The organism is Aurantimonas sp. DM33-3, from assembly GCF_014334315.1.
In the GTDB taxonomy this organism is placed as follows: domain Bacteria; phylum Pseudomonadota; class Alphaproteobacteria; order Rhizobiales; family Rhizobiaceae; genus Aurantimonas; species Aurantimonas coralicida.
In genome coordinates this window covers 1-55,991 of sequence record NZ_JACSGS010000005.1, presented here as the reverse complement: position 1 = coordinate 55,991, position 55,991 = coordinate 1, and the positions used below count along the sequence as shown (strand labels likewise).

Sequence of the window (55,991 nt, the reverse complement as noted above, 5' to 3'; positions counted from 1 at the left end):
ATTGCGAAAAGCCGCTGGCGCTGACGCTGGCCGACGCACAGGCCATGGCGACGGCGGCCGACGCAGCCGGGGTCGCCACGCTCGTCGGCTACAATTACGTCCACAACCCCGCCTTCACCCATGCCTGCCGGCTGATCGCCGAGGGCGTCATCGGCAAGCCGGTCCATTTCCGCGGCTGGGTGGACGAGGATTACCAGGCTGACGGCGATCTCGCCTGGACATGGCGCGCCCGGCGGGCCGATGCCGGGCTCGGCGCGCTCGGCGATCTCGGCTGCCACCTCGTCTCCATGGCGGTCGCATTGATGGGGCCGATCGCGAGCCTGATCGCCGACACCCAGATCGTCCATGCGACGCGGCCCATGCCCGACGGCTCCGGCGACGCCGCCGTCGAGAACGAGGACACGGCCTCGGCCATCGTGCGTTTCGCCAGCGGGGCGCAGGGGACATTGTGCACCTCGCGCGCCGCCTGGGGCCGCAAGAACCGCCTCGACTGGGAGGTGCACGGCACGCGCGGCACGCTTCTCTTCAGCCAGGAGCGGCTGAACGAATTGCAGCTCTATGTGAACGAGGGCCCGGCCGGCCGCCAGGGCTTCCGCACCATCCTCACCGGTCCCGCGCACGCGCCCTACGGCGCCTTCTGCCCGGCGCCCGGACACCAGCTCGGCTTCGGCGACCTCAAGACCATCGAGGCGGCCAGCATGCTGCGCGCGCTTGCCGGCGGACCGCCGGCCCGGCCGAACTTCACCGACGCCCTCGCCTACGAGGCCGTCATCCACGCCATCGACGACGCCAGCCGGACCGGTCAGCGCGTCACGCTCCAGACCTCCTGAGGACATTGCCATGAAAGTCGCACTCTTCGGCGCCGGCCGCATCGGCAAGGTGCATGCTGCCTCGATCCGCATGGACCGGCGCTGCGAACTCGTCGCCGTCACCGACGTGATGAGCGATGCCGCCGACGCGCTGGCGGCCGAGTACGGCATCGCCGCGCGGCAGGCCGACGACATCCTCGCCGACGCCAGCATCGACGCCATCCTCGTCGCCTCCTCCACCAACACCCATGCCGATCTGATCGAGAGGGGCATCGCGGCGGGCAAGGCGGTGTTCTGCGAAAAGCCGATCGACCTCGATCTGCAACGCGCGCTCCGGGTCAAGAAGGCCGTCGCCGCGGCTGGCCGGCCGGTGATGATGGGCTTCAACCGGCGGTTCGATCCGAACTTCTCGGCCCTGCGCGACGCCTTCGTCGCCGGCGAGATCGGCAAGGGCGAGCTGCTGGCGGTCACCTCCTACGATCCGGCGCCGCCGCCCGTTTCCTACATCAAGGTCTCCGGCGGCCTCTTCCGGGACATGATGATCCACGATTTCGACATGTGCGCCTGGCTGTTCGGCATGCCCGAGACGGTGACGGCGACGGGCTCCTGCCTCGTCGACAAGGAGATCGGCGCGGCCGGCGACATCGATACGGCGGTCGTGGTGCTCGGCTATGCGGACGGGCGCATCGCGACGATCCGCAATTCGCGCCGGGCCGTCTATGGCTACGACCAGCGGGTGGAAATGCTCGGCTCCAACGGCATGCTCGAGGCGCAGAACGTCGCCGAGAACACCGTCGCCAAGTCCACCACGGCCGGCGTCGTCTCGGCCAAGCCGGTCTATTTCTTCCTCGAACGCTACATGCGCGCCTATGCGATCGAATGGTCGCGCTTCGTCGACAGCGTCGTCGATGGCGCGCCGCTGGCGGCCACCGTCGATGACGGCGTCAACGCCCTCGCCCTGGCGGAAGCCGCTAACATCTCCTTTGCCGAAAACCGCCGCGTCGCCATCACCGCCGCGATGACCGGCCATTGACCGCGACGCGGCAGGACAGGATCGCGACATGACCCGTGGACCGTTTCGACTGGCCGCCTGCGCCGAGATGATCTGGCGGGACCGGCCGATGGAATGGCGGCTGCAGCGCCTGACCGAACGCGGCCTCGCCGTCGGTCTGTGGAACTGGCCGGACCATGATCTGGCCATGCTGGAGCGCTCAGGCGCGGCCTTCTCGATCATGAACGGCTATCTGCGCGGCCGCCTTGCCGACGACGAGGGCGCGGCCGAACTCCTCGCCACCGCCCGCGAGACCGCCGATGTCGGCAAGCGGCTTGGCGTCGCGCGCCTCAATCTGCACGGCACGGGGCTCGGTGATGGCGGCCTGCCGGTGGTGCCCAGCGAGACGATGACCGGGGCCATGTGGCTGAAAGCCCGCGACACGCTGGCGAGGATCGCCGACCTCGCCGACGAGATGGACGTCGTCTTCACGCTGGAAAATCTCAACCTGCCGGTCGATCACCCCGGCGTTCCCTTTGCCCGGGCGCAGGACACGCTGGCGCTGGTCGCGGCCATCGACCGGCCGGGCCTGCGGCTGAACCTCGACCTCTATCATGCCCAGATCGGCGAGGGGAATCTGATCGAACTCTGCCGCAGCGCCCTGCCCTATATCGGCGAAATCCAGGTGGCCGACGTGCCCGGCCGCATGGAGCCCGGCACCGGCGAGATCGCCTATGACCACGTTGCCCACGCCCTCGCCGCCATGGGCTATCGCGGTCCGGTGACGATGGAGGCCTTTGCCAGCGGCGACCCCGACGCCGCCCTCGACGCCTTCGAGCGTGCCTTCACGCTCTGATCAGGAAAAGCGTCGGGCGCCGGCGACGCACGCGACCACCAGGGCCGAGGCACCGATCATCGTCCAGGCGACCGGCTCGCCCAGGAGCAGGCCGGCCAGCGCCAGGCCGAAGAAGGGCTGCAGCAACTGCAATTGCCCGACGCCCGCGACCCCGCCCAGCGCAAGGCCGCGATACCAGAAGACGAAGCCGACCAGCATCGAGAAGACTGACACATAGGCAAGGCCCGCCCAGGCCGGCGCGGCGATGTCCGCGAAACTTGCGGGCCAAGAGACAGCGGCGATCGCCGCCATGACCGGCAGGGCGAAGACGAGGGCCCAGGAGATCACCTGCCAGCCCCCGAGGCGGCGGGACAGCGCGGCGCCCTCGGCATAGCCGAGCCCGCACAGGACGATCGCCGTGATCATCAGAAGATCCCCCGCCAGCGAGCCCGCACCGTCCTGTGCGAGAGCAAAGCCCGCCACCGCCGCCGCCCCGACCACCGGGAACAGCCAGAAGGCCGGCCGCGGCCGCTCGCCGCCTCGCAGCGCGGCGAAGATCGCGGTCATCAGCGGCAGCAGGCCGATGAAGACGATCGAATGGGCCGCCGTCACATGCTGGAGCGCCAGCGCCGTCAGCAGCGGAAAGCCGACCACCACGCCCGCGGCGACGATGACCAGCGGCAGGGCATCGGCGATAACCGGCCGCCTCTGGCGGAGCAGGAGCAGCAACAGCGTGGCGATGACCGCGGCAATAACCGCCCGGGTCGAGGTCAGGAACAAGGGCGTGAACCCGCCAACGGCAACGCGGGTCGCCGGCAGCGAGCCGCTGAAGATGATGACGCCGAGGAGCCCGCTGCCCCAGCCCGCTGTCGTTCGATCCATGAAAAAGCTCCGCCCGTTTGCCCGCGTCCTTGTAGGTCCACCCGGTCTGGCGCCGGTAGCGACAATCCCCTACAATTTCTCCGAACTGTATGGGTTACGGAGGCCGCACACTTGGGCGTTTCCAACCACGCGACCGGATCTGGAACGACCCGCACCGTGGCTTTGATGGACGAGATCCGGCGGCGCCTGGCGAGCCGCAGCCTGACGGCCGGCGAGAAGCTGCCGTCGGTGCGCGCCTTCGCCCGCACCATGGGCGTTTCCCCATCGACCGTCGTCGAAGCCTATGACCGGCTGGCCGCCGAGGGGCTGATCCGGTCGCGGCCGGGCTCCGGCTTCTATGCGGCGGCCGGCACGGCGCCGCCGCTGGCGCTGGCCGAAATCGCGCCGCGGGCCGAACGGGACATCGACCCGCTTTGGGTGTCGCGCCAGTCGCTGGACGCCCATCCCAACACGTTGCGCCCCGGCTGCGGCTGGCTGCCGGCGGACTGGATGCCGAACGAAGCGGTACGCCGCGCCCTGCGCAAGCTCGCCCGGGCCGACGCCGCCATCCTGTCCGACTATGGCGGCACCCGCGGTTCGCTGCCGCTGCGCCAGCACCTGGCCCGGCAGTTCGCGGCGGAGGGCATCGCGGCTGGGGCCGACCAGATCCTGCTCACCGGATCGGGCACCCAGGCCCTCGACCTTCTGTGCCGGTTCTTCCTGCAGCCGGGCGACACCGTGCTTCTCGACGATCCCTGCTACTTCAATTTCCAGGCCCTGCTGCGCGCCCATCGCGTGCGGATCGTCAGCGTGCCGCAGACGCCGAGCGGGCCGGACCCGGTGGCCTTCGCGGCCGTGGTCGCGGTCCATCGCCCAAGGCTCTATGTCACCAATTCGGCGATCCACAACCCGACCGGCGCGACGCTCTCGCCGCAGACCGCCCACCGGATCCTGACCCTTGCGGCGGCTGAGGACATGATCATCGTCGAGGACGACATCTTCGCCGATTTCGAACCGGAGCCCTCACCGCGTTTCGCCGCTCTGGATGGGCTCGACCGCGTGGTGCGGATCGGCAGCTTCTCCAAGACCCTCTCGGCCTCGGTGCGATGCGGCTATATCGCGGCGCGGCCCGACTGGATCGACGGGCTGGTGGACCTGCAGGTCGCGACGCATTTCGGCAGCGCCAGTCCGGTCGCCGCCGGGATCGTCCATGCCGCCCTCGGCGACGGCAGCTATCGCAAGCACATGAGCGCGCTGCGGGCGCGCCTCGCCCGGCGGCAGAAGCAGACCATCGCGGCGCTCGGCGCCCTCGGTATCACACCCTGGACTCTCCCCCGCGGCGGCTTTGCGCTGTGGTGCCGGCTGCCGGACGGGGCGGGCGCCTCCGAACTCGCGCGGCACGCCCTACGGGACGGAGTGCTGCTGGCCCCCGGCAATGTCTTCAGCGTCGCCCGGACCGCCCCCGACATGATGCGCATCAACGTCGCCCAGATGGAAGACAAGGTGATCGCGGTGCTCGAGGCCTCGCTTGCAAGCCGGCGGTGAGAAGGATGCCGTAGCAACTCCGGGCCTCGCTGGAGACGCGGCAGCCAGCCCTTGGTCCACGACCGCCTGTGCATCTTCCTGTCTGGCGCTGTCCGGATGCCCAGAATCGTCTACGGTCGAGCCGCCAGACGCCAATGACGGACCCTTCCCGATGATCTGTGAAGAACGCGACGACCATATCCGGCCGGGCAAGCCCGGCGCCTGCTGCCTCATCGAGCGCCAGAACACGCGGATCCTCGTCCCCACGGACTTCTCGCCGCTGCAATGAGCGACTTTTCCGTCTCCACCGCCGATGGCGCCGTCCTCAAGGCCAGCCGCGAGGGCGCCGGCGCGCCGCTCGTCCTGGTCAGCGGGCTCGGCGGCACGGCCGGGTTCTGGGCGCCGGTCGCAGCAAGACTGCGCGACCGCTTCGAAATCCTCACCTTCGACCAGCGCGGCATCGGCGCCTCGACGCGGGGTACGGCCGAAACGGACATCGCGCAACTGGCCGATGACGTTCAGGCGGTGCTCGACGCCGCCGGGATCGAGGCGGCGACCATCGTCGGCCACTCGACCGGCGGCTGCATCACCCAGAGCCTGGCAGCACGGGCACCGGAGCGGGTAACCGGCCTCGGGCTCAGCGCCACATGGCTGCGGCCCAGCCGCTACATGACGGCCCTGTTCCGGACCCGCCTCGACCTGTTGCGCCACGACCCCGTCGCCTACACCGCCACGGCGACGCTGATCTCCTATGCACCGGAATGGCTGGAGGCCAACTGGTCGGCCTATGAGCGGGCGGTGGCGAAGGCCCCAACAAGCGACACGGCCCGGCAAATCGTCGCCGAGCGGATCGAGGCATTGCTTGCCTTCGACGGCAGCGCATCGGTGTCGCAACTGACGATGCCCGCGATGATCATTGGCGCTGCGGACGACATGATCGTGCCCGCCTTCCTGCAGCGCGATCTGGCGACGGCACTGCCGGCAGCCCCCCTGACCCTTCTGCCCGAGGGCGGCCATTTCTTTCCGGCCTCGCAGACCGACGCCTTCGTGACCGCCGTCGCGGACTGGGCCGCCGGCCTTCGATGACCCGGCCCAGTCCCGGATCCCACCCGGCTTTCGCGCACGGCATCGTTTTCTTGCGTGCAGAATGGCAGAACGGGAGGGCGATGGCCGCGCCAACCCGCGTGACGGTGCGGGGCATCCCGCTCGCACGACCCGACACACGAAGGCAGGAATGTCATGCTGATCAAAGACCACAATGACGGCGTCCTCGAGAAATGGCGCGATGGCGTCATGACCCAGATGCGGGTGTCCGCCGTGACCGGCGCGCACCAGATCTGCGTCTTCGAGCAATGGTGCGAAAAGGGCCTCGGCGCGCCGACGCATCATCATGCGGTCGAGGAGATCCTCGAGGTCATGGGCGGCACCGCGGAGATCCATGTCGGCAGCGAGACAGTGGTCGTCACGGCCAACCAGTCTGTGCTGATTCCGGCCGGGGCCCGGCATGGCTTTCGCAATGTCGGCGACGACATCCTGCATGTGCGCGCCACCATCGCCTCGCCGATCTTCGAGGGGCGCTACGAGGACGAGAGCGAGCAGACGCGCCGCTGGGTTCCCGAGTTCTGAACGCCTGCGGCGCCCTTCGGCGCCGCTCCTCCCTGCCCTCAGCGATGCGCTGCCCGCATCGCGACGACGATCGGACGTCCCCATGACCATTGAAAAAGTCGCCATCGCCGGCGCCGGCATCATCGGCGCATCCTGGGCGATCGTCTATGCGCGCAGCGGCCTGCAGGTCGCGATCTACGACCACAGCGCCGAGGGCCGCGCCGCCCTGCCCGGCCGGCTGGCCGAGGCGATCGCCATTTCCGACGCGCTGCTGCGGCCCGGCGAGACCGTCGCCGAGGTGACCGCCCGCATATCGATCCACGACAATCTCGCCGGCGCGGTGGCCGATGCCGATTTCGTCCACGAATGCATTGTCGAGAAGCTCGACGCCAAGGTGGCGATCTTCGCCGAGCTCGACCGCCTGACCGGTCCGGACGCGATCCTCGCCACCACCACGTCGAGCTTCCCGGTGTCGAAATTCGCCTTGGATCTGGCCTGCCGCGACCGCTGCATCGTCGTCCATCCGGCGACCCCGCCGCATCTCCTGCCGGTGACCGAGATCTGCCCGGCACCCTTCACCCGGGCCGACGTGACCGACGCGACCTTCCGCTTCATGGAGGCCTGCGGCCAGACGCCGGTGCACATCAAGCGCGAGATCCCGAGCTTCGTTCTCAACCGCATGCAGGCGGCGCTGGTCGTCGAGATGTTCCGCTGCCTCAACGAGGATCTGATCTCGGCCGAGGATATCGACAAGATCATCAGCCAGGGCTTTGGCCTGCGCTGGGCGTTTCTCGGCCCCTTCGAGGGCGTCGACCTGAACGCCAAGGGCGGCATTCGCCAGTATCTGGAGAATTTCGGCTTCCTGTTCAACGAGATGGCCAACGAGCTGGGCTTCGCCGACGTGGTGACGGACAAATCCATCAACGCGCTCGAGACCTATGCCCGCAACAAGATTCCACTGGACAAGCTGCAGGAGAAGGTCGCCTGGCGCGACCAGTCGATCATCGCGCTGCGCGGGCTGAAGGATGCCCGCGGCACGGTCGACCGGGGTTGAGGATGGTGGCCTCGGACATGCGGCGCATCGGCCTCATCGGTTACGGCGCCGCTGGCCGTTCCTGCGCAAGGCTGCTCGCCGCCGAGGCGGGTTGCCGGGTCATGGTCCTGACCCGCCGGCCCCCGGCGGACGGCATTCCGGAGCGCGTGGCCTTCGCGGCCGATCTCGACGCGCTGATCGCCTGGAAGCCCGACACGATCATCGAAGCCGCCTCGGCGGAGGCCTTCGCCGAGATGGTCCCGCACTGCCTCGACGGCGGTATCGACGTCGTCCCCGCTTCGGTCGGCGCCCTGCAGTCGTCGGAGATGGCCGCACGCATCCATGCCATCTGCAAGCGCAGCGGGGCCCGGCTGATCATCCCCGCCGGCGCCGTCGGCGGGCTCGACTACATCGCCGCCGCCGCTCTGACCGGCGACATCGCCGTGACCTACACCTCCCGCAAGCCGCCCGCCGCCTGGGCCGGCGAACTCGCAGCGCTGGACCTCGCCGATGCCGCCCGCACCGAGCCGGTCACGCTGTTCGAGGGCAGCGCGCCGGACGCGGCGAAGCTTTATCCCAGGAACCTCAATGCCGGGCTGACGATCGCGCTGGCCGCCGGCTTCGAGCGCACGCGGGTTCGGGTCGTCGCCGACCCCGGGGTCACCCGCAACACCCACGAGATCGCGATCACCGGCGCGGCCGGCGACGCCGTCCTGCGGTTCGAGAACCGCGCCTCGCCGGACAATCCCAAGACCTCCGCGATCACCGCCCTCAGCCTCGTCGCCACGGCCCTCCGCCGCTACGCGCCCGTCGGCACCTGACGACCGGTGGCATCCCGGCCCGGTCGCCGGCTACCATGCAATCAGGCGAGACCGAATCGATCGCGGGCTTGGAAGCCGCCACCATGCCCGAGGAACTGCTGTGGCGCTTCCATCATGCCAATGCGCGCCGCCGCTTTACCGCGACCGCGCCGCACCAGGAATCGCTTGCGCTGGAAGCGGTCCCGCCGCCGTCGCGGGAAACCCCGGCGCTTCTGGCCCGGCTGGCGGAGAAGCCGTTCCTGCGCGCATTGCTCCGATAGTACCGGACGGAATTCGCGGCGACGCATGGGCGTTTGCCGCGCCCCGTCCATCTCGGGGCGGTCTGGCACGGGCTTTGCAGGGGAAAGCGGAGCGCCGGGCCGTTCTCGCGGCCCGGCCCGACCGGCGGGATCTGTTGCACTCCCCCTGCAACGGCCTCACCGTTGCGTCTCGTCCCCTCCTCAACCCGCTTTGCAGGTGTTTCCTTGTCCTCAACCCTCAGCTTCGAACGCGTCGGCCACGGCCCGCTGTCGATCACCATCCGCCAGGCCGTCATCGCCGGCTGGACCGGCCGCGACCGCGCGGCGGTCGATCACCACATCGCCGAACTCGCCGCGATCGGCGTCCCGCCGCCGTCCGAAGTGCCGCTGTTCTACCGGATCAGCGCGCAGCTTCTCACCAGCGAGACGGCGATCCAGGTGGTCGATGCCACCTCGTCGGGCGAGGTCGAGCCGCTGCTGATCGACGATGGTGAATGCCTGTATCTGGGTCTCGGCTCCGATCACACCGACCGGGAGCTGGAGAGCCATTCCGTCGCCCTGTCCAAGCAGGTCTGCGCCAAGCCCGTGGCGACCGCGCTCTGGGACTATCGCGACGTTCGCGACCATCTCGACGACATCCTCCTGCGGTCCTTCGTGCGCGACGATCCGGCGGCGGAGTGGACGGCCTATCAGGATGGCGGCGTCGCGACGATCCGGCCGCTGGACCAGCTGATCGCGGCGTGTCCCTTCGCGGCCGGCGACGGGCGGCTGGAACCCGGCACGGCGATGATGTGCGGCACGCTGGGCGTCCTGTCGGGCGGGGTGCGTCCGGCCCGGTTCTTCCGGATGGAGATGCACGATCCGGTCCTCGACCGCACGCTTGTCCATGAATACGAGACCGCCAGTCTTCCCGCAGTGAAATAGGCGCGAGGCTGGCGGCTCCGTACGGGGCGCCAGCCCTTCGTCCGCCACCGCGTTCCGCTGCCTTCACAGCGCGGCCACGCCTGCCGACCATGGGCCACCCGAGTGCCTCGCGCGTTGCCGGCGCGCCCGTGTGGCGGCGGTGATTCCGTCCCGCCCTGCAGGCCTCCTGCGGCATCCACAGCCTCCCGCTGCGTCAGGCCCCGGCACCAAGGCCAAGCCTCCAGACGATGCCACAACCGCCTCCGCGATCGCCCCTCAATTGGGCAGCCTGCAAGAATTTGCGTCAGTGATTGGCGTATATTTCAGCGTTGACAGGGGTTTACACTGAATTCAATTAACAATTGAATGCTGCTCATCGAAAGATGTTGCGGCGAGGGTGAACCCAGTTGACGCAGGCAGTGGCCGCAAGGCCGGACAATCGGAAGGCAGGCGCGCCGCTTCGCATCGGGATGCTGACGCCGTCCTCCAACACCGTTCTCGAACCCTATACGGCCGAGATCCTGCGCCCCTTCGGCGCCGAGGCGAGCGTGCATTTCGGTCGCTTCAGCGTCACCGAGATTTCCATGTCGCAGGGCTCGCAGGCCCAGTTCGACCTCGCCCCGGTCCTCGACGCGGCGCGCCTCCTGGCCGACGCCCGCGTCGACGTCATCGCCTGGAACGGCACTTCCTCGGCCTGGCTCGGCCTGGAGCGCGACGTCGAACTGTGCCGCGAGATCGAAGCGGCGACGGGCATCGCCGCCACGACGACCATGCTGGCCTATGACCGGCTGTTCCGGGCGGCGGGCGTCACGCGCATCGCGCTGGTGACGCCGTATCTCGGCGAGGTCCAGGAGCGGATCGTCGCCAATTACGCCCGCCAGGGCATCGCGGTGGTGGCCGAACGGCACCTGGAAGACCGCGGCAATTTCTCGTTCTGCGAATACACGCCCGAGGCCATCGCCGACTGCGTGCGCGATGTCGCGGCGGCCAGGCCGCAGATGATCGCCATCGTCTGCACGAATTTCCGCGGTGCGCCGGTCGTCGCCGCGCTCGAGCGCGAATGCGGCATTCCGGTCATCGACTCGGTCGCCATCACCGCCTTTGCCACGGCCCGTCTCGTCGGCCTCGACACCGCGCGGATCACCGGCTGGGGCCGGCTGTTCCCGGAGTTTTCCCAGATGACGGACCTGCGGCCAACGCAGGCTTTCGCGACAGGCGTCCCGTCCGCTTCGGGCCCTGACACATCCCCTGCCGGACAGCCGGCATCAACGGAGAGTGCAACATGAAGATCAAAGCCCTGCTTCTTGCCGCCGCCTGCACGGCAGCCCTTGCGGCGCCCGCCCTGTCGCAGACCATCAGCCTGAAGGTGATGGGCCAGCCCTCGTCGACGGGCCTCATCCAGAAGAACTACGAAGCCCCCTTCTTCGAGAACATGGCGGAGAAGACCGGCCTCGACGTCAGCGCCACCTACACGCCGGTCGACGTCACCGGCGTCAAGGACACCGAGCAGCTGCGGCTTCTCAAGAGCGGCCTGTTCGACATCATCTCCCTGCGCATGTCCCAGGTCTCGCGCGACGAGCCGACCATTCTCGGCCTCGACCTCGTCGGCCAGAACCCCGACTATGCCACCGCCAAGAAGGCCGTCGACGCCTTCAGCCCGGTCGTCGACAAGCAGCTGCAGGAGAAGTTCAACACCAAGCTCCTCGGCGTCTGGCCGTTTGGTCCGCAGGTGCTGTTCTGCCAGCCCGACATCGCCAAGCTGTCCGATCTCAGCGGCAACAAGGTCCGCGTCTACGACCAGAGCCTGGCCAATTTCGTGTCCTCGGTCGGCGGAACGCCGGTGCCGCTCGGCTTCTCGGAAGTGCAGCAGTCGCTCGCCCGCGGCGTGATCGACTGCGCGATCACCGGCCCGAGCTCGGCCAACACCGCCGGCTGGCCCGAGGAAACCAGCAACATGCTGCCGATCGCCTTCCAGATCGCGGTGCAGGGCTACGGCATCAACCTCGACACCTGGAACAAGTTCTCCCCGGAAGACCAGGAGAAGCTGCAGGCGGCCTTCGACGGTCTCGTCTCGGAGATCTGGGCCTATTCGGAAGAGATCTTCGAGGACGCCGTGAACTGCAATGTCGGTGAAGAGCCCTGCGAGACGGTGAAGTCCTACGATCTCAAGCTGATCCCGGTCTCCGAGGAAGACAAGGCGACGATGCAGAGCGCGCTGCGCGACATCTCGTTCCCGGGCTGGAAGGAGATCTGCGACAAGGTCAACCCGACCTGCTCGGAAGACTGGCAGAAGACCGTCGGCAAGGCGCTCGGCTTCTAGTCTCCCCTCGCCAACAGAGCGGGCGGCCCGTCGGCCGCCCGGCACCCTGCGGCGATCTCCACGCGCTGCGCTCACCAACGGGGACGGCTCCATGCATCACTTCGCCAGATTCGCCAGCTGGGTCTTCGGCCTGTCGCTTGTCGCGCTGTCCTTCTTCGTGGCGGCCGAGACCGTCGCCCGAAAACTGTTCAACTTCTCCTTCGAAGGCGCCGACGAACTGGGCGGCTATGTCCTTGCCATCGGATCGTCGCTGGCCTTCACGGTCGCCCTGGTCGACCGGGCGCATGTGCGCATCGATTTCCTGCATCGCCGGCTGCCGGCAACGATCCGCTCCATCCTCGACTGGCTGTCGATCGTCTCGCTCGCCCTGTTCGGCCTCTTCCTCGTCTATGTCGGCCGCTTCGTCATCGCCGACACCATCGCCTATGGCAGCGTCGCGCCGACGCCCTGGGCGACGCCGATGATCTATCCCCAGGCCGGCTGGTTCGCCGGCTACGTGCTCTTCGCCTTCGTCGCCGTCGGCCTCGCCCTCTACGCCACCTACCTCCTCCTGCGGGGCCGCCTCGACGCCTTGTCGGAGGCCTTCGATCCGAAGGGGGTGGAGGACGAGATCAAGGAGGAGCTGGACAATGTCCATGCGCGCTGACCGCCTGCCCCGTCCTTCCCTGACCGTTCCGGATTCCCGCCCATGACCGTCTCCGCCGTCCTCATCGGGTTCGTCGCCATGCTGGCCCTGCTCCTGGCCAGCGTGCCCGTGGCCGTGATCATGGTCGTCACAGGCGTCGTCGGCGGCACGCTGCTGTTCGGCTGGCCGCTGGTCCAGTCCATGGGGCCGGTCGCCTGGGGCGTGCAGAACGAGAACGTCCTGACCGCCATCCCGCTGTTCATCCTGCTCGGCGAACTGCTTCTGCGCGGCGGCCTCGCCGACCGGATGTACACCGCCCTCGCCGTCTGGTTCGTTCGGCTGCCCGGCGGGCTGCTACACACCAATATCGGCTCCTGCGCCCTGTTCGCCGCCACCTCCGGCTCGTCCGTCGCCACGGCCGCGACCATCGGCACGGTGTCGCTGCCCAATCTCGACAAGCGCGGCTACAAGCCCAGCCGGTCGCTGGGCTCGCTGGCCGCCGGCGGCACGCTGGGCATTCTCATTCCGCCCAGCGTCAACCTCCTGGTCTACGGTTCGCTCGCCGAAACCTCGATCGGCCAGCTGTTCATCGCCGGCATCGTCCCCGGCATCTTGCTGACGCTCAGCTTCATGATCTTCATCGCCGTCCAGAGCCTGATCGAGGAACACGGCTCCACCGTCGAGCGGGAGCCGCTGCTGCCCCTGCGCGAACGCCTCGCCCTCGCCCGCCATCTGATCCCGCCGCTGATCATCTTCCTGGTCGTCATGGGCTCGATCTATGCCGGCATCGCCACGCCGACGGAATCGGCGGCGCTGGCCGTCGTCGTGGCCATCGGCTTCATCTGGCGGGAGGGCCAGCTGAACTGGCAGGTGATCGACATCTGCTTCCGCCAGTCGGCCAAGACCACCGGCATGATCCTCCTGATCATCACCGCGGCCTTCATGCTCAACGTCACGCTGGCCCTCGGCGGCGCGGCCCAGGCCATGACCCAGTGGGTCGCCTCCTTCGGGCTGTCGGCGACCGGGCTCCTGCTCATCCTGATCGTCTTCTACCTCTTCCTCGGCATGTTCATGGACGTCCTGTCGATGCAGGTCCTCACCATCCCGATCGCCCTGCCGGTGGTCACCGCCGTCGGCGTCGACCCGATCTGGTTCGGCATCTTCGTCGTCCTGATGTGCGAGCTCGGCATGATCACCCCGCCGGTGGGCATGAACCTCTATGTCGTACAGGGCGTGCGAAAGGACGGCGGTCCGTTCACGGACGTGGTCTATGGCGCGTTCCCCTACGCGCTGATCATGATCGCCTTCACCATCCTTCTCATCTTCGCGCCGGACATCGTCCTCTGGCTGCCGCGCAACATGGCGGGTTGAGCGCAATGACCATCTCGGCACCCCCGGCCTGGCGCCTCGACGCCTCGGCGCTGGTCGAAGCGTACCGGCAGGGCGCGAGCGACCCGGTGGCGATCGTCGATCTCTGCCTTGCCCGGATCGCCCGCATCGATCCCTCGCTGAACGCTTTCGTCTGCCTGTCGCCGACGGCGCGGGAGGAGGCCGCCGCCTCGGCCGCGCGCTGGCGAAGCGGCGCACCCATCGGCCCGCTCGACGGCGTGCCGGTCGCCGTGAAGGACAATCTCGTGGTGAAGGGCATGCCCGCCACCTTCGGCAGCCGGCTCTATGCCGGCACCATCGCGGCGCGGGACGAGCTGCCGATCCGGCGTCTCCGGGAGGCCGGTGCGATCGTCATCGGCAAGACGAACACGCCGGAATTCGCCGTCGAGGGCTACACCTCCAACGACCTCTTCGGCGTCACCCGCAATCCGTGGGCGCCGGCGCTGACGCCGGGCGGCTCCAGCGGCGGATCGGTGGCGGCCGTCGCCGCCGGGCTCGTGCCGGTGGCAATCGGCACCGATGGCGGCGGATCGACCCGACGCCCGGCCGCCTATACCGGTCTCGTCGGCCTCAAACCCGGCATCGGCCACGTGCCCCGCGCCGACGGGCTGCCGCAGGTGCTCTTGGATTTCGAGGTGGTCGGCACCTTCACCCGTTCGGCGCGCGACGCGGCGCTGCTCGACAGCGTCCTCGCCGGCCCCGACCGCGCCGATCCGGCCTCGCGCTGTCCGCCAGACGCGCCGGCCGCCGATCGACCGCTCCGCATCCTTTCGGTCGAACGGATCGACGCCAATCCCTGCGACCCGGAGATCGTCACCGCCTTAAACGCCGCGGCGGATGCATTCGCCGCGCTGGGCCACCGGGTCACGCGCAGCGCGCTGCCCTTCGACAGCGCCGGTCTCGCCGCCATCTGGTCGTCGATCGCCGAGATCGGACTGGGGCGCCTTCTGGCCGTCGAGCCCGACTTCGCGGACAAGGTGAACCCTAAATATGTCGCCATGGCCCGGCGCGGCGCGGAACGGTCGGCAAGCGACCTGCTGGCCATCCTCGAAACGGTCGCGGCCCTGCGCCGGCAGGTCTCTGAAGGCTTTGCGGATTTCGACCTGATCCTGATGCCGTCCTGCGCCGCCATGCCCTGGGCGGCCGATACGCCCTTCCCGGACAGGATCGACGGCCACACGGTCGGGCCCCGCGGCCACGCCGTCTATACGGGCTGGGTCAATGCCGCCGGGCTTCCGGCCATCGCCCTGCCCTGCCCGGTCCCGACCGGCACCCTGCCGATCGGCGTGCAGCTGATCGGCGATCGCGGCGCGGAACCGACGCTTCTGGCGCTCGCCGCCGCCTATGAGGAACGCTGTCCATGGGACGATCGCTGGCCGGACATCGCCGCATCCTGACCGTCGCCGGCAGCGGCTTCGACGAAGGCCGTGCGCACGGGACCGAGGCCGGAAATCCAGCCTTCGATCACCGTGCCGGGCGCAACGAAGGGCAGGCCGGACAGGGTTCCGGTGGTCACGATCTGCCCCAGCTGCAGGCCGCCGCAATGATCGCCGACCATCCGGGCAAAGGCCAGGAAGACGGAGAAGGCGTCGCCGCCCGGCACCTTCTGGCGGCCGGTCACGACCTCGCGGCCGTCGAAGGTCAGCCGCACCTCCGGCTCGGTGAGGTCGAGCGTCCCTTCATTCACTTGCGTGCCGAAAACCAGGCCGCCATTGCTCTGGTTGTCGGCCAGCTTGGCCAGCGGCGCGGCGTCCATGAACCCGTCGATGCGGCCATCCACCATCTCGATCACCGCCAGCGGCGTCACGCAATCCCGGGCCAGGGCCTCGAAATCGGCGGTATCGAAGGGCGGCAGGGGGCGATCGAGACGAAAGCCGATTTCCAGCTCGACGCCGCAGGCACCGAGTTCACCGGTCGAGAAGCTGGCACCAGAGGCGCGCAGACCGCCCTCGAGCACCGGCGCTGCGATCACCGGATCGGCGACGCGCTTGCGCCCGGTCTTCCAGGCGGCGACCGGACCGAAGGCCTCGCAGACCAGCTGCTGGACGGCATAGGCACCGTCGGGGCCGATCATGCCGGCCAGCCGGTCGGCCTCACTGCGCGGCATCGGGGCGTGCGAACGCCGGGCTGCGATCAGGGCCGTCGCCAGCGCCTCGGCGGGCGTCGTGTCATCGGCCATCAGCGTACAGCTTCCGGCCGGACGGGCCGCAGCGGGCGGAATGATGGGCTGGCTGACAGCATGCGCAGTTCTCCGAAAGAGCGATGCGCCTACATAGAACCGATCATGCCGGTCGAGAAAGTCCCCCTTTGAGCCCGAACCCCAGCGCCGCCGCCAGTCCTGCCCGCGCCCTCGGCGACAAGCCCCGCAAGGCGCGCATCCGCCGCCATTCGCTGCACCAGGAAGTCGCCGAGACCCTTCGCCAGATGATCATCCATGGCGAGCTGATGCCGGGCGAGAAGGTCCCGGTGGCAAGCCTGTCGGACAGCCTCGGCGTGTCGCCGACGCCCTTGCGGGAAGCGCTGAAGGTGCTAGCCGAGGAACGGCTGGTGGTGATCGAGGTGAACCGCGGCGCAAGGGTCGCCTCCTACACGGCCGAGGAGGCGATCAAGCTGTTCGAGGTCATCGCGGCGGTCGAAAGCCTCGCCGCCGAGCTCGCGACGCGACGAATGAGCGAGACGGAGATCGCCGAGATCGAGGCCGTGCACGCAGCCATGACGGCGGCCTTCCATGCCGATGACAAGGACGTCTATTTCGACCTGAACTCGACGATCCACCAGATGCTGGTGACCGCGAGCGGCAACGAGGAACTGCAATTCGTCCACGAGCGGCTGATGCTGCGGGCCCAGCGCGGCCGCTACATGGCCATTCTCGACGCCAACCGCTGGCTGCAGGCCTTCGAGGAACACGAGGCCCTGATGGCAGCGCTCCGCATCCGCGACAGCGCCGGAGCCGCCGCGATCTGGCGCGTCCATCTCCTCAACACCGGCAAGACCCTCGGCGACGTCCTGCGCCAGTAGCGCGGCACCCTGCCCACACGACGGGTCGCCACCGCGCGCCCTGCGTCGGGCAGCCCCTTCAGCGATCCGATCGATGTCGCCGCGGCTCAGGCCGCGACGAGATGCCCATCGCCGCAATCCTGCAGCATCAGCCGCGACGGCTCGTCGCCGACACGGCGCACCGGGCTCGGGATATCGTGGTCCAGCCGCGGAAAGGCATGCCGCCGCTTCGCGGGATCCGGCACCGGGACCGCCTCGATCAACCGCTGCGTATAGGGGTGCTGCGGGTTGCCGAACACCTGGCCCCGCGTGCCGATCTCGACGATCTGGCCGAGATACATCACCGCCACGCGATCGGAGATGTTCTCCACCACGGCCATGTCGTGCGAGATGAACAGATAGGCGATGCCGAACTCGTCCTGCAGTTCCCGCAGCAATTCCAGCACCCGCGCCTGCACCGACACGTCGAGCGCCGAGACGCTTTCGTCGGCGACGATCAGTTTCGGCCGCAGCGCCAGGGCGCGGGCGATACAGACGCGCTGGCGTTGGCCACCGGAAAATTCGTGCGGATAGCGGCGCATGTCCGACGCGGACAGCCCCACCCGCTCGAACAGGCCGGCGGTGCGGTCATGCCGCTCGGGGCCCTCGGCGATATTGTGGATGAGCATCGGCTCGGCGACGAGGTCGCCGACCGTCATGCGGGGATCGAGCGAGGCGAACGGGTCCTGGAAGATCATCTGGACGTCGCGGCGCAGGGCCTTGGTCTCCCGGCGAGTCAGGCCGGCCATGTTGCGGCCGCCGACGACGATGTCGCCCGAATACGGCACCAGTCCCGCCAGCGCCTTGGCGGTCGTCGACTTGCCGCAGCCCGATTCCCCGACGAGGGACAAGGTCTCGCGATCCCCGACCGAGAAGCTGATCCCCTCCACCGCATGGACGCGCCGGTCGACCCGGCCGAAGAACCCGCCATGGATGTCGAAGCGCACGGAGAGATCGCGGACATCGACCAGCGGCGCCGGAGCCGTGGACGGTTCGGCGGCGGGCGGCGCGACGCGGGCGGCCGCGCGGTCGCGGCCCTGGCCCATGCGTGGCACGGCGGCCAGGAGTTCGCGCGTATAGGCGGCCTGCGGATCGGCGAAGATCGTTGCCGCGGCCCCCGTCTCGACCATGCGGCCGTGGCGCATGATGACGACGCGGTCGGCCATCTCGGCAACGACGCCCATGTCGTGTGTGATCAGGATGATCGCCGTGCCGAGGTCGCGCTGCAGATCCCGCAGCAACTCCAGCACCTCCCCCTGCACGGTGACGTCGAGCGCGGTCGTCGGCTCGTCGGCGATCAGCACGTCGGGGCGCAGGGCCAGCGCCATCGCGATCATCACGCGCTGGCGCATGCCGCCGGACAGTTCGTGGGGATGCTGGGCAAGGCGGCTGGCGGCCTCGGGAATGCGAACGGCATCGAGCGCGGCGATGGCACGGCGGCGTGCCTCGGTGCGACCGACGCTCTCATGGGCCTCGATCGCCTCGATCAACTGCCGGCCGATGGTCAGCACCGGGTTGAGCGAGGTCATCGGCTCCTGGAAGATCATCGCGACGCGCTTGCCGCGCACCCGGCGCATCTCGCCCTCGCCCAGCTGCGCCAGGTCGGTGTCGCCCAGCCGGATCCGGCCGGAAGCGATCCGCGCGCCGGGCTTGGGCAGCAGCCCCATGATCGCCAGCGACGTCATCGACTTGCCGGACCCGGATTCGCCGGCGATGCAGAGCGTCTCGCCGCGGGCGAGTTCGAAGGAAAAATCCGAGACCACGGGCCTCGGCCCGGTCTCGCCACCGACCTCGACGGTCAGTTCCTCGACCCGCAGGATGGCACCGTCCCGCGGCGGCATTTCCCCGCCGCGGGTGTTCTCGACAGGCTGCCTCATTCGAAGACGCAGCGCGGAAAGTAGAAGGAGACGACCCAGTTCGGCATGTCGACGATCTCCGAAATCCGCAGATCCCCGCAGGTCGAGACCAGCATGTAGGCGTCGACCGGATCCATCTGGTAGCGTGCCGAGAGAAGATCGACCATCTGCGCGACGGCCATCTTCGCCCCGGCCATGAGGTCCGGCCCGATCCCGGTCGTCACCTCGTAGCCCTTGGCGTCGAGATGTCGTGTGACCGGTCCCGCGGTGGTGAAACGCGGCATCTGCAGCCGCGCATCCTTCACCAGATCGAGCGTCAGCACCGTGTTCATCGGGCTTTCGATCGCCGTGCCGCAGACTTCGCCGTCACCCTGCGCCGCATGGGTGTCGCCGACGGAGAACAGCGCCCCGGCCACCTCGACCGGCAGGTAGAGCACGGTCCCGGCGGACAGGTCCCGGATGTCGAGATTGCCGCCCATGCGCCGGGGCGGGACGACCGAGTGGAGCCCAGGCTCGGCCGGCGCGCAGCCGATCGTTCCGGCGAAGGGCTTCAACGGCACCTTCCCCTCCTTGCCGAACAGAGCCGGCTCGAGGGTCCCCGGATCGTATTTCCAGATGGTGAGCGCCGGATCCTTGAAGTCGTCCGCCAGGAGGCCGAAGCCCGGAATATTGGCGGTCCAGCCGAAACCCGAGGGCTTGAACGACTCGATGGTGATCTTCAGGGCATCGCCCGGCTCGGCGCCCTCGACGAAGATCGGCCCGGTCACCGGGTTGATCTTGCCGAAATCCAGCGTCTCGACGTCGGCGACGGTGGATCCGGCGGTCAACTGACCGCCGGAGGAATCGAGGCATTCGAATTCGATCGTCGAGCCGGGGGCCACCGTCTGGACCGGCTGGAACGTGTTGTCCCAGCCGAAATGATGGTGGCGACTGTGGATCGTGTAGTCGCAGTTACTGCACATCGTTCACATACACGTAGTCGTAGTTGATCGGGATATGGACCGGGTCGACATAGAGATTGTCGGCCCCGCCCATGCGCGGCGACTTCATGGTGAAGCGCTGTTCGTTGAAGACCGGCACCCACGGCGCGTCGGCCATGATGTCGGTGTAGATCTTCGACCACATCTGCGACCGCTCTTCCTGGCGCGCCGGATCGACGATCGAGTCGGCCTCGGTCGCCCGTTTGTCGAGCTCCTCGTTGCAGTACCACGACCAGTTCCAGCCGCCCGGCACGGCGCCGGCGCAGCCCAGGATCGGGCCGTAGAAGTTGGACGGATCCGGGAAGTCGGCGATCCAGGCCATGCCGCCCGACCAGATCATCGGCGCGGCGTCCTTCTCGCCGCCGGCGGCGATGACATTCGCCTGGGCCAGCGACTGGATCTCGGCCCGAATGCCGATCTGCGACAGATCCTGCTGGATCGCCTGGGCGATGCGTGGGTTCGGGTCGGTGTTCATCACGAAGAGCTCGGTGTCGAACCCGTCCGGGAAGCCGGCCTCGGCGAGCTTGGCCTTCGCCGCGTCCACGTCGTAGGCGTAGCCCTCGTAACTCTCGTCATAGCCGGGCATCGACGGTGGCAGCGGCTGGTTGGCCGGCAGCGCCCGGTTGTTGATCATCTGGACGACGCGGTCCTTGTTGATCGCCATGTTGACCGCCTCGCGAACGCCCTTCTGGTCGAAGGGCGGGATCTCGACGTTCATGGTGATGTAGCCGGTCTGCAGCTGGCCACCCTCGACGACGCGGGCCTTCTGCTCGGGATCGGCCATGACTTCCTGGAACTTGGCCGGCGGGATGCCGTCGCCGGGAATGTCGACCTCGCCGCTCTGCAGACGCAGCAGCGCGACGATCGGCTCCTGGCCGATCTCGAAGGTGATCTGGTCGAGATACGGCAGGCCGTCGCGCCAGTAATGCTCGTTCCGGGTGAACACGACGCGCTGTCCGAGCGCCCATTCGCCGAGCTTGAAGGCGCCGGTGCCCACGGGGTTCTTGCCGAAATCGGCGCCGTGCTCGGCCACCGCTTCCTCGGGAACGACTGAGGCGAAGTTCAGCGCCATGACGTGCAGGAAGGTGGCGTCGGGCCGCGACAGCTTGATCTCGACCGTCGTCGGATCGACCACCGTGACGCCGGACAGGCTGTCCGCCTCGCCGGCCGCCACCGCCTCGTAGCCGTCGATCATGCCGAAGAAGCCGGCGCCGGGGCTCTGCGTCGCGGGGGCGGTCACGCGGTCGAGCGAGAACTTGACGTCCTCGGCGGTCATCTCGCGGCCATTGTGGAACTTGACGCCCGAGCGGAGCTTGAAGGTGAAGGTCTGCCCGTCCTCGGAAATCTCGTAGCTTTCGGCAAGGCCCGGCCGCAGCTCGGTGGTGCCCGGCACGTAATCCATGAGCCCGTCGAACAGGCTCTTGATCATCGACCAGTTCTGCCAGTCATAGCCGATCGCCGGATCGAGCGTAGCGACGTCGTCCTTGTAGGTGATGACGATGTTGCCGCCCTGCTTGGCGTCAGGGTCCGGCGTGGTGGCATCGGCGGCGGGCGCCGTCGCGGCGTCCTGCGCCATGGCCGGCGCTGCCGCCAGCATGAATCCGAGCGCCGATGCGGCGACGGTCGTGGTGAGCCAGGCTTTCATGCGGTCTTCCTTTCCTTCAGGGGTCACTGGAGCTTGATCCGGGGATCGATGAACGGAGAGACGAGATCGGCGAGCAGATTGCCGAGCACGATGGCGCAGGCCGAGACCAGCGTGACGCCCATGATGATCGGAATGTCGACGCGCTGGATCGCCTGCCAGGCGAGCTGGCCGATCCCGGGCCAGCCGAAGACGCTTTCCACGACGACGATGCCGCTCATGAACAGGCCGATGTCGATGCCGATCATCGCGATCACGGGCAGGATCGCATTGGGCAGGGCATGCCGGAACAACACGGTGTAGCGGGCGAGGCCCTTGGCCCGCGCGGTGCGGATGTAATCCTGGCGCAGGACATCGATCATCGAGGACCGCATCATCCGCGAGTACCAGCCGGCCCCCAGGATCCCGAGCGTGACCGAGGGCAGGACGAGATGCGAGAAGGTGCCGTAGCCGCCGATCGGGAACCAGTCGAGGCGCACCGCGAAGACGTAGAGAAGCAGGAGGCCGACGACGAACTGCGGCGCCGAGACGCCGACGAAGGAGCCGACCATCAGCGTCTGGTCGGTCGCCGAGCCGCGCTTCAGGGCCGCCACCAGCCCCATGGTCAGGCCCAGCACCAGTTCGCAGACGATGGCGCCGAGCATCAGCAGCAGCGTCGCCGGCAGCCGTGCCGCGATCAGCTCCGAAACCTCCGAGCGCTGCAGATAGGAGCGCCCGAAATCCAGCTGCACGAGACCGAGCAGATAGCGGCCGTACTGGACGAGGAAGGGCTGGTCGAGGCCGAGTTCGCGGCGGATGTTCTCGACGGTCTGGGCCGTGGCGCTGCGGCCGGCGATCTGGCGCACCGGGTCGGCCGGGAGCAGATAGAGCAGCGCGAAGGTGATCAGCGACACGCCGAGCAGGATCAGGGCCGACTGGATCAGCCGACGGGCGAGATAGGCGATCATGACAGCCGCCCCCGCTGGGTGGGATCGAGGATGTCGCGCATCGCATCGCCGACGAGGTTGAAGGCCAGCGCCAGCGCCAGGATGGCCGCGCCGGGGAAGAACACCAGCCAGGGCGCCGCCTGGAAATAGGTCTGGTTCTCGAAGATGATGTTGCCCCAGGACGGGGTCGGCGGCTGCACGCCGACGCCGAGATAGGACAAGGTCGCCTCCAGGAGGACCGTGGTCGAGATCCCGAGCGTGCCCCAGACGATGATCGTCGGCAGCAGGTGCGGCAGGATGTGGCGGAACAGGATCCGCGGCGTCGAGGCGCCGATGGAGCGCTCGGCGTCGATGAACTCGCGCTCGGCGAGGGAGCTGGTCTCGGCGAAGACGATGCGCGCGGTCTGCACCCAGTTGACCAGCGCGATCACCATCGCGACGATCCAAAGGCTCGGCGACAGCACGGCGGCGAGGCAGATCGCCAGGAGCAGCGCCGGAAACGCCATCATCAGATCGGTGAAACGCATCAGGACCGCCCCGATCCAGCCGCGGAAGAAGCCGGCGGTCACGCCGACCAGAGTGCCGATGATCAGTGCGACGCCATTGGCGACGATGCCGATAATCAGGGATGTGCGGGCGCCGTAGAGCATGCGCGTCAGGAGATCGCGGCCGAGCAGATCGGTGCCGAGGACAAAGGCGCCGCCCGGCGCCATCGGCGCGCCCTGCAGCGTCAGCCCGTCGAAGAGCTGGTCGTTCGGATCGTAGGAGGTCAGCCAGGGCGCGGCGATCGCGCCGACGACCGTGACGACGATCAGCACGAGGCCCATCACCGCCAGGGGCCGGCGCAGCAGCTGCGCCAGGACGCCGGCCGGCTTTGCGACCACCACGGGCGCCGTCGGCTCAGAGACGAGTTCTGCGCTCATCGCGACCTCCCTCTTCGAGTGCCAGGACGCGGCGTGCCGCCTCTTCCATCGTCGTTTGCCAGCTCATGGCGAGCGCCCGCAGCTGGGCATAGGCCCGCTCCTCGCCGACACCGCCAGCGCTGAGCGCCACGGCGGCGCGCACGATCGTCTGGCGTTCGGCAACCCGCCCCTTGAGGCCGCGAACCTCGTCGGCCAGGCTCCGGCGCGCCTCGAAGCCCTGCCGGGCGATCAGCAGCGCCGAATAGATGCCGGAATTGGCCACCGGCTTGACGAGGTGGGAGTGGGCGCCGTGCGACAACGCCCATTCGATGCGTCCGGGCGCCTCGGATCCGATCAGCGCGATCATCGGCATCGGGGCCTCGCCCGGCGTCCACGGAAACTGCGCGTCATAGCCGAGATCGGCGTCGAAGAAGATGAAGTCGGCCGCCAGCGCGTCGGCCGGCAGGTCCGGCCAGCATTCGACGGGATCGAGCCCGATCGCCGCCAGCTGGCGAACCAGCGCGGCAGTGGTCGCGTGCGGCGGGTGCAGCACGAAGGCCCTGGCCCCGCCGAGATTGGGGATACGGCTGCGGCGGGTCACGAGACGGCTCGCAGCGAAGGACGCGGGAAGATCCGCGCCGGATCGTAGCGCGAGAGATAGGGGTCGGGATCGACCCGCTGCGCGCTCTCCTCCACCACGTCGAACCCGCCGTCCCGCACACGACCGATGCGGATCGGCAGGCTGGCATGCTGGGTCTGCGGGTCGATCGCGATTTCGCCGAAGGGCGTGGCGAACCGCCGGCCGGTGAAGTCGGGAATGCGGCGCGCCGCCCCCGCATCGGCAGCAAGCCGGTCGGCAAGGACGAGAACGGCGCTGTATGCGGCGGCGAAGAAGGACGAGGGCCGCGACGTGAAGGCCGGGTCCGTGGCCTGGCTCGGCCAGGGCTTTGCCCTGTCGTGGAAATACGGCCCGACGGCGATATGGCCCTCTGCCGCGGCGCCGATCGCCGGCAGTTCGATCTCCGTCAGATTGCAGGAGAGGATCGGGCAGGACGCGGCGGCGAAATGCGGATCTTCCCGCGCCAGCTCGTCATAGGCCGCGAAGAAGGCATAGGAGGACGGGCCGATCAGGTGGTTGAGGATGAAATTCGGCCGTGTCGCCCGGATCTCGTCGATCAGCCGGGACACGTCGGTATCGCCAAGCGGCAGATAGCGTTCGCCGAGGACGCGTCCGCCGGCATCGCCAACCAGATCGCGGGCGACGCGATTGGTCTCCCAGCCCCAGATGTAGTTCGAGCCGACCAGGAAGGCGTCGGCGCCGAAGCGCGGCACGACATGACCGAGCAGCGGCACCAGATGCTGGTTCGGGCAGGCATTCATGTAGACGACGTGGTCGTTCGTTTCGAAGCCCTCGTAAGGGCAGGCATACCAGAGGGTCCCGCCGGTCTTCTCCAGCACCGGGATGACCTCCTTGCGGCTCCAGGAGGTGATGCACCCGATGACATGGCGGGCGCCGCTGTCGCGCAGGATTTCCTCGCAGAGCGGCGCATAGCGATCGACCTGCCCTTGCGGGTCGCGCTCGACGGGCACGAATTCGATGCCGAGCGCCGAGTCGCGATTGACCGCCGCGATGGCGCTCATGGCGCCGGCGCGGCAGGCGTCCGACAGCAACTGGTAGTTGCCGGAGCGCGAGTAGAGAATGCCGATGTCTATGCGTTGCGTCACGTCGATCCCACAAAAAAGCCCCGCCGCCCGTCGACAGGAATCGACGGGCGGGCGGGGCTCGAATGCCGTCCGGCGAACAAGGCCGGTATGTCAGGTCAGCGTAGCAGGGAGCGAGGCCGAGTCAAGCACTTCTGCCTCGCACCGGGCACGCCTATTTTTTGAGCGTGGAGCAGCCGTGACGCTGCAAACCGACCGTGCAGTCCAGACGGTTTAGCCTTCGACCTCGGGTTCTTCGTAGTTGACGATGTCGCCTTCGGGCGCGTTCGAGGCTTCGGATCCGTAGAAGCCGATCACCCCGACAATGATGAAGAGCACGACGCCGATGGCGACGATAATGCCGGTTTTCCCTGCCATGTCGATCTCCCTGGCTTGCGTTTTGCGCAGCAATGTCCCTCCCCGTGCGCGGGTTCCCGGACGCTTAGCCACCGAAGGATAAGGTTCGACGGCCCGGAGCATGGATCCGTGCGCAACCAGAGGGTTACTGGCGCTTGCGCTTGGTGAAGACGCGTTCGACATGGTGGGTTTTAACGAAAGCGGCGAGACGTTCGGCGATCTCCGGCGGCATCGGCGCGATCTCGACCATCAGATCGCCGATCTCGGTCAGGGATTCGCCCTCGGCCGGATCGGCGGTCACCGAGATGAGCCGGATCCCGGGCTCTTCGTCGGTGAGGGCCAGGGTCACCCAGAGGCCGGGGCTGCCCGAGGTCAGATTGTCGCGGTAATTGCCGGTCTCGACCCGGTGGAATTCTACCGACCGCGCGCCGGCATAGAGCAGCACCGCCTCGCCGTCGTGGCCGAGGACATGGCCCGGCTCGGTGCCGATCGCCTCGGGAATGATCGCCACGATGCGCCAGGCATGGTCGACCCAGGGGCTCTTCGACGGCCGCCGCTCGACCACCACCCCGACGCGGAAGGTCGGCGCATCCATGCTCACGCCACCTCCGCCGGCGAGCGCAGCGGCAGGCCGACAACAAGGTTCTGCGGCTTCAGCCGCACGACGCCGTCCTTCGGCCTGGCGAGGAACAGCCAGACCGGCCGCGCGCCGATGGCCGGCAGTGCCTCGGCCGGATCGGCGAAGGTCAGGGCGAAGATGCCGATGATCTTCTCCAGATCGGCGGGGGCCACCGTATCGCCGCGCCAGACCTGGTTGCCGATCCGGCTGGCCTCGGCGTCGAGCCCGACGAACCAGGCCCAGTCGTCGTCATCCACGCGGGCGACCGGCTCGACCTTCACCCGCACCCCGAGAAGATGCGCGATCCAGCGCTCGATCGCCTCGGCCAGGCCGGCCCGCGCGGCCGGACCGGAAGCGAAACTCAGCACCAGCTCGAAGGCTTCGTCGCGATGGAAATAGGAGGCGGCGTTCTCGGCATCGAGGACGTCGAGTTCGCTCACCGTCGGCTCGGCGAACATCGCCAGGAGCGGCGAGGCATGGCGATCCTGCTCCTGCATCTCGACGATCTCGGCATCGGCGAGAAGCAGGGCGCCGTCATGGACGCTCGCCCGCTGCGGCCGGAAGAACAGCTCGGCCGAACGCAGGACGAACGGGTCCGCGCAGCCATCAAGTGCGTTGCGCAGAACGACCTGGGCGAGCTGGTTCACGAACAGATGCGGCGTGCCGGACATGTCGCCGCGCACCAGCGTCAGATAGGCTGCCTCCAGCGTCGGCGCGGCCATGAGCCGGTCGCGGAAGGCCAGCATCACCTGCCAGTTCTCGCGCGCATCCGCATCGTCGAGCCCGGCGATCTCCGCCTCGCTCACCGGACGGCGGGGATCGGCCAAGAGGCTTGCATGCAGCGCCAGCTCGGCGGCGCAGGCCTCGGGCGGCGGCACCAGTTCGGGCCGGGCGAAATAGGCCTTCAGGAATTCGTCGGTCAGCAGCAGATGGCCCGACGCATTGCGGTCGAGAAGCTGATGGCCGCAGGATACCCAGAACTCGCTCATCTCGTCTCTCCAGCGTCCGGGTTCATGGCTGCGTCTTGCCGAGGGTGCGGATGTCCACATGCTCGGCATAGGCGTCGTCGTCCTCGTCGATCTCGACGAAGCCGAAGGCGCGGGAATGGTCGACGGCGCCCTCGCGCCGATGCAGGGTGCGGAAGCGCTCGCGAATGTCGCCATTCTCGACGCTGCGCTGCACCGCCAGCATGGTGTTCACCGGGTGGTCGCAGAGCGAGGCGGCAAAAGCCACCTCCTCTTCCGCCGCCGGCCGGGCGGTGGCGACATCCGGTGCGCCGAGATGGGTCACGAGATGACGGGCCAGTTCCTCCACCACCGCGTCGCGCTCGGCCTCGCTCGCCTCGCTGACGATCGCCAGGGTCGACCAGCCGAAACTCGCAACGCCCAGAAGCCCCGAGCGGAACGCCTGGCGCTCCTTGCCCTCGAGGGAAGCGACGTCGCGGTTCCAGAAGCGGAAGGTGCCGCTGACGGCCCATTCGCCGGGTTCGGCCGCGTCCGTGAAGACGAAGGCGTCGGACGGGTCCATGCGGATCGTGCGCGGCAGTTTCAAAGCCATGGGGCCCCCTTTGCGGCGCGCGCCGTAACGGCGGCGTCATGGCCGCAGCGAGCGGCCGGCGCTCCCCATCGCGCATCGGCCCATCGCTGTCCAGCCGCCCCGCCTCATACCAATCCGGCGCCCGGGAACGCCTTGACGCGGGAAAACGCCGCAGGCGGAGCGGCGCATCGGGACCGGTGCGGAAGACGCAAGGGCGGTGGCCGCCCGCCTTGCGGGTTCCAGATGAGGAGACAAGGCCGCGAAACGAGCGGTGATCGAGCCCGAGGGTCGATGGCGACGACATGAAAAAACCACGTGATACTATTGACTTGCGCCAGTTTAAAATCGTTCTACGCCAACGGTGGACGGTGAGACAACCGGCTGCCTGAAATGCCGTACACGCCCGAAGGATTGCGTCCATCGTGACCGATACGCCAGCCCATACCGGCCCCCGCGACACAGCCGAGGCGGCGCTCGCCGCCCTGCCCCCGGCGCAGCCGCCGATCTTGTCCCTCGTCAGCGACGGCACCATCCTGATCTGCGGCGACGGCGCGGCCGCGATCGATGCGGGCCTGCGGCTGGCAGCGTCCCTCGACGTGACGGTACTCCTCGACGATGGCGGCCTGACGCCGGTGCCCGATGGCCTGCCATTTCCGGTGGCGCGCGGCCGCATCGCCAGCGCCAGCGGGCATTTCGGCGCCTATCAGGCCGTCGTGGACGGCTACATGCCGCCGGACGGCATGGCGCTGCCGCGCGACGGCGCGGTGTCGCGCTGCGACGTGATCCTCGATCTTGCGGCCCGGCCGCCGCTGTTTCCGGCCCATGAGGCGCGCGACGGCTATCTGCGCGCCGATGTCGCCGACCCGGCCGCCCTCGACGCAGCGATCGCCGAAGCGTCCGAGCTCGTCGGCGAATTCGAGAAGCCGCAATATATCGCCTTCCGCAAGGAGCTCTGCGCCCATTCGCGCTCGTCGATCACCGGCTGCACCCGTTGTCTCGACGCCTGCGCCATGGAGGCGATCGCCCCGGCCGGCGAGCATGTGACGATCGACGCCTATGTCTGTGCCGGCTGCGGAAATTGTGCCGCGGTGTGCCCGACGGGCGCGGCTTCCTACACGCTGCCGACGGTCGACATGCAACTCGACCGCCTGCGGACGCTCCTGACCAGCTACTGGGCGGCGGGCGGCCGTGACCCGGTCGTCCTCTTCCATGACGGTTATGTCGGTCAGCCGCTCATCGACGCCGCCGGTCCGACGCTGCCGGCCCACGTGCTGCCGATGGCCGTCAACGAGATCAAGCAGATCGGGCTGGAAAGCCTCGCCGCGGCGTTCACCTACGGGGCGGCCGGCATCGGTATCCTGGCGCGGCGCGCGCCGCGGAACGGCATTGCCACCCTTGCCGGGACCGTCGATCTGGCCGGCGCCTTTGCGGCCGCGCTCGGCTATGGCGAGGATTCCTGCCGGATCCTCCATGCCGATACGCCGGACGAGATGCTCGCCGAACTCGCGGCCCTGCCGCTCGGCCATGCCGCACCGGCGCCCGCCAGCTTCGCCCCGGCCGGCAGCAAGCGCGAGCTTCTAGAGCTGAGCCTGCGGATGCTGCACCGGGTCGCGCCGGCGCCGGTCGAGCAGGTGGCCCTGCCGGATGGCGCGCCCTTCGGCAAGGTTCATGTGCAGACCGACGGCTGCACGCTGTGCCATGCCTGCGTGACCGCCTGCCCCACCGGTGCGCTGTCGGCTAGCGAGGACCGGCCGCTGCTCAGCTTCTCCCATGGCGCCTGCGTCCAGTGCGGCCTGTGCGAAGCGACCTGCCCGGAACAGGTGATCACCCTGGAGCCGACGCTCGATTTTACCGCCTGGAACGCACCGCGGCAGATCCTCAAGGAGGAAGAGCCCTTCTGCTGCATTCGCTGCGCCAAGCCCTTCGGCACGAAGAGCACGATCGAGCGGATCATCGCCAAGCTGGAGGGCAAGCACTGGATGTTCGCCGGCGAGAATGCCCGCCGTCTGGACGCGATCCGCATGTGCGAGGACTGCCGGGTCGAGGCGGTGCTGAACGAGGGGATCGACCCCTATGCCGGCACCGCCCGGCCGAAGCCGCGCCTTGCCGAGGATCACCGGGCACCGACAGATTTTGACGGCCACCGACATTGATGCGGCCCACACCCTCGACCCGCTCGGATCGCAGGCTAGTTTTCCCTGCGGCAGATCAGGAAGCACGAACAGGACGGCAAGGACGACCGGTTTGAGCAGTGATTTCCTCTCCCGCTGGTCTCAGCGCAAGCGCGAGGTCGCCGACGCGGACCGCACGGCCGCCGCCGGAGCGGATGCGGGCCCCGACGCCGAGGCCGCTGGCGTATCGCTTGAGCACGCTGCGCCGGGCGACGCACCGCAGGCCGCTGTCGATGCGCCGATCACCGCCGAGGAACTGGCGGCGCTGCCCGATCCGGAGGATCTGACCGCCGCGTCGGACATGACGGCGTTTCTGCGCAAGGGCGTCCCGGCCTCCCTGCGCAACCGCGCCATGCGGCGGCTCTGGTCGCTCGATCCCGCCATCCGCGACTATGTCGGTGACGCCAGAGACTATGCCTGGGACTGGAACGTGCCCGGTGGCGTGCCGGTCTCCGGGCCCTTGTCGGCGACGACCGACGTCAAGCAGATGGTCAAGGACATCTTCGGCCGCGAAAAGGCTGCGCCCGCCGAGGCCGAGGCCGCGGAGCAGACTGTCGCGGCGGATCGAAGCGCCCCCTCCGAATCGCCGCCGCCCATGACCTCGGCCGACGCTGCGCAGGCGGGGCCGAACGAAACGGTTTCCGCCGCGTCCGGCCCACAGGATTCGGCTCTACCGGAGACGCCCGAAACCATGCCCGAAACCGCTGCGGAAACAGCTCAGCAAGCTCCGCGAAACCGGCCGCTGCGACATGGCAGCGCGCTGCCGATTTGAATAGCCGTCAACGAAACTGGAATGGTTCAAAAGAGGCTTGCACAAACCCCGGAACCATCTAGGTTCTCGTTCCAGATCAACGGGTAACCGGACACCCATGAAAGCGCCACGATGACCGACGGGCCTTCCGAACCGAGCGCTCACGACGTTGCCGCAACGGCGACGGCGCCCTTGCGCGCGGCGCTCGATCCGGTCGACCAGTTCCGGGTCCAGCATTACGGCCTTCTCGCCGTTCTCATGGCCCGCGAACCGAGCGCCGAGACGCTGGCGCTGGTCGCCGGCCTCAGCGGCGACGCGACCCCCCTCGGGCGCAGCCACGCGGCGCTGGCCGAGGCCGCCCGCCGGGCCGATCCGGCACTCCTGGAGCGCGAGTATTTCGACCTCTTCATCGGTGTCGGCCGCGGCGAACTGGTGCCCTACGGCTCCTATTATCTGACCGGATTCCTGCGCGAGAAGCCGCTGGCCCGCCTGCGGCAGGATCTGGCGCGGCTGGGCATCGAACGCTCCCGCTCCCTCGTCGAGCTCGAGGACCATGTCGGCGTCCTCTGCGAGACCATGGCCGGGCTGATCGACGGGCGCTTCGAGGCCCCCGAGGGCGCTGCCCGCGACTTTTTCGCCCGCCACATGCAGCCGTGGATGGGCCGCTTCTTCGCGGATCTGGAAACGGCCCGGTCGGCGGATTTCTACCGCTGTGTCGGCCGTGTCGGCCGCAGCTTCATGACAATCGAGACCGAGTCGCAGGCGCTGGTCGCATGACAGTGCCGCGAAACGACTGCACGGCCCGCGCGCCGGCAGGGAAATGGGAGACGACCATGGCGACGGACAAGCCTGATCTCAATCGACGCGCCTTCCTTCGCAAGGCCACGGGTGCGGCTGGCGCGGCAACCGCGGTCGCCGTGACGGCGCCGGCCTTCGTCGACGAGGCCGAGGCCTACGATCCGGGGACCGACGAGACCCAACCGAAATATCAGCCCGACAGCCCGGACGTTCAGGCGTTCTACCGGACCAACGGCTACGAAACGCTGCAGGACAAGTGAGGCGGACATGCTCACCAAACGCAAGGCCGGTCAGCCCGGCCAATTCTGTTCTTCCGTCTCGTCGACCCGTCCTGCCGGACTCGATCGCCGCGCCTTTCTGAAGCAGTCGGGTCTCGCCGTCGGCGGCCTCGCCGCCTTCGGCTCCATGATGCCCGGCGCCGTGCAGAAGGCCGAGGCGGTCAGCGCGCCGATGCCCGGCGTGCCGATCGAGATCAAGAAGAACATCTGCACCCACTGCTCGGTGGGCTGCACGGTGACCGCCGAGGTGCAGAACGGCGTCTGGACCGGCCAGGAGCCGAGCTGGTCGAGCCCGATCAATCGCGGCACCCACTGCGCCAAGGGCGCCGCGATCCGCGAGATCGTGCATGGCGACCGGCGGCTGAAATACCCGCTGAAGCTGGTCGACGGCCAGTGGCAGCGGCTGTCCTGGGAACAGGCGATCGACGAGATCGGCGACAAGATGCTGGAGATCCGCGAGGATTCCGGCGCCGACGCCATGTATCTCCTCGGCTCGGCCAAGTTCACCAATGAAGGCGCCTATCTGTTCCGCAAGTTCGGCGCCTTCTGGGGCACCAACTCGGTCGACCACCAGGCCCGCATCTGCCACTCCACCACCGTGGCCGGCGTCGCCAACACTTGGGGCTACGGCGCCCAGACCAATTCCTACAACGACATCCGCAACGCCAAGACCATGATCATCATGGGCGGCAATCCGGCGGAAGCGCATCCCGTCGCGATGCAGCACGTCCTGGCCGGCAAGGAGCTGAACCGCGCCAATCTGATCGTCATCGATCCGCGCTTCACCCGCACCGCCGCCCACGGCACCGAATATCTGCGCCTTCGCGCCGGCACCGACATCCCGGTCATCTGGGGCATTCTCTGGCACGTCTTCGAGAATGGCTGGGAGGACAAGGAGTTCATCCGCACCCGCGTCTACGGCATGGACGAGGTCCGCAAGGAAGTCGCCAAGTGGACGCCGGAAGAGGTCGAGCGGGTCTCGGGCGTGTCCGGCGAGCAGCTGAAGCATGTCGCCTATCTGTTCTCGCAAGAGCGGCCCTCGACGCTGATCTGGTGCATGGGCGCCACCCAGCACACGGTCGGCACCGCCAATGTGCGCGCCTACTGCACCCTGTGCCTGGCCACCGGCAATGTCGGCAAGCCGGGCACCGGCGCCAACATCTTCCGCGGCCACACCAATGTGCAGGGCGCGACCGATCTCGGCCTCGATGTCACTTCGCTGCCGCTCTATTACGGCCTGACCGAGGGCGGCTGGAAGCATTGGTCGCGGGTCTGGGAAGTCGAATATGAGTGGCTGCAGAGCCGCTTCGACGAGGTCCCGGCCAAGGGCGGGCGCGAGCCGCGCACCCGCAAGGAAAACATGGAGACGCCGGGCATCACCTCGACCCGGTGGTTCGACGCGGTCAGCATGCCGCCGGAGGAGATCGACCAGCGCTCGCCGCTGCGCGGCATGTTCATCATGGGCCATGGCGGCAACACCGTCACCCGCATGCCGGAAATGCTGCAGGCGCTGGAGAAGCTGGAACTGCTGGTGGTCGCCGACCCCCATGCCACCACCTTCGGCGCCATCAAGGGCCGCCGCAACGGCACCTATCTCCTGCCCATCGCCACCTCGCTGGAGACCGACGGCTCGCGCACCGCGTCGAACCGGTCGCTGCAATGGGGCGAGCAGATCGTCGAGCCGGCCTTCGAATCCCGCGACGACTACGCGGTGATCCACGACTTCGCGGTCAAGCTCGGCTTCGCCGACCGGATGTTCAAGAACATTGCGGTGGAGAACAGCAAGGTCTCGGCCGAGGACATCCTGCGCGAGATCAATCGCGGCGGCTTCTCCACCGGCTATTGCGGCCAGTCGCCGGAGCGGCTGAAGGCGCATATGCGCAACCAGGACAAGTTCGACCTGGTCAGCCTGCGCGCGCCGGCCGACACGCCGGAAGTCGGCGGCGAATATTACGGCCTGCCCTGGCCGTGCTGGGGCACGCCGGAGATGAAGCATCCGGGCTCGCCGATCCTCTACCGCACCGACGTGCCCATCTGGGAAGGCGGCGGCACCTTCCGCGCGCGCTTCGGCGTCGAGCGGAACGGCGAGACGCTGCTGGCCGAGGATTCCTATTCGGAGGGCTCGCAGCTCACCGACGGCTATCCCGAGTTCAATTACGGCATCCTGCGCAAGCTCGGCTGGGACGCCGACCTGCGGCCGGAGGAGCTGGCGACGATCCAGCGGGTCGGCGGCGACAAGGTCGACGCGGTGAGCTGGGCGACGGACCTTTCGGGCGGCATCCAGCGCGTCTGCATGGATCACGGCGTCATGCATTACGGCAACGGCAAGGCCCGGGTGGTCGCCTGGAACCTGCCCGATCCGGTCCCGGTGCACCGCGAGCCGATCTACACGCCACGGCCGGATCTCGTCGAGAAATACCCGACCCGGCCCGACGAGCGGCAGTTCCGCATCCCGAATATCGGCTATTCCGTGCAGCAGGCCGCGATCGAGCGGAACGTCGCCGGAAACTTCCCGATCCTGCTCACCTCGGGCCGGCTCGTGGAATATGAGGGCGGCGGCGAAGAGACCCGCTCCAACCGCTGGCTGGCGGAGCTGCAGCAGGAGATGTTCGTCGAGATCAATCCGGCCGATGCCACCGCCCGCGGTGTCGAGGACGGGCAATATGTCTGGGTCTACGGCACGGAGAACGACGCGAAGACGCGGGTGAAGGCGCTGGTGACCGAGCGCGTGGCGCCCGGCGTCGCCTTCATGCCCTTCCACTTCTCCGGACATTACCAGGGCGAGGACTGGCGCGAGCACTATCCGGCGGGCACCGACCCGATCGTGCTCGGCGAATCCGTCAACACCATCACGACTTACGGTTTCGACCCGGTCACCGGCATGCAGGAGACCAAGGTCGTGCTGTGCCAGATCGCGGCGGCATAAGGGGAGCGACAGACAATGGCGCGGCTTAAATTTCTCTGCGACTCCGATCGCTGCATCGAGTGCAATGCCTGCGTGACGGCGTGCAAGAACGAGCACGACGTGCCCTGGGGCATCAACCGGCGTCGCGTGGTGACGCTGAACGACGGCAAGCCGGGCGAGCGCTCGGTGTCGATGGCCTGCATGCACTGCACCGATGCGCCCTGCGCGGCGGTGTGCCCGGTGGATTGCTTCTTCACCACCGAGGACGGCGTGGTGCTGCATTCCAAGGATCTGTGTATCGGCTGCGGCTACTGCTTCTACGCCTGCCCGTTCGGCGCGCCGCAATATCCGCGCGTCGGCAATTTCGGCTCGCGCGGCAAGATGGACAAGTGCACCTATTGCGCCGGCGGTCCGGAAGCCGACAGCTCCGAGGCGGAATACGCCAAATACGGCAAGAACCGCATCGCCGAGGGCAAGCTGCCCATGTGCGCCGAGATGTGCTCGACCAAGGCGCTTCTGGCCGGCGACAGCGACATCATCGCGACGATCTACAAGGAGCGGGTCGCCAAGCGCGGCTACGGCACCGGGGCCTGGGGCTGGCAGACAGCCTATCGCGAAACGATCGAGGCCTGAGATGGCGACGATGACCACGCTTCGCAGCATTCTCGCCGCCGGCGGCCTGGCGCTCGCCCTCCTGGCGACGCCCGTTGCCGCCCAGCAGGGCGACGACAATCTCGCGCCCCAGAGCGACGTCGCACCGACCGACGGCGCGCAGGCCGATCCCAGCGGCCAGAACCCCACCGCCGAGGCGCCGACCGAGCAGCAGCTCCTCAACGCGCTGCAGGGCGGCCAGATCAGCGGCCGGGTCAGCATCCCGGATAGCAAGGCCGCGGTGCTCGAGCAGCCCGAGGGGCGCGACTATCAGAGCTTCCATGAAGGCTGGCTGCCGTGGATCGGCGCCATCGCCATCATCGGCATGGTCCTTGCGCTTGCCGCCTTCTACTTCTCGCGCGGGCGGATCATGATCGAGGACAGCCCGGAGGTCGGCCGCAAGCTGCTGCGCTTCAGTTTCTTCGAGCGCCTGAACCACTGGATGACCGCCACCGCCTTCATCCTGCTGGCGATCACCGGCCTCAACTACGTCTTCGGCAAGCGGCTGCTGTTCCCGCTGATCGGACCGGACGCCTTCTCGACATGGAGCTACTGGGCGAAATACGTCCACAATTTCGTCTCCTGGGCGTTCATGGTCGGCCTCGTCTTCATGATCATCGTGTGGATCAAGGACAATCTGCCCAGCCGCACCGACATTCGCTGGATCCGCGAATTTGGCGGCTTCGTCGGCGACAAGCATCCCCCGGCGCACCGTTTCAATGCCGGTCAGAAGATGATCTTCTGGTCGGTGACGCTGGGCGGCCTCGCCCTGTCGATCAGCGGCCTCCTGATGCTCTTCCCCTTCTCGGTGCTGAACATCGAGGGCATGCAGATCGCGCAATATGTCCACGCCACGGTCGGCATGGTGCTGATCGCCATCATCATCGCCCATATCTACATCGGCTCGCTGGGCATGGAGGGCGCCTACGACGCCATGGGCAACGGCAAGGTCGACCTCGCCTGGGCTCGCGCCCATCACAGCCTCTGGGTCGAGGAAGAGCAGGCCAAGACCGCCAAGGGACCGCAGCCGATCCCGCAAACCCATCCGGCGGAGTGAGCACCATGCGCCACAGTCTCATCCTACTCTTCGCCACCACGGCGCTGGCCACGGCCGCCGTCGCCCAGACGGCACCGGAGCCTACCCCCGAAGCGCCGCAGGCCCCGGCGGCAAGCGAGGCTCCGGCCGCGAACGCCCAGCAGGCGCCCGCGCCCGACGGCACGCAGCCGGCGGAGCAGAATCCGGCGGTCGAGGCTGCTCCGGCAGAGCCCGCGGCGAATGCCGGCACCGCGACACCGGCGCCCGGCGCAACCGGTACGGACACGGCCTCGTCCGGCCCCGCCAATATCTGCACCGAGCTGGTGGCGTTCCTGACCCCGGCGCCGGCCGAGGACGCAGCCGCCACGCCCGGCCAGCCGGCTGCCGCTCAGGCGAGCGCGGACCAGGCTCCTGCGGCGCAGGCTGGTGAGGCATCAGCGACGCAGCCGTCGGCCGAAAGCGGCACGGACCAGGAGCCCGCCGGTGGTGCGGCCTCGGACCAGCCGCAGCAGCAGGCGACAAGCAACGGCAAAGCGGCGGCTGAGAACGAGCAGCAGGCGGCTGGCGTGCCCGACGGCAACCAGTCGGGCTCGGCCCAGGAAGCCTCCAACCAGGCCGGCGCCGCGGTCGAGGCGCCCAGCGACGCCAATGCGCCGGCTCCGAAGGCCGGCAATGCCGACAACGCGCCGCAGACCTCGGGTCTCAGCGCGCCGATCCCCGAGACGCCCGAAGCGACCAAGAAGCAGCCGGACATGACCCTCGCCGAAGGCCAGGCACTGGCCGATGCCAACGATATCGCCGGGTGCCATGGCGCGACCCGCGAGATGCGGCGCGCGGGCGTCGACCTGCCCCCGGCGCTGATCGCGCTGGCGGCGCTCGACCTGCAATATCAGCAGAACGCGGCGCCGGCAGCGCCGACGACGGGAGACGCGCGTTGAAGGCCATTCTCATCGGCATCGCGATCGCCGCCGTGATCGGTGTGGTCGCCGGGCTCGTCCTGCCCATGGCGCAGGTCCCGGCCTTCCAGGCCTACGCCACCGACAGCGTCCGCGTCGGCAATCCCGGCGAGAACCTGATCGGCCCCGAATTGGACGAGGCCGCCGAGGACCAGGAACGCCATTGATCCGACGCCCGGTCGCCATCGCGGCCGGGCGCGGGACATGCGGGCCGCAGGCGTTGCCTGCCCTGTGGCGCTGCCAACGGTGACCTCAGGGCGGTCACCTCCAGGCAAATCAGCCCAAGAAGCGCCCCGCCGTGGAAGCGGCCTACCCCCTTCCTGTCGCTCAGACGTGGTCGCCTCTCACCCCGGCTGAGGACGACCGGCCGGATATTGCGCCAGAATGCTGTGTGCGAGCGCGGCGATCAGATCGGTGCGGGTGACGACGCCGACGATCCGCTCGTCCTCGATCACCGGCACGGCATCGGTCTGGCTTTCGGCCATCAGATGGAAGAAGGCGGCCACCGGGGTCGAGGGCGCCGCGCGCGGGCTTGCCGTATCCATGATGTCTTCCGCCCGCAGGCGCCGCTTCCCTTTGCCGAGCAGCGACCGCGTATCGCTCCCTCTCAAGACGATCAGGTGGATCTGCAGGATCACGCCGAGGAACCGGCCATCCGCAGTCTGGACGGGCAGCGAGGTGAAGCGGTGTTGCGCGAACAGCGCCGTGATCTCTGCAAGCGAGGCTTCCGGCCCCACCGTGACGAGGTCGCGCGACATGAAGTCCGCAGCGACGGTCGGATCGATCCTGTGGGTCGCGGCCTGCATCTGCGCTGCGCCGATCAATCGCGCCAGATCCTCGACCCCCAGATTGAACGATTGCCGGTATCGCTCGAGGATGTTCGTCAGCTCCGCGCTCGACAGCCCAAGCCGCTCGAATGGTTGGCGATCCACCGTTCCATGCGGGTTCGGGTCGTCGAACTGGCGGAACGGATAGCGCCTGCCGGTCATCCGCGCGTAGACGATGGCGATCAGAACCAGGAGCGCGGTGCCGAGGGCGACCGGCGTGAGGGCGAAGCGGAACCCCAGTTCGGCGATGGTCTCGGGGTTCATGGCCGCCGTCATCGCGACCGCGCCTGCCGGTGGATGGACGGCGCGGCACAGGATCATCGCCGTGATGGCCAAGCCGACGGCAAGCGCGATGCGCAGGGCGGGATCGGCGACAAGAAGGCAGACCGCGACGCCGACCAGCGCGGCGATCGTATTGCCGCCGATCGCCGACCACGGCTGCGCCAGCGGGCTGTTCGGAACCGCGAAGAGGAGGACCGAACTCGCACCGAACGGGGCGATCAGGTACAATCCGAGTTGCAGATCGCCAGTCGGCGCCAGCACCAACAGGCCGCACAACGCCAGACCGATGAAGGCGCCGGTTCCGGCCCGAACGGCTTCCATGGGTGTCGTCTGCGGCACGGCCGGGCCGAAGGATTTCAGGAATGACGGCATCACGGTCCTTCACGGGTTGAAGCGACCGGGATCGCAGGCGCCGTCCGCCCCGGCAAGGGATGGAATTTCGCCCGACGCGACAAGTGTGCAACGCCATGCTTTCGTCGGTGCCGCGAGCGTTCCCACGGCGTCAGCTCTCTTGAGCCGTCTCACGACGCCGTCTGCCTGCCGCGGCAAGGGCGGTGCAAGATCGGGCCGCGACCGCGGTTTCTAGAGCCAGTGAGAGCACCGAAACCCAGTGCTTATGGGTGTCCCCGCGGCTGACTGCGAGGGAGCGCATCCAAGGGACCGCCGGCGGCGAACCACCGTGCATGCCCGAAGACCTCATTTTTCGGCAGAGCAGGTCCACCTTCGCGACAGCCGCATGCCGCCGACGCACCGCATGCGACGGGTCGGCCGCTGGCGGAATTCGCTCTCACGCCAGCGCATCCAGCCCTGCGCGCACGGCATCCGGGTCGGGGACCGCGGCCTCGACTGCCGCCTGGGTCGTGTGCCAGAGCGGCACCGCCTCCGCGAGGACGGCCCTCCCCTCCGGCGTCAGCGAGAGCAGCCTCGCCCGTCGATCGGCGGGATCCGGCGTCACCGTCAGGAGGCTGCGTTTCTCGAGAAGCTTGATGTTCGCCGTCAGGGTGGTGCGATCCATCGCCAGAAGCTCGGCGACGGAACCGAGCGTCGGCGGCTTGGGGCGATTGAGCGACATCAGCAGCGAGAACTGGCCGCTGGTGATGCCGACGCCGCGGAACGCCTCGTCGAAACGCCGCGCCATGGCGCGCGCCGCGCGCTGTGCCCGCAGGCAAAGACAATGATCCCGGACCAGAAGCGTGGTCTCGTAGGGAACGGGTGTCGGCGAATCGCTGAACGTTGACATGACCTCTTTATGTTGATATCAACATTTTAGTCAAGCAGATATGCGGCGGCGCCGGAATGGACCCGGTCTGTGGATCACCAGGAGCGCCGTGCCGATACCAACCGTCAGGTCAACGCGACGCCCGGTCGTGCACGACCCGGCAAGGCTTGAGGACGCGACCATGCAGAACTCCACCATCGGTGTGACGGCCTATGACTGGGTGCCGTCCTTCGCCCAGGGACTGGTCCGCGATCTGCGCGTTCGCTGGGCGCTGGAAGAAGCCGGGCTCGCATACAGGCCGATCATTCTCGAACAGGGGTCGCAGCGCGGCGCGGACAATATCGCCCGCCAGCCCTTCGGCCAGGTTCCGGCGATGGAGATCGACGGGCAGACCATGTTCGAATCCGGAGCCATCGTCTGGCGGATCGCCGAGGCGAGCGACAGGCTGCTGCCGTCCGATCGCCACCAGCGCGATCTCGCCCTCTCCTGGGTCTTCGCCAGCCTGAATACGATCGAGCCGCCGATTGCAGCGCTTGTCGATCTCGACTTCTTCGCCGGCGACGCCGATGCGGCAGCGAAGCTGCGCGATGGCGCCATCAAGTCCGTCGACAAACGTCTTAAGCAGCTTCAGGCAGCGCTTGGCGATCGCGACGGCCTCCTCGGCGAATTCTCGGTGGCCGATCTGATGATGACGGCGGTGCTGCGCATCCCCCGCCACACCGACATTCTCCAGAATTTTCCAGCGCTCGACGCCTATGTCACGCGCCACACGGCGCGTCCGGCCTTCCGCAAGGCCTTGGCCGATCAGCTGGCCCCGTTCCGGGAGAATGCGGCGCGATACGAGCGCGCGGCCTGAGCCCGAGGATTTCGGACAGGGGACGCCTTGCATAGCGTGCGGTTTCAAGACGGGAGAGGAAGAGGGTCGAGATGCGTCAGATCACGGCAGGCCTGTTCCAGTCGATGGACGGCGTCGTCCAGGCACCGGGCGGCCCCGACGAGGACCGCAGCGACGGTTTCTCGCTCGGCGGCTGGATCGTGCCCCATGTCGGCGACACGGTCGGGGGCTTCATCAACACGGTCTTCGACGGGGAGTTCGACCTGCTGCTCGGCCGAAGGACCTACGACATCTTCGCCGCGCACTGGCCCCGCATCACCGGTGACGCCTTTGCCGACAAGTTCAATCGCGCCGCGAAATACGTCCTCACCTCGTCGCGCGAGCCGCTTGCCTGGGCCAATTCCCATGCACTGCCGGACATCGATGCGGTGGCGGCGCTCAAGCGCACCGATGGCCCGAAGCTGATTATCCAGGGCTCCACCACGCTGTACCCGGCGCTGCTCTCGGCCGGTCTCGTCGACCGGCTCTACCTGATCACCTTCCCGCTGATCCTCGGCCACGGCAAACGGGCCCTGCCGGGCGCAGAACCCGGTGCCTGGCGCCTCCTGGAACACCGCGTCTCGGAAGGCGGCGCGATCATCGCGGTCTACGCGCCGGCCGGTGCCGTGGCGACGGGCTCCTTCGCCCTCGACGATTGAGGCCGCCCATGCTGACGCTCTTCTTCCATCCGTTCTCGTCCTACTGCCAGAAGGTGCTGATCGCCCTCTACGAGAACGGCACGGCCTTCGAAGGCCGCATCCTCGGCCCCGACGATCCGGCGGCGATGGACGAACTGCGGGCGATGTGGCCGATCGGCAAGTTTCCCCTGCTCGTCGACGAGGGCGCTCCAGTCATCGAGGCGTCGGTCATCATCGAGCATCTGGGGCTTCGTCACCCCGGCCCGGTCGCCCTGCTCCCCGCCGACCCGGCCGCGGCGCTGAAGGTCCGGTTCTGGGACCGTTTCTTCGACAATTACGTCGCAACACCGCAGCAGACGATCGTCCTCGACGCGTTGCGTCCGGACGGCAAGCGTGATCCCGAGGGCGTCCGCATCGCGCGACAGGCTCTCGATGCCGCCTATGGGTATCTCGACGGGCGGATGGCGGATCGCGACTGGGTCGCCGGCGACAGCTTCAGCCTCGCGGACTGCGCCGCCGCGCCGCAGCTCTTCTACGCCGACTGGACCCACCCGATCGCCAAGCGCTTCGCCCATGTGCGCGCCTACCGCAATCGCCTGAACGCCCGACCGTCCTTCGCCCGCTGCATCAACGAGGCCCGCCCGTACCGTCCGCTCTTTCCGCTCGGGGCGCCGGAGCTGGACTGATCGCCATGGCTGGAACGGGTCCGTGGCGACGGCTCTCGGCATGTACGAACGCCGTTGGCCCTCGCCGGCGAGGACAGGGCATATGAGATCCTGGAAATGCGTGCCTTTCCTATGGAGACGGAGGAGATGAGGATGGCCAATCCCGCAGGAACGCCGATCTGGTACGAGCTCCTGACGCCCGACCCGGACGCGGCGCAGGACTTCTATACCCATGTCGTCGGTTGGACGATTGCGACTTCGAACCATCCAGGGATGGATTACCGCATCATCTCGGCGCCGGACGGCGTGCCCGTCGCGGGACTTCTGAAGCAGCCGGACGGAATGACGGCCGGCCCAGTATGGTTGGGTTATCTTGCCGTTGCGGACGTCGACGCCGCGGTCGATGCCATCGAGAGGGCCGGCGGTGCAACGCATATGCCGGCGATGACGATCGACGGCGTCGGCCGCATGGCCTTGGTCGCGGACCCGCAGGGCGCGACGCTCTATGTCATGCGCGGCGAGAGCGCCGAGGAAAGTCTGGCCTTCCGGCAGGCGGAGGAGGCAACACCCGGCCATGCCGTGTGGAACGAACTCTCGGCAAAAAATCCGGAAGCTGCGCTCGACTTTTACGCCGCAGCGTTTGGCTGGCGCCAGGACGGTGCGATGCCGATGGGGGAACTCGGCGACTACCGTTTCGTATCATGCGGAACGACGCGTCTCGGCGCCATCATGGGCGAGGTGCCGAACGGCCGCATCGGCTGGCAGTATTACTTCATGGTGCCCGACATCGATGCCGCTGAGAAACGCCTCGCGTCGGCTGGCGGCAAGACGATACAGGGGCCCGACCAGATACCCGGCGGTTCGTTCGCGCTGGTCTGCGAAGATCCTCACGGCGCCCGCTTCGGGCTGGTCGGCTCCGGCGGCGCGAGCCGGAGGAAGGAGGATCCGATCTGACGAGACGGTCTATTTCAGCGGACCGAACCGCCTGAGCACTGCCCAGCTGCGCAGATCCCACAGGGCCCCGGCGGTCGCGGCGAGGACGAGGGCGCAGAGAGCGACCTTCGAGACCGTGCCCATCGTGCCCTCGATCAGCAGCGCATGGACGACGCTGCCGACCACGACCACGCTCGCCAGCGCCGTATGGGCGAACCGCCAGACCGGCGGTCGCAGGCGCAGCGTCCGGCGCAGGGCGGCCAGCAGGGCCGCTGCGAACAGCGCCCACATGGCGATGACGCCCCAGTCCGAAAACGGCGTCGGCGAGGTGAAGAGCAGCGCATCCACGACATCCGGCGGGCTCGTCAGCCAGAGCCCCGCCACATGGGCGACGATCGCGACAACAAGGGCAGTGCCGACCCAGCGGTGCATGCGGCGTCCGTCCCGCATGTCGATGCCGGGCAGATAGCCCGCCGCCAGAAGCGGCTGGAGAAGGAGCAGCGCCATCGCCACGATCCCGGCGAGGCCGGCCGCGATATAGATCCCGCTGCGATAGGCGAGATACTCGCTCGTCGCCGCGATGGCGACAGGACCGAGAACCGCGACGGCCAGCGCCGACCAGCCGAGAACGGCCCGGATGGACAGCGTCATGGAGTCAGGCCGGCTGCAGGACGAAGTCGGCGCTGAGGCTCGTATCCTTGGGGCTGGACATGACCGGCCGCAGGAAGACCGTCTCGAATTCGGGATCGTCATAGGCCAGATGGCCGTGCGCCTGGCCGAATGCGGGCACGATCTGCGGCATTTCCAGCCGGAACGTGCCGTCGGGGCCCGTGAGCGTCGCTCCATGGCTCTCCGGATCGCGCTCATAGGCCTCGGTCGTATGGGCCCAGATCTGGATACGGATGCCTTCCAGCGGCGCACCGTCGCCGGCCCGGCGCACGCGCCCCGACATCCAGAAGCCGCCATTGCCGATCCGTTCGACGACCGGCGCGCCGGGGCGATAATTGTTCGAGCCGCCGCGCATGGAGGGGGTCGGGGCGAGGCCCTGTGCCCGCGCGGGAACGAGCAGGCCGGACATGCCACTCGTCGCGAGGGTACCACCGAAAGCGACACCAGCCGCCAGCATCGTTCTGCGGTTCAGACGGGTTCGAGACAAGGCAGCCTCCCAGTCGCTTCGGCAGACGACACGGTCGTCCCTCAAGATCGCGGATCGGACGCAACCGTCCGCGGATCGCTCGATAGCGGCATCGCTCACCAACACCGCGCGTCACCCTTGAAATGGAGACCGCGCCAAGCCGAAGCAAGTCGACACGCTTCACAAAGCGCTGAGGTGACATTCAGGTCGCGCGCACTATCGCCTTCCGGTCTGATCGCGCGCCCAACCCTAGCTGTTGAATTGCAGGCTACTGGTTTTCTGCAAGGCGGTCTGGGTGAATTCCATGAAGGCGCGGACCTTGGCCGAGACGTTGTTGCGCTCGGGATAGACGCCGTAGATGTCGGCGTCGACCTGGGCATAGCGCGGCAGCACCAGTTCCAGCTTGCCCTCGCGGATCAGCCGGACGATGTCCCATTCCGACCGCAGCATGATGCCGTGGCCGTCGACCACCCATTGCAGGGCGATCTCGCCGTCATTGCTGGACAGGCGCCCCTTCACCTTGATCGACTCGGTCAGCTGTCCGCGCTGCAGGCGCCAGACGTCGTAGATCTGGTTGTGCTGGCGCAGGACGATGCATTCGTGGTCGGTGAGATCGTGCAGCCGCTGCGGGCGGCCGTATCTCTCCAGATAGCTCGGCGCCGCGCACAGGAAGCGCCTGTTGCGATGCAGCCGGCGGCTGATCAGCCGCGAATTCGGCGGGCTGCCGAAGCGCACCGCGAAATCGTAGCCCTCCTCGACCAGGTTGATCGGCGCATCCGTCAGGACGAGCTGGGCCGAGATGTCGGGATATTCCCGCGCGAATTGCGACACGATGGGCGCGATGAACTCCCGCCCGAAGCCGAAGGTCGCGTTGATCCGCAGGAGCCCCTGCGGCTTCTCGCCGGCCGAGCGGATGCGGTTTTCCAGGCTCGCAATGTCCTCGAGGATCGCGGCGCTCTCGTTCAGGAACGTCTCGCCCTCGCTCGTCAGGCTGACCCGGCGCGTCGTCCGGTTCATCAGCCGCACGCCCAGCCGGTTCTCGATCTTGGCGAGCCGCTTGCTGACCCCCGAGGTCGACAGGTTCAGCTCGAGCGCCGCGTCCGAGAAGCTGGCCTTGCGGGCCAGGAGCGCGAAGAAGGCAAGGTCACTGTCCATGGATTGCGTCCGTCAGTGCAATAATCATTTTCCGTATTCGATATTATCCCTTCTCCATCATCAATTACAGTGGCCGTGATCGAAGCGACAGGAGGGTCGTCGATCGACAGGTCCGGTTTGCCGGGCCGGCCCGGTGGAGGAGCGGGTCGAGGAGAGAGGGACACGGTGCACGGCGCCGCCCCGAATCCCGCAGCTCCATCGCAACAGTCCATCGCTGGCGTCGCGGGCATAAAGCCGCGCCGACGGCGCCAACGCTTCGACGAGCGCAGGCGATGAGCGCCGGTGCTCCATTTCGAATTGGGAGGTTCTCATGAAGTTCACCGCGATCGCACTCGCACTGCTCGCCAGCACGGCGACGGCCAGTTTCGCCCAGACCGCCGGCGACTATCCGACCAAGCAGGTCGACTACATCATCCCCTTCAATGCCGGCGGCGAATCCGACGTGTCGGCGCGCTTCCAGCAGGCGAGCTGGGAGAAGATGTTCGACCAGCAGCTGATCATCCAGTACATGGCCGGCGCCGGCGGCGCCCAGGCCTGGTCGCAGCTCAACGGCCTGCCCGACGACGGCTACACCATCATGGGCATCAACCTGCCGCACACGGTGCTGCAGCCGATGGAGAAGGACATCGGCTACACGACCGAGGACCTGACCCCGGTCAACTACTTCCACTACACGCCCGACGCGATCTTCGTGCCGAAGGACAGCGAGTTCCAGACGCTCCAGGACCTGATGGACTACGCCAAGGAAAACCCGGGCATGGTCACCTTCAGCGGCTCGGGCTCGAACTCGTCCAACAACCTCGCCCAGGCCCGCTTCGACGGCCTGACCGGCCTGACCACGACCTACATTCCGTTCTCGGGCACCGGCCCGGCGGTGACCGCCGTCCTCGGCAGCCAGACCATGGCCGGCTTCAACTACGCCACCTCGGGCGTCAATCAGGGCGACGCCCTGCGGATGCTGGCCGTCGCCTCCGAAGAGCGCCTGCCGGTCTTCCCGGACGTGCCGACCTTCACCGAGCTCGGCATCGATCTGGTCGGCGGCGCCTATCGCGGCGTCGCGGTGCCGAAATCGACCTCCGAGGAGATGCGCAAGGCCGTCTCGGACGCCGTCTCCAAGGTCAATGCCGACCCGGACTTCGTCAAGAAGATGGAAGATGGCGGCTTCGTCCTGACCGACATCCCCTATGAGAAGATGCAGGACTTCGTCGCCGAGAAGACCGAGGAATACGCGGCCGGCGCCGAACAGCTCGGCATCGTGAAGAAATAACGGATCGGGCCAGGCCACCCCATGCAGCTCTTCGAGTACTTCCTCGACGCACTCACGCCGCTCAATCTGCTCCTCGCCCTCGTTGGCGTGGTGCTCGGCACGGTGATCGGCGCCCTTCCGGGCCTGTCAGCGACCATGGCGGTGGCCGTCCTCGTCCCCTTCACCTTCACGATGGATCCCGCCTCGGGGCTGATTGCCCTGGGCGCCATCTACACCGGCGCGATCTATGGCGGCTCCTACGCCGCCATCCTGGTCAACACGCCGGGCACGCCGTCGGCGATCGCCACGACCTTCGACGGCTACCCCATGGCAAAGAAGGGTGACGGCGGCCTTGCCGTCACCCTCGCCACCCTCGCATCGGTCTTCGGCGGCCTCGTCGGCGGCCTGTTCCTGCTGTTCCTGTCGCCGCCCCTCGCCCGCGTGGCGCTGGCCTTCGGTCCGCCGGAATATTTCTGGCTGGCGATCTTCGGCCTGACGCTCATCTCGGCGCTGTCCGTCGGCAACACCATCAAGGGCCTCATCGGCGCCTGCCTCGGCCTGCTCATGTCGATGATCGGCGTCGCCGTGGTCGGCGGCGACATCCGCTACACCATGGGCACCAACGTGCTCCTGGGCGGCATCGACATCACCTCGGCGCTGATCGGCCTCTATTGCGTGCCCGTCGTCATCGACCTCGTGGCGACCCGTGCCCAGCACCTGACCGTCGAGGACGATCTGAAGGGCATTCGCCTCAGCGAAGCCCTGTCGATCAGCTGGGCGCGCAAGTTCAATGTCGTCCGCAGCTCGGTCATCGGCACGGTGATCGGCATCCTGCCCGGCGCCGGCGGCTCGATCGCCGGCCTCGTCTCCTATTCGGAAGCCCGGCGCGCCTCCAAACATCCCGAGCGCTTCGGCCAGGGCGAGCCGGACGGCGTCATCGCCACGGAGTCTGCCAACAATGCCACGGTGGGCGGCGGCTTCATCCCGACGCTGGTGCTGGGCATTCCCGGCACCCCGCCCGATGCCATCATCCTCGGCGCGCTGCTCGTCCAGGGCATCAAGATCGGCCCGACGCTGTTCACCGCCCAGGGCAACATCGTCTACACCTTCATCTTCGGCCTGCTGATCGCCACCGTGCTGATGCTGCCGGCGGGCCTCCTGATCGGCAAATATGCCTATCGCTCGATCATCGCGATCCCCAAGCCGTTGCTGGTGCCGACCGTCGCCTTCCTGACGATCATCGGCAGCTTCGCGATCCACAGCAACCTGCACGACACCCAGACCATGTTCGTCCTGGGCATCCTCGCCTGGATCCTCAACCGCTTCGGCTTCACCCCGTCGCCGATCGTGCTGGGCCTGGTCCTCGGCCAGATCGCGGAACAGGGCTTCGTCCAGAGCTATCTCATCGGCAATGCCCAGCAGGCCGTCCTCGGCATGTTCTTCGGCCGCCCGATCAGCATCGCGATCATCGCCGGTGCCCTCCTGACGCTGCTCTACCCGCTGCTGTCCTCGTATCTGGCGAAGCGTCGCACCCTGAAGACGGTACCGGTGGATGCCGTGGAAGACGCCGCCCCGGTGCAGACCGTCTGGCGCGACGTTCCGAGCATGGCCTTTGGCGGCCTCTTCGCGGCGATCGGCATCGCCGCCGTCATCGGCACCGGCGACATGACCCCGATGGGCTCGGTGTTCCCGACGACCATCGCGGCGGCGCTGGCAGTCCTGTCGCTCATGCTGATCGTCCAGCACATGCGCCGGCCGGTGGCGCCCTCTATCGCAGAGGGCGGCATCGATGCCGACGGCGCGGCGCTGAAGCCCGCGCGCGAGCCGGTGGGCTGGCGCCGCATCGCCGCGACGGTCGCCATCGGCATCTGGATCGCAGCGATGCCGCTGCTCGGCTTCACCGCCGCCGGGCTTCTCGGTTTCGCCCTCCTGATCGCGGTGGCGTCCTGGGAAACCCCGAACGGGCGCACGATGGCAATCTACGCCGCGGTTTCGGTGGCCATCGTCCTCGGCTTCTACCTGTTGATGGCCAACGTCCTGCTGATCCGCATGCCACAGGGACTGTTCTTCTAAGGGCTGGCAACGCGGCGCCGGCATCCCGCGAACGGCGGCTGCGGCCGCCGGCCGGAGACCTGCGCCGCCGCGCCAGCGTGACACCCCAACCCGACGCGGGCTCAAGCGAGCGCCGCGACCCGATCCATCAGACGAAAGGGATCCTCCCATGAAGCACTACAACATCGCCGCGATTCCCGCGGACGGCATCGGACCGGAGGTCATCGCCGCCGGGCTGCAGGCGCTCGAGGCGCTGGCGCGCCGCGACGGCAGCTTCCAGATCGACGTCACCAGCTTCGACTGGGGCTCGGACTATTACCGCAAGCACGGCGTCATGATGCCGGCCGACGGCACCGACCAGCTCAAGCCTTTCGACGCGATCTTCTTCGGCGCGGTCGGCGCGCCGGACGTGCCGGACCACATCACCCTGTGGGGCCTGCGCCTGCCGATCTGCCAGGGCTTCGACCAGTACGCCAATGTCCGGCCGACCAAGATCCTGCCGGGCATCAGCTCGCCGCTCGCGGGTGTCGGCCCGGGCGATCTCGACTGGGTGATCGTGCGCGAGAATTCCGAGGGCGAATATTCCGGCCATGGCGGCCGCGCCCACAAGGGCCTGCCGGAAGAGGTCGGCACCGAGGTGGCGATCTTCACCCGGGTCGGCGTCACCCGCATCATGCGCTACGCCTTCAAGCTGGCCCAGTCGCGCCCGCGCAAGCTGCTCACCGTGGTCACCAAGTCGAATGCCCAGCGGCATGGCATGGTGATGTGGGACGAGATCGCCGCCGAGGTCGCGACGGAATTCCCGGAAGTGACCTGGGACAAGATGCTGGTCGACGCGATGACCGTGCGCATGACGCTGAAGCCCCAGAGCATCGACACGGTCGTCGCGACCAATCTGCACGCCGACATCCTGTCCGATCTTGCCGGCGCGCTGGCCGGCAGCCTCGGCGTCGCGCCCACCGCCAACATCGATCCCGAGCGCCGCTTCCCCTCGATGTTCGAGCCGATCCACGGTTCGGCCTTCGACATCACCGGCAAGGGCATCGCCAATCCGGTGGCGACCTTCTGGACCGGTGCGCAGATGCTCGACCATCTCGGCGAGAATGCCGCCGCCGCCCGGCTGATGCAGGCCGTCGAGAAGGTCACCGGCGAGGGCATCAAGACCCCCGATGTCGGCGGCACGGCCACCACGCAGGAGGTGACGGACGCGGTCTGCGAGGCCATCCGCGCCTCCAACATCTGAGGGCGGCGAACCTCAAGCGCTTCAGCGCGGCGACCAGAGCGTCGCCGCGCCGACGATCGTTACGTGAAGGCGGCGACCGCTGCGCCCTTCCCGTCCTGTCCCGATGCGGCAGGCAGCGCCATCAGGGTAGCGCCTCCCAGGCCGCCTCGATCGTCGCACCCTGCCGCCCCTTGTGCCGGTAGAGCCGGATCTCGATTGGGATCGGCATGGCGCCCGACGCGACGCGGACCAGCGTTCCCGCCTCCAGACTGTCTTCGGCAAGGGTCATGGGCAGCCACGCCAGCCCCTCGCCCGACCGCGCCATCGTCAGCAGCGTCGCGGCGAGATGCGACGTGAACACCTGTTCGATCCGGTCGGCCGAACGCTCAGGGCGCCAGACGGCCGCGACGATCCGGCCGAGGCCGGACGGCTCGCTGTAGCCGAGGTAAGGCGCAGGGCGCCCGGCATCGAGCGACCAGATCGGCTTGCCCTCGGCATCCGGGGCGCTGACAAGGACGAGGCTGTCCGATCCGACGAGGACGCTGTCGAACTGGCCCGGCTCGAACTGGCTGCGCATGGCCGGGTGATGATGGCAGAGCATCAGCGACGCCTCGCCCCGCAGCATGATCTCTTCGCAGGCCATCATGCTGTCGGAGACGAGGTTGAGATTGCCGCGCCCGAACAGCGCGTCGTTGCCCCGGATCCAGCGCGGGAAAAAGGTGAAGGACAGAGCGTGCGTCGCCGCGATCGTCAGGACACCGGCGTCGATGCCGGCCGCGGCCCGCGTTTCCTGCCGCAGCCGCTGGATATCCCGGCTCAGCATCGCCGCCTGCGCATGAAACACGACGCCGGCCGCCGTCATCGCGACATTGTGCGTCGTGCGCGTGAAGAGGGGCGCGCCCACCCAGGACTCGAGCGCCCGGATACGACGGCTGAAGGCCGGCTGCGTGATGTGCCGCCGTTCCGCCGCGCGTGAAAAGTTCAGCTCGGACGCAAGAGCGAGAAAGTCATCAAGCCAGATCGTCTCCATCGGCAATGCCCAATCGGTATGACCACAGACCGATCTAGCATTGGCCTTTGCCCGCGGCCAGCGCTACCGACGGTCAACCGAACACGCCAGAACCGGAGCTTTGCCATGCGTATCGTCGACGTCGTCGAGGTCACCAAGCCGATCGCCTCGCCGATCCGCAACGCCTATATCGACTTCACCAAGATGACGACGAGCCTCGTCGCCGTCGTCACCGACGTGGTGCGCGACGGCCGCCGCGTGGTGGGCTACGGCTTCAACTCGAATGGCCGCTACGGCCAGGGCGGCCTGATCCGCGAGCGGTTCCGCGATCGCATCCTCGAGGCCGACGGCGCGTCGCTGATGAACGACGCAGGGACCAATCTCGATCCGCACCGCATCTGGGCGACGATGATGATGAACGAGAAGCCGGGGGGCCACGGCGAGCGGTCCGTCGCGGTCGGCACGGTCGACATGGCGGTCTGGGACGCGGTCGCCAAGATCGCCGGCAAGCCGCTGTTCCGGATGCTGGCCGAGGAGAAGGGCCGCGAGGCCGATCCGCGCGTCTTCGTCTACGCGGCCGGCGGCTATTATTATCCCGGCAAGGACAATTCGGCGCTGCGCAGGGAAATGCGCAGCTATCTCGATCGCGGCTACACGGTCGTGAAGATGAAGATCGGCGGCGCCTCGCTGGACGAGGATCGCGGCCGCATCGAATCCGTCCTCGAAGAGCTCGGATCGCAGGCGCGCCTCGCCGTCGACGCCAATGGCCGCTTCGACCTGGAGACGGGCATCGCCTACGCCAAGATGCTGCGGGACTATCCGCTGTTCTGGTACGAGGAGGCCGGCGATCCGCTGGACTATGCGTTGCAGGCGGCGCTGACGGAGTTCTATCCGGGGCCGATGGCGACGGGCGAGAACCTCTTCTCGCACCAGGATGCGCGCAATCTCCTGCGCTATGGCGGCATGCGCCCGGATCGCGACTGGCTGCAGTTCGACTGCGCCCTCTCCTACGGCCTGGTCGAATACCAGCGCACGCTCGAGGTCCTCGCCCAGTTCGGCTGGTCGCCCTCGCGCTGCATCCCGCATGGGGGGCACCAGATGTCGCTGAACATCGCCGCCGGCCTCGGCCTCGGCGGCAATGAAAGCTACCCGGACCTCTTCCAGCCCTATGGCGGCTTTCCGGATGGTGTGACGGTGGAGGACAGCCACATCGTCATGCCCGAACTCCCGGGCATCGGCTTCGAGGGCAAGTCCGACCTCATCAAGGTCATGCGCGACCTGGCGGAATAGGGCCGAAGGGCGGGAAGGCATGCAGGTTGTCGGTCGTTCGTCCGGAACGCCGCGTCCGCCCTGCCTTCCCGTATTCTCGGGCACCGCTTGGCGCGATGCCATGGGTCCGGGGTCCGGTCGCGCGCATGGGGGTTGCTCGCGGGCCCGGCCCCCGGTTCCGGCCAACTCAGCTGAAGAGCATGCCGCCGTTGATGTCGACATTCGCGCCGGTGACGAAGGACGCCTCGTCGCTGGCGAGGAAACAGACCATGTTGGCGACGTCTTCCGACCGGCCCTGGCGCTTCAGCGGGGTTGCCGCCTCGACGTTCTTGCGCACTTCGGGCTTGGTGAAGATGTTGTGGAAGTCGGTGTCGATCATGCCGGGGCACAGCGCGTTGACGCGAATGTCCGGGCCGAGTTCCTTGGCGAGGCCGCGGGTCATCGCCATGATGGCGCCCTTGGAAGTCGCGTAGGCGACCGCCCCCGGTCCGCCGCCGTCGCGGCCTGCCTGGCTCGCGATGTTGACGATGGCGCCCTTGCTCATGTGGGCGAGAACCGCCTTGGTCATCAGGAAGGTGCTGGTGACGTTCAGGTCCATGACGGCCTGCCAATGCTCCAGCGGCATCTCGCCGACGGTCTTGCGGGCGATCAGGCCGCCGGTGTTGTTCACCAGGATGTCGACCGTGCCGTAGGTCTCGACCGCCCTGGCCACCAGCGCATCGACGCCGTCCGGCCTGCTCAGATCGCCCTGCACCGCGATCGCCTGACCGCCGGCAGCCGTGATCGCGTCCACCGTGGCATGGGCGCGGTCGGCGCTGGCGAAATAGTTGATGACGACGTTGGCCCCTTCCCGGGCCAGTCGGATCGCGCAGGCGCTGCCGATGTCGCGGCCGCCGCCGGTCACGATTGCTGTCTTGCCACTCAGTGTCATCTCATCTTCCTTCTGTTCGTGCTGCGTGCAGCGATGTGTTCGTTGAACCGGATCGGCGCCAGGGCGCCCGGCACACGGAGGTTTTCATACGCCGTTCGTGTCGGCGTCTAAGTGGCGATCATCCCCGCATCCCGCGATCGCGAGACCCGGGCGCCGACAGGGCATGTCGGCCCGGAGCTGCGCCTCGTCAGTTGAGCAGCGAGGGAAGCCAGAGCGAGATGCCCGGCACGTAGGTCACCAGCAGCAGGGCGGCGAGAATGGCGAGGTAGAAGGGCCAGATCGTCCGCATGGCCGCTTCCAGCTTGATCCGCCCGACCGCGCAGCCGACGAACAGGCAGGTCCCCACCGGCGGCGTGCAGAGCCCCAGACCGAGATTGATCAGCATCATGATGCCGAACTGGGTCGGGTCCATGCCGAGGCCCTTGGCGATCGGCAGGAAGATCGGCGTGCAGATGAGGATCAGCGCGGCCATGTCCATGATCATGCCGAGGACCAGCAGGATCACGTTGATCATCAGGAGGATCATGATCGGGTTGTCGGAGATCGAGACCAGCAGCATGCTGAGCTTGGTCGGCACCTGGTAGAGCGCCAGGAGATAGGCGAAGGAGCTGGCGAAGGCGATCAGGATCATCACCATGGCGGTCGTGCGAACGGCACTCGCCAAAGCGATGAGGAAGGAATTCAGCGTCAGGCTGCGATAGTAGAAGGCCGTCAGGAGGACCGCGTAGATCGCACCGAAAGCCCCGGATTCGGTGACCGTGAAGACGCCCGAGAGCGTTCCGCCGACGATGATGACCGCCGTCATGAAGCCGGGAATGGCATCGGCCGCCGTCCGGCCGACGACGCCCCAGCCCGGGAAGGGTTCGGCCGGGTAATTGTGCTTCACCGAGATGATGTAGGCGGCCACCGCAAGGCAGACGCACATCAGGATGCCCGGCAGGACGCCGGCAAGAAACAGGCCGGAGACGGAGATGCGGCCGCCGGCCGCCACCGCGAAGATGATCATGTTGTGGCTGGGCGGGATGACGATCCCGGCGATCGACGACGTCACCGTCACGTTGACCGCGAAATCGGGCCGGTAGCCGCGTTCCTTCATCACAGGGATCAGCAGCGAGCCGAGGGCCGAGATATCCGCCACGGCCGAGCCGGAGATGCCGCCGAACAGCATCGAGGAGAAGATGTTGACCATGGCGAGGCCGCCGCGCAGATGGCCGACGATCGCCGAGGCGAGCTTCACCAGCCGGCTGGCGATCCCGCCATGCAGCATGATCTCGCCGGCAAAGACGAAGAAGGGAATGGCCAGGAGCGAGAAGACGGAGACGCCGGCGGTCGCCCGCTGGAACGTGATCAGTGTCGGGAAACCCTCGTACCAGAAGGCCGCGGCCGCCGCGATGCCCATGGCGAAGGCGACCGGCGCGCCGATGATCACTCCGGCGCCGAAGACGCCGAGCAGAATGGCAAGTCCCACGTTCAGAGATCCTTGAGTTCGGCTTCGGGATTCCAGTCCCGGAAGGACAGGATCCGCAGAAGTCCGCGGGCGCCGGAGAACAGCATGACGAGGCCGCCGCAGGAGGTGATCGCCAGCGTGCGGAAGCTCTCCGGTATCCGCAGCATCGGAAGCAGCGTGTCCCAGCCGAACTGCATCAGCGTGATCCCGGCAATGAGCATCGTCGCGCCGAAGGCGGCCAGGCAGACATCGATGGCGATCATCACGATCTTGCGGGCCGTCGGCGGCAGCATGTCGCGAAACAGCGTGACCCCGATATGGGTGTCTTCCTGGATCCCGACCGCTGCGCCCAGGAAGGCGATGTAGCAGATGAGCAGAAGCGCCAGCTGCTCGACCCATGTCGGCGTGACGTTCAGGACATAGCGGCCGAAGACGAGCCATCCGAAACTCGCGATGAGCAGCGCCAGGGCGGCTGTCGCGACGATCATGCAGGCCTTGCGCAGGTGCTCCAGCGTCCGCCGGAGCGTCAGAACGGGGAATGAGGATGGCGTCATGGCTGCCTCGGACGATGCGGGCCGCAGGGCGGCCGCTCCGCCTCCTCTAGGGAGACGAAGCGGCATATTCGACCTCGAGGGAGCTCAGTCCGCTTCGCGGATCATGTTGACGAGGTCGGTCATGCCCGGATTGTCGGCGAGATACGCCTCATAGACCGGCGCCATCGCGTCCTGGAACGCATCCTTGTCGGCGATGGTGTTCACCTCGGTGCCGCCGGCCTTCACCGTTTCCAGGCTGGCCGCCTCGCGCTCGTCCCAGAGCTTGCGCTCCATGGCGGCGCTGCTGCGGCCGGCCGCCATGACGATCTCCTGCTGCTCGGGCGTCAGCTTGTCCCAGGCCTTCAGGCTCATGCACAGGCATTCGGGAATGATCAGATGCTCGGTCAGCGAGTAGTATTTGGCGACTTCGTAATGGTTCGTGGATTCGTAGGATGGCGGATTGTTCTCCGCCCCGTCCACGACGCCGGTCTTGATCGACTGGTAGACCTCCGCGAAGGCCATGGGCGTGGCGTTGCCGTCCATCGCCTCGACCATCTTGACGAAGAGATCGTTGCTCATCACCCGGACCTTCAGGCCCTCGACATCGGACGGTGCGTTGATCGGCTTCACCGAATTGTAGAATGACCGGGCGCCCGCGGAGTACCAGCCGAGCGGCACGATCCCCTTGGCCTTCATCCCCTCGCCGATGGCGTCGCCGACCTCGCCGTCCATCAGCTCGTACATCTGCGGCACGCTCTTGAAGATGAATGGCAGGGCGGTGACGTTCGCTTCCGGAACTGCCTGCCCCATGGGGCCGAGATTGAACTCGCCGAAGTCGATCACCCCGAGCCGGACCTGCTCGATCGCGTCGGGCTGATCGCCCAGGACGCCGTTGTGATAGATCTTGGAGGTGACCTCGCCGCCCGTCTTCTCGGCCACTTCCGCGGCAAACGCCTCCATGGCGATCGAGACGGGATAATCCTCCACATGGATGTTCCAGCCGCGCAGTTCGGCGGCCGAGGCGGCCCCGCCCAGCGTGGCGAATGCCATCAGCGCGGTCAGCGCGGTTCCGGCGGCAGCGCGGCGGCGCAATGTCTGGGTCACGGTCATGTTTCCTCCCTGTTTGGTTCGGATTCCGCGACCGCCAGGCCTCCACCACGCCGGTCCGCGAAACGTCATCGACCATGCTCAGCGATGGCCTGCGCCAACTTGTATACTAGTCGACGTTCGGTTTGTGAAGCGCAAGTTTGCAGCCGAGGGTGATGCGTTCGCAGCGCCGGGGGCCAAAGGGATGATCGGAGCGTGAAAGGCGCCGCATCTGCGTGGCAGAGCCACGGCAGCGCTTCTCGCCACATCGACCGGCCGCCGGGACATGATACCCGCCTGCGCTTGATCTGACTCAGCTGTGATTTTCCTGTCCTGGGCGTTCGTGATTCCCTGTCTGGCGAAGGGAGGGAAAGAGCGATGGCCGTAAGAATCAACGAGGACCTGTCGGCTG

General features: G+C 67.8%; 56 protein-coding genes (1 of these 56 running past the window's edge). 33 read left to right on the top strand and 23 right to left on the bottom strand.

Annotated elements, in window-relative coordinates:
• The 3 genes in view from H9Q09_RS08790 to H9Q09_RS08780 are tightly spaced (at most 28 nt apart) and all read left to right on the top strand, a layout consistent with a single transcriptional unit that may run on beyond the window.
• Positions 1-830: the 3' portion of a Gfo/Idh/MocA family oxidoreductase gene (locus tag H9Q09_RS08790; RefSeq protein ID WP_187390728.1), read on the top strand. The gene continues 295 nt to the left of window position 1, outside the view; the window shows 830 of its 1,125 coding nt (coding positions 296-1,125); its start codon lies beyond the left edge, outside the window; the stop codon is at positions 828-830.
• A gap of 10 nt (positions 831-840) precedes the next feature.
• The gene (iolG, locus tag H9Q09_RS08785; protein WP_187390727.1) at positions 841-1,842 is read left to right on the top strand and encodes an inositol 2-dehydrogenase; all 1,002 of its coding nucleotides are present in this window, start codon (positions 841-843) and stop codon (positions 1,840-1,842) included.
• 28 nt (positions 1,843-1,870) lie between these two features.
• Positions 1,871-2,656 (top strand): TIM barrel protein, encoded by a 786-nt coding sequence (locus H9Q09_RS08780; protein WP_187390726.1) that lies wholly within the window; start codon positions 1,871-1,873, stop codon positions 2,654-2,656.
• On the opposite strand, the gene H9Q09_RS08775 is transcribed toward H9Q09_RS08780, so the two are convergent.
• Complete coding sequence (locus H9Q09_RS08775; RefSeq protein WP_187390725.1) at positions 2,657-3,517, bottom strand: DMT family transporter; 861 nt, start codon at positions 3,515-3,517, stop codon at positions 2,657-2,659.
• 165 nt (positions 3,518-3,682) lie between these two features.
• Between H9Q09_RS08775 and H9Q09_RS08770 the strand changes: the two genes are divergently transcribed.
• The 12 genes from H9Q09_RS08770 to H9Q09_RS08715 all read left to right on the top strand — a co-directional run bounded on the left by H9Q09_RS08770 (position 3,683) and on the right by H9Q09_RS08715 (position 15,352).
• Positions 3,683-5,041, top strand: a complete 1,359-nt coding sequence (locus H9Q09_RS08770) for a PLP-dependent aminotransferase family protein (RefSeq protein ID WP_187390869.1) — start codon at positions 3,683-3,685, stop codon at positions 5,039-5,041.
• Positions 5,042-5,305: 264 nt separating this feature from the next.
• Positions 5,306-6,106 (top strand): alpha/beta fold hydrolase, encoded by an 801-nt coding sequence (locus tag H9Q09_RS08765; RefSeq protein WP_187390724.1) that lies wholly within the window; start codon positions 5,306-5,308, stop codon positions 6,104-6,106.
• A 153-nt stretch (positions 6,107-6,259) separates the two neighbouring features.
• Entirely contained in the window at positions 6,260-6,646 is a 387-nt protein-coding gene (locus H9Q09_RS08760) for a cupin domain-containing protein (protein ID WP_024350140.1), read from the top strand.
• A gap of 82 nt (positions 6,647-6,728) precedes the next feature.
• Positions 6,729-7,679, top strand: coding sequence for a 3-hydroxyacyl-CoA dehydrogenase (locus H9Q09_RS08755; protein WP_187390723.1), 951 nt, complete (start codon positions 6,729-6,731; stop codon positions 7,677-7,679).
• Positions 7,680-7,681: 2 nt separating this feature from the next.
• On the top strand, positions 7,682-8,479 hold the full coding sequence (locus H9Q09_RS08750) for an aspartate dehydrogenase (protein WP_210315281.1): 798 nt from the start codon (positions 7,682-7,684) through the stop codon (positions 8,477-8,479).
• 68 nt (positions 8,480-8,547) lie between these two features.
• Positions 8,548-8,739, top strand: coding sequence for a hypothetical protein (locus tag H9Q09_RS08745; RefSeq protein ID WP_187390721.1), 192 nt, complete (start codon positions 8,548-8,550; stop codon positions 8,737-8,739).
• Between the two features lie 204 nt (positions 8,740-8,943).
• On the top strand, positions 8,944-9,642 hold the full coding sequence (locus H9Q09_RS08740) for a DUF2848 domain-containing protein (RefSeq protein WP_187390720.1): 699 nt from the start codon (positions 8,944-8,946) through the stop codon (positions 9,640-9,642).
• 386 nt (positions 9,643-10,028) lie between these two features.
• On the top strand, positions 10,029-10,907 hold the full coding sequence (locus tag H9Q09_RS08735) for an aspartate/glutamate racemase family protein (RefSeq protein WP_187390719.1): 879 nt from the start codon (positions 10,029-10,031) through the stop codon (positions 10,905-10,907).
• Positions 10,904-11,941, top strand: coding sequence for a TRAP transporter substrate-binding protein (locus tag H9Q09_RS08730; RefSeq protein ID WP_024350134.1), 1,038 nt, complete (start codon positions 10,904-10,906; stop codon positions 11,939-11,941). The genes H9Q09_RS08735 and H9Q09_RS08730 overlap by 4 nt, the downstream gene beginning before the upstream one ends.
• Positions 11,942-12,032: 91 nt before the next feature.
• Positions 12,033-12,587 carry a TRAP transporter small permease gene (locus H9Q09_RS08725; RefSeq protein WP_024350133.1) on the top strand — a complete coding sequence of 185 codons (555 nt, stop codon included), beginning with the start codon at positions 12,033-12,035 and terminating at the stop codon, positions 12,585-12,587.
• A gap of 42 nt (positions 12,588-12,629) precedes the next feature.
• On the top strand, positions 12,630-13,937 hold the full coding sequence (locus tag H9Q09_RS08720; RefSeq protein WP_187390718.1) for a TRAP transporter large permease: 1,308 nt from the start codon (positions 12,630-12,632) through the stop codon (positions 13,935-13,937).
• A gap of 5 nt (positions 13,938-13,942) precedes the next feature.
• On the top strand, positions 13,943-15,352 hold the full coding sequence (locus H9Q09_RS08715; RefSeq protein ID WP_187390717.1) for an amidase: 1,410 nt from the start codon (positions 13,943-13,945) through the stop codon (positions 15,350-15,352).
• Here the strand turns inward: H9Q09_RS08715 and H9Q09_RS08710 are convergent.
• Positions 15,298-16,134 carry a 2-keto-4-pentenoate hydratase gene (locus H9Q09_RS08710; RefSeq protein WP_187390716.1) on the bottom strand — a complete coding sequence of 279 codons (837 nt, stop codon included), beginning with the start codon at positions 16,132-16,134 and terminating at the stop codon, positions 15,298-15,300. The two genes, H9Q09_RS08715 and H9Q09_RS08710, sit on opposite strands and share 55 nt — an antisense overlap.
• Before the next feature lie 128 nt (positions 16,135-16,262).
• On the opposite strand from H9Q09_RS08710, the gene H9Q09_RS08705 reads away from it, so the two are divergent.
• The gene (locus H9Q09_RS08705) at positions 16,263-16,973 is read left to right on the top strand and encodes a GntR family transcriptional regulator (RefSeq protein ID WP_187390715.1); all 711 of its coding nucleotides are present in this window, start codon (positions 16,263-16,265) and stop codon (positions 16,971-16,973) included.
• Between the two features lie 86 nt (positions 16,974-17,059).
• Here the strand turns inward: H9Q09_RS08705 and H9Q09_RS08700 are convergent, their stop codons facing one another.
• The 11 genes from H9Q09_RS08700 to H9Q09_RS08650 all read right to left on the bottom strand — a co-directional run bounded on the left by H9Q09_RS08700 (position 17,060) and on the right by H9Q09_RS08650 (position 27,531).
• A complete protein-coding gene (locus tag H9Q09_RS08700; RefSeq protein ID WP_246716068.1) occupies positions 17,060-18,868 on the bottom strand; it encodes an ABC transporter ATP-binding protein in 1,809 nt (602 codons plus the stop codon).
• Positions 18,865-19,809 carry an acetamidase/formamidase family protein gene (locus H9Q09_RS08695; protein ID WP_187390714.1) on the bottom strand — a complete coding sequence of 315 codons (945 nt, stop codon included), beginning with the start codon at positions 19,807-19,809 and terminating at the stop codon, positions 18,865-18,867. Before H9Q09_RS08695 ends, H9Q09_RS08700 begins: the two co-directional genes overlap by 4 nt.
• Entirely contained in the window at positions 19,799-21,403 is a 1,605-nt protein-coding gene (locus H9Q09_RS08690) for an ABC transporter substrate-binding protein (protein WP_246716082.1), read from the bottom strand. The genes H9Q09_RS08695 and H9Q09_RS08690 overlap by 11 nt, the downstream gene beginning before the upstream one ends.
• A gap of 92 nt (positions 21,404-21,495) precedes the next feature.
• Positions 21,496-22,416: an ABC transporter permease gene (locus tag H9Q09_RS08685; RefSeq protein WP_024350125.1), complete on the bottom strand. Its 921-nt coding sequence runs from the start codon at positions 22,414-22,416 to the stop codon at positions 21,496-21,498.
• Positions 22,413-23,318: an ABC transporter permease gene (locus tag H9Q09_RS08680; RefSeq protein WP_187390712.1), complete on the bottom strand. Its 906-nt coding sequence runs from the start codon at positions 23,316-23,318 to the stop codon at positions 22,413-22,415. The genes H9Q09_RS08685 and H9Q09_RS08680 overlap by 4 nt, the downstream gene beginning before the upstream one ends.
• Complete coding sequence (locus tag H9Q09_RS08675) at positions 23,296-23,898, bottom strand: ANTAR domain-containing protein (RefSeq protein ID WP_187390711.1); 603 nt, start codon at positions 23,896-23,898, stop codon at positions 23,296-23,298. The genes H9Q09_RS08680 and H9Q09_RS08675 overlap by 23 nt, the downstream gene beginning before the upstream one ends.
• On the bottom strand, positions 23,895-25,022 hold the full coding sequence (locus tag H9Q09_RS08670) for a transporter substrate-binding protein (RefSeq protein WP_187390710.1): 1,128 nt from the start codon (positions 25,020-25,022) through the stop codon (positions 23,895-23,897). Before H9Q09_RS08670 ends, H9Q09_RS08675 begins: the two co-directional genes overlap by 4 nt.
• A gap of 210 nt (positions 25,023-25,232) precedes the next feature.
• Complete coding sequence (locus tag H9Q09_RS08665) at positions 25,233-25,409, bottom strand: hypothetical protein (RefSeq protein WP_187390709.1); 177 nt, start codon at positions 25,407-25,409, stop codon at positions 25,233-25,235.
• Between the two features lie 91 nt (positions 25,410-25,500).
• Positions 25,501-25,950, bottom strand: coding sequence for a DUF3305 domain-containing protein (locus tag H9Q09_RS08660; protein WP_210315280.1), 450 nt, complete (start codon positions 25,948-25,950; stop codon positions 25,501-25,503).
• 2 nt (positions 25,951-25,952) lie between these two features.
• Positions 25,953-26,963, bottom strand: a complete 1,011-nt coding sequence (locus H9Q09_RS08655) for a DUF6352 family protein (protein WP_187390707.1) — start codon at positions 26,961-26,963, stop codon at positions 25,953-25,955.
• 22 nt (positions 26,964-26,985) lie between these two features.
• Entirely contained in the window at positions 26,986-27,531 is a 546-nt protein-coding gene (locus H9Q09_RS08650) for a DUF6505 family protein (protein WP_187390706.1), read from the bottom strand.
• Between the two features lie 401 nt (positions 27,532-27,932).
• On the opposite strand from H9Q09_RS08650, the gene H9Q09_RS08645 reads away from it, so the two are divergent.
• The 9 genes from H9Q09_RS08645 (at position 27,933) to H9Q09_RS08605 (ending at position 37,223) form a co-directional block, all read left to right on the top strand.
• A complete protein-coding gene (locus H9Q09_RS08645) occupies positions 27,933-29,663 on the top strand; it encodes a 4Fe-4S dicluster domain-containing protein (RefSeq protein WP_187390705.1) in 1,731 nt (576 codons plus the stop codon).
• Positions 29,644-30,453: a DUF3306 domain-containing protein gene (locus tag H9Q09_RS08640; RefSeq protein ID WP_246716067.1), complete on the top strand. Its 810-nt coding sequence runs from the start codon at positions 29,644-29,646 to the stop codon at positions 30,451-30,453. The genes H9Q09_RS08645 and H9Q09_RS08640 overlap by 20 nt, the downstream gene beginning before the upstream one ends.
• A 111-nt stretch (positions 30,454-30,564) precedes the next feature.
• On the top strand, positions 30,565-31,209 hold the full coding sequence (locus H9Q09_RS08635) for a molecular chaperone TorD family protein (RefSeq protein ID WP_187390703.1): 645 nt from the start codon (positions 30,565-30,567) through the stop codon (positions 31,207-31,209).
• On the top strand, positions 31,206-31,490 hold the full coding sequence (locus tag H9Q09_RS08630; protein ID WP_348646290.1) for a twin-arginine translocation signal domain-containing protein: 285 nt from the start codon (positions 31,206-31,208) through the stop codon (positions 31,488-31,490). The genes H9Q09_RS08635 and H9Q09_RS08630 overlap by 4 nt, the downstream gene beginning before the upstream one ends.
• A gap of 7 nt (positions 31,491-31,497) precedes the next feature.
• Complete coding sequence (locus tag H9Q09_RS08625; RefSeq protein WP_187390702.1) at positions 31,498-34,434, top strand: formate dehydrogenase subunit alpha; 2,937 nt, start codon at positions 31,498-31,500, stop codon at positions 34,432-34,434.
• Between the two features lie 15 nt (positions 34,435-34,449).
• Positions 34,450-35,046 carry a formate dehydrogenase FDH3 subunit beta gene (gene fdh3B, locus H9Q09_RS08620; protein ID WP_009210530.1) on the top strand — a complete coding sequence of 199 codons (597 nt, stop codon included), beginning with the start codon at positions 34,450-34,452 and terminating at the stop codon, positions 35,044-35,046.
• A 1-nt stretch (position 35,047) separates the two neighbouring features.
• Complete coding sequence (locus H9Q09_RS08615; protein ID WP_187390701.1) at positions 35,048-36,121, top strand: formate dehydrogenase subunit gamma; 1,074 nt, start codon at positions 35,048-35,050, stop codon at positions 36,119-36,121.
• A gap of 5 nt (positions 36,122-36,126) precedes the next feature.
• Positions 36,127-37,038 (top strand): hypothetical protein, encoded by a 912-nt coding sequence (locus H9Q09_RS08610; protein WP_187390700.1) that lies wholly within the window; start codon positions 36,127-36,129, stop codon positions 37,036-37,038.
• Positions 37,035-37,223, top strand: a complete 189-nt coding sequence (locus H9Q09_RS08605) for a hypothetical protein (RefSeq protein ID WP_187390699.1) — start codon at positions 37,035-37,037, stop codon at positions 37,221-37,223. The genes H9Q09_RS08610 and H9Q09_RS08605 overlap by 4 nt, the downstream gene beginning before the upstream one ends.
• A gap of 177 nt (positions 37,224-37,400) precedes the next feature.
• Here the strand turns inward: H9Q09_RS08605 and H9Q09_RS08600 are convergent, their stop codons facing one another.
• Positions 37,401-38,537, bottom strand: a complete 1,137-nt coding sequence (locus H9Q09_RS08600; protein WP_187390698.1) for an HPP family protein — start codon at positions 38,535-38,537, stop codon at positions 37,401-37,403.
• A gap of 415 nt (positions 38,538-38,952) precedes the next feature.
• Positions 38,953-39,405 (bottom strand): MarR family transcriptional regulator, encoded by a 453-nt coding sequence (locus H9Q09_RS08595; protein ID WP_187390697.1) that lies wholly within the window; start codon positions 39,403-39,405, stop codon positions 38,953-38,955.
• Positions 39,406-39,565: 160 nt separating this feature from the next.
• Between H9Q09_RS08595 and H9Q09_RS08590 the strand changes: the two genes are divergently transcribed.
• The 4 genes from H9Q09_RS08590 to H9Q09_RS08575 all read left to right on the top strand — a co-directional run bounded on the left by H9Q09_RS08590 (position 39,566) and on the right by H9Q09_RS08575 (position 42,515).
• On the top strand, positions 39,566-40,240 hold the full coding sequence (locus H9Q09_RS08590) for a glutathione S-transferase family protein (protein ID WP_187390696.1): 675 nt from the start codon (positions 39,566-39,568) through the stop codon (positions 40,238-40,240).
• A gap of 71 nt (positions 40,241-40,311) precedes the next feature.
• Positions 40,312-40,917, top strand: a complete 606-nt coding sequence (locus H9Q09_RS08585) for a dihydrofolate reductase family protein (RefSeq protein WP_187390695.1) — start codon at positions 40,312-40,314, stop codon at positions 40,915-40,917.
• Between the two features lie 8 nt (positions 40,918-40,925).
• Entirely contained in the window at positions 40,926-41,582 is a 657-nt protein-coding gene (locus H9Q09_RS08580; RefSeq protein ID WP_187390694.1) for a glutathione S-transferase family protein, read from the top strand.
• A gap of 132 nt (positions 41,583-41,714) precedes the next feature.
• Positions 41,715-42,515, top strand: a complete 801-nt coding sequence (locus tag H9Q09_RS08575; protein WP_187390693.1) for a VOC family protein — start codon at positions 41,715-41,717, stop codon at positions 42,513-42,515.
• Between the two features lie 9 nt (positions 42,516-42,524).
• Here the strand turns inward: H9Q09_RS08575 and H9Q09_RS08570 are convergent, their stop codons facing one another.
• The 3 genes from H9Q09_RS08570 to H9Q09_RS08560 all read right to left on the bottom strand — a co-directional run bounded on the left by H9Q09_RS08570 (position 42,525) and on the right by H9Q09_RS08560 (position 44,784).
• Entirely contained in the window at positions 42,525-43,145 is a 621-nt protein-coding gene (locus H9Q09_RS08570) for a ferric reductase-like transmembrane domain-containing protein (RefSeq protein ID WP_187390692.1), read from the bottom strand.
• 4 nt (positions 43,146-43,149) lie between these two features.
• A complete protein-coding gene (locus tag H9Q09_RS08565; RefSeq protein WP_187390691.1) occupies positions 43,150-43,650 on the bottom strand; it encodes a twin-arginine translocation pathway signal in 501 nt (166 codons plus the stop codon).
• Between the two features lie 228 nt (positions 43,651-43,878).
• On the bottom strand, positions 43,879-44,784 hold the full coding sequence (locus tag H9Q09_RS08560; protein ID WP_187390690.1) for a LysR family transcriptional regulator: 906 nt from the start codon (positions 44,782-44,784) through the stop codon (positions 43,879-43,881).
• Positions 44,785-45,094: 310 nt separating this feature from the next.
• Between H9Q09_RS08560 and H9Q09_RS08555 the strand changes: the two genes are divergently transcribed.
• The 3 genes from H9Q09_RS08555 to H9Q09_RS08545 all read left to right on the top strand — a co-directional run bounded on the left by H9Q09_RS08555 (position 45,095) and on the right by H9Q09_RS08545 (position 49,325).
• Positions 45,095-46,051 carry a tripartite tricarboxylate transporter substrate-binding protein gene (locus H9Q09_RS08555; protein WP_187390689.1) on the top strand — a complete coding sequence of 319 codons (957 nt, stop codon included), beginning with the start codon at positions 45,095-45,097 and terminating at the stop codon, positions 46,049-46,051.
• Between the two features lie 21 nt (positions 46,052-46,072).
• The gene (locus H9Q09_RS08550; protein ID WP_187390688.1) at positions 46,073-48,103 is read left to right on the top strand and encodes a tripartite tricarboxylate transporter permease; all 2,031 of its coding nucleotides are present in this window, start codon (positions 46,073-46,075) and stop codon (positions 48,101-48,103) included.
• Positions 48,104-48,251: 148 nt separating this feature from the next.
• Positions 48,252-49,325: a tartrate dehydrogenase gene (locus H9Q09_RS08545; RefSeq protein ID WP_187390687.1), complete on the top strand. Its 1,074-nt coding sequence runs from the start codon at positions 48,252-48,254 to the stop codon at positions 49,323-49,325.
• 121 nt (positions 49,326-49,446) lie between these two features.
• Here the strand turns inward: H9Q09_RS08545 and H9Q09_RS08540 are convergent, their stop codons facing one another.
• Positions 49,447-50,334 carry a LysR substrate-binding domain-containing protein gene (locus H9Q09_RS08540; RefSeq protein WP_187390686.1) on the bottom strand — a complete coding sequence of 296 codons (888 nt, stop codon included), beginning with the start codon at positions 50,332-50,334 and terminating at the stop codon, positions 49,447-49,449.
• Positions 50,335-50,439: 105 nt separating this feature from the next.
• On the opposite strand from H9Q09_RS08540, the gene H9Q09_RS08535 reads away from it, so the two are divergent.
• The gene (locus H9Q09_RS08535; protein ID WP_187390685.1) at positions 50,440-51,603 is read left to right on the top strand and encodes a mandelate racemase/muconate lactonizing enzyme family protein; all 1,164 of its coding nucleotides are present in this window, start codon (positions 50,440-50,442) and stop codon (positions 51,601-51,603) included.
• A gap of 166 nt (positions 51,604-51,769) precedes the next feature.
• Here the strand turns inward: H9Q09_RS08535 and H9Q09_RS08530 are convergent, their stop codons facing one another.
• The 4 genes from H9Q09_RS08530 to H9Q09_RS08515 all read right to left on the bottom strand — a co-directional run bounded on the left by H9Q09_RS08530 (position 51,770) and on the right by H9Q09_RS08515 (position 55,603).
• Positions 51,770-52,513 (bottom strand): 3-oxoacyl-ACP reductase family protein, encoded by a 744-nt coding sequence (locus H9Q09_RS08530; protein ID WP_187390684.1) that lies wholly within the window; start codon positions 52,511-52,513, stop codon positions 51,770-51,772.
• A gap of 187 nt (positions 52,514-52,700) precedes the next feature.
• Positions 52,701-53,981, bottom strand: a complete 1,281-nt coding sequence (locus H9Q09_RS08525) for a TRAP transporter large permease (protein ID WP_187390683.1) — start codon at positions 53,979-53,981, stop codon at positions 52,701-52,703.
• Between the two features lie 2 nt (positions 53,982-53,983).
• Entirely contained in the window at positions 53,984-54,514 is a 531-nt protein-coding gene (locus H9Q09_RS08520; protein ID WP_187390682.1) for a TRAP transporter small permease, read from the bottom strand.
• An 84-nt stretch (positions 54,515-54,598) separates the two neighbouring features.
• Positions 54,599-55,603, bottom strand: a complete 1,005-nt coding sequence (locus H9Q09_RS08515) for a TRAP transporter substrate-binding protein (RefSeq protein WP_210315279.1) — start codon at positions 55,601-55,603, stop codon at positions 54,599-54,601.
• Between the last annotated feature and the right edge of the window lie 388 nt (positions 55,604-55,991).

What these genes read in the sequence shown, in the direction of transcription:
- iolG (WP_187390727.1), top strand. Translation starts at nt 841, where the DNA reads ATGAAAGTCGCACTCTTCGGCGCCGGCCGCATCGGCAAGGTGCATGCT.
- H9Q09_RS08780 (WP_187390726.1), top strand. Translation starts at nt 1,871, where the DNA reads ATGACCCGTGGACCGTTTCGACTGGCCGCCTGCGCCGAGATGATCTGG.
- H9Q09_RS08775 (WP_187390725.1), bottom strand. Translation starts at nt 3,517, where the DNA reads ATGGATCGAACGACAGCGGGCTGGGGCAGCGGGCTCCTCGGCGTCATC.
- H9Q09_RS08770 (WP_187390869.1), top strand. Translation starts at nt 3,683, where the DNA reads ATGGACGAGATCCGGCGGCGCCTGGCGAGCCGCAGCCTGACGGCCGGC.
- H9Q09_RS08765 (WP_187390724.1), top strand. Translation starts at nt 5,306, where the DNA reads ATGAGCGACTTTTCCGTCTCCACCGCCGATGGCGCCGTCCTCAAGGCC.
- H9Q09_RS08760 (WP_024350140.1), top strand. Translation starts at nt 6,260, where the DNA reads ATGCTGATCAAAGACCACAATGACGGCGTCCTCGAGAAATGGCGCGAT.
- H9Q09_RS08755 (WP_187390723.1), top strand. Translation starts at nt 6,729, where the DNA reads ATGACCATTGAAAAAGTCGCCATCGCCGGCGCCGGCATCATCGGCGCA.
- H9Q09_RS08750 (WP_210315281.1), top strand. Translation starts at nt 7,682, where the DNA reads ATGGTGGCCTCGGACATGCGGCGCATCGGCCTCATCGGTTACGGCGCC.
- H9Q09_RS08730 (WP_024350134.1), top strand. Translation starts at nt 10,904, where the DNA reads ATGAAGATCAAAGCCCTGCTTCTTGCCGCCGCCTGCACGGCAGCCCTT.
- H9Q09_RS08725 (WP_024350133.1), top strand. Translation starts at nt 12,033, where the DNA reads ATGCATCACTTCGCCAGATTCGCCAGCTGGGTCTTCGGCCTGTCGCTT.
- H9Q09_RS08720 (WP_187390718.1), top strand. Translation starts at nt 12,630, where the DNA reads ATGACCGTCTCCGCCGTCCTCATCGGGTTCGTCGCCATGCTGGCCCTG.
- H9Q09_RS08715 (WP_187390717.1), top strand. Translation starts at nt 13,943, where the DNA reads ATGACCATCTCGGCACCCCCGGCCTGGCGCCTCGACGCCTCGGCGCTG.
- H9Q09_RS08710 (WP_187390716.1), bottom strand. Translation starts at nt 16,134, where the DNA reads ATGGCCGATGACACGACGCCCGCCGAGGCGCTGGCGACGGCCCTGATC.
- H9Q09_RS08700 (WP_246716068.1), bottom strand. Translation starts at nt 18,868, where the DNA reads ATGAGGCAGCCTGTCGAGAACACCCGCGGCGGGGAAATGCCGCCGCGG.
- H9Q09_RS08695 (WP_187390714.1), bottom strand. Translation starts at nt 19,809, where the DNA reads ATGTGCAGTAACTGCGACTACACGATCCACAGTCGCCACCATCATTTC.
- H9Q09_RS08690 (WP_246716082.1), bottom strand. Translation starts at nt 21,403, where the DNA reads ATGGCGCAGGACGCCGCGACGGCGCCCGCCGCCGATGCCACCACGCCG.
- H9Q09_RS08685 (WP_024350125.1), bottom strand. Translation starts at nt 22,416, where the DNA reads ATGATCGCCTATCTCGCCCGTCGGCTGATCCAGTCGGCCCTGATCCTG.
- H9Q09_RS08680 (WP_187390712.1), bottom strand. Translation starts at nt 23,318, where the DNA reads ATGAGCGCAGAACTCGTCTCTGAGCCGACGGCGCCCGTGGTGGTCGCA.
- H9Q09_RS08660 (WP_210315280.1), bottom strand. Translation starts at nt 25,950, where the DNA reads ATGGATGCGCCGACCTTCCGCGTCGGGGTGGTGGTCGAGCGGCGGCCG.
- H9Q09_RS08655 (WP_187390707.1), bottom strand. Translation starts at nt 26,963, where the DNA reads ATGAGCGAGTTCTGGGTATCCTGCGGCCATCAGCTTCTCGACCGCAAT.
- H9Q09_RS08650 (WP_187390706.1), bottom strand. Translation starts at nt 27,531, where the DNA reads ATGGCTTTGAAACTGCCGCGCACGATCCGCATGGACCCGTCCGACGCC.
- H9Q09_RS08635 (WP_187390703.1), top strand. Translation starts at nt 30,565, where the DNA reads ATGACCGACGGGCCTTCCGAACCGAGCGCTCACGACGTTGCCGCAACG.
- H9Q09_RS08630 (WP_348646290.1), top strand. Translation starts at nt 31,206, where the DNA reads ATGACAGTGCCGCGAAACGACTGCACGGCCCGCGCGCCGGCAGGGAAA.
- H9Q09_RS08625 (WP_187390702.1), top strand. Translation starts at nt 31,498, where the DNA reads ATGCTCACCAAACGCAAGGCCGGTCAGCCCGGCCAATTCTGTTCTTCC.
- fdh3B (WP_009210530.1), top strand. Translation starts at nt 34,450, where the DNA reads ATGGCGCGGCTTAAATTTCTCTGCGACTCCGATCGCTGCATCGAGTGC.
- H9Q09_RS08615 (WP_187390701.1), top strand. Translation starts at nt 35,048, where the DNA reads ATGGCGACGATGACCACGCTTCGCAGCATTCTCGCCGCCGGCGGCCTG.
- H9Q09_RS08610 (WP_187390700.1), top strand. Translation starts at nt 36,127, where the DNA reads ATGCGCCACAGTCTCATCCTACTCTTCGCCACCACGGCGCTGGCCACG.
- H9Q09_RS08600 (WP_187390698.1), bottom strand. Translation starts at nt 38,537, where the DNA reads ATGCCGTCATTCCTGAAATCCTTCGGCCCGGCCGTGCCGCAGACGACA.
- H9Q09_RS08595 (WP_187390697.1), bottom strand. Translation starts at nt 39,405, where the DNA reads ATGTCAACGTTCAGCGATTCGCCGACACCCGTTCCCTACGAGACCACG.
- H9Q09_RS08590 (WP_187390696.1), top strand. Translation starts at nt 39,566, where the DNA reads ATGCAGAACTCCACCATCGGTGTGACGGCCTATGACTGGGTGCCGTCC.
- H9Q09_RS08585 (WP_187390695.1), top strand. Translation starts at nt 40,312, where the DNA reads ATGCGTCAGATCACGGCAGGCCTGTTCCAGTCGATGGACGGCGTCGTC.
- H9Q09_RS08580 (WP_187390694.1), top strand. Translation starts at nt 40,926, where the DNA reads ATGCTGACGCTCTTCTTCCATCCGTTCTCGTCCTACTGCCAGAAGGTG.
- H9Q09_RS08575 (WP_187390693.1), top strand. Translation starts at nt 41,715, where the DNA reads ATGGCCAATCCCGCAGGAACGCCGATCTGGTACGAGCTCCTGACGCCC.
- H9Q09_RS08570 (WP_187390692.1), bottom strand. Translation starts at nt 43,145, where the DNA reads ATGACGCTGTCCATCCGGGCCGTTCTCGGCTGGTCGGCGCTGGCCGTC.
- H9Q09_RS08560 (WP_187390690.1), bottom strand. Translation starts at nt 44,784, where the DNA reads ATGGACAGTGACCTTGCCTTCTTCGCGCTCCTGGCCCGCAAGGCCAGC.
- H9Q09_RS08555 (WP_187390689.1), top strand. Translation starts at nt 45,095, where the DNA reads ATGAAGTTCACCGCGATCGCACTCGCACTGCTCGCCAGCACGGCGACG.
- H9Q09_RS08550 (WP_187390688.1), top strand. Translation starts at nt 46,073, where the DNA reads ATGCAGCTCTTCGAGTACTTCCTCGACGCACTCACGCCGCTCAATCTG.
- H9Q09_RS08545 (WP_187390687.1), top strand. Translation starts at nt 48,252, where the DNA reads ATGAAGCACTACAACATCGCCGCGATTCCCGCGGACGGCATCGGACCG.
- H9Q09_RS08540 (WP_187390686.1), bottom strand. Translation starts at nt 50,334, where the DNA reads ATGGAGACGATCTGGCTTGATGACTTTCTCGCTCTTGCGTCCGAGCTG.
- H9Q09_RS08535 (WP_187390685.1), top strand. Translation starts at nt 50,440, where the DNA reads ATGCGTATCGTCGACGTCGTCGAGGTCACCAAGCCGATCGCCTCGCCG.
- H9Q09_RS08530 (WP_187390684.1), bottom strand. Translation starts at nt 52,513, where the DNA reads ATGACACTGAGTGGCAAGACAGCAATCGTGACCGGCGGCGGCCGCGAC.
- H9Q09_RS08520 (WP_187390682.1), bottom strand. Translation starts at nt 54,514, where the DNA reads ATGACGCCATCCTCATTCCCCGTTCTGACGCTCCGGCGGACGCTGGAG.
- H9Q09_RS08515 (WP_210315279.1), bottom strand. Translation starts at nt 55,603, where the DNA reads ATGACCGTGACCCAGACATTGCGCCGCCGCGCTGCCGCCGGAACCGCG.